Source organism: Paenibacillus sp. VTT E-133291, from assembly GCF_002264395.1.
Classification (GTDB): domain Bacteria; phylum Bacillota; class Bacilli; order Paenibacillales; family Paenibacillaceae; genus Paenibacillus_AQ; species Paenibacillus_AQ nitricinens.
Genome location: NZ_NFVA01000042.1, coordinates 1 through 57,671, shown reverse-complemented (window position 1 = coordinate 57,671; position 57,671 = coordinate 1). Strand labels below are relative to the sequence as shown.

The window sequence follows — 57,671 nt, the reverse complement described above, 5'->3', positions numbered from 1 at the left end:
CCACACTACCACAAGCGTAAGCTTTCCAGCCTGCTCATCCGCTTTCCAATGTAGGAAATGGTGATTAAACAACAATAAGGTAGTTAAAAATCCAACTGGCAACGAAAGAATAACAGGCTTCATGCTGAATTGACCCGTTTGTACGAAATAAGAGCCCAATACCGGCATAATACCAAAAGCAATAAAGATGGCCAGCTCACTGTACCCTTTGCCTCGATATCCATAACGCAGTGGCGGAGCCACATAGAAATAAGCGATTAAAGCACCTACAAGTACAAACCAGAGGATATTCCAACCGCTATATATACTAAGGATTCCACCGCAGATAAGAGCAATCCCCAGCATACTCCAGGTCATCCTTGCATAAAAAGACTCCGAGAGGATTCCACCTGTCAGTAGCCCGGAGTTTGTGCTGATTTCACCAGCGGAATTCTTTGCTTCTGTATCGGTTCCGTTGCGGAAATCCCACAGATCATTCACCATATTGGAGAATAAATGCGCCGAAATTGCCCCTATTAAGGTAAGAATAAATAAAACCGGATGGAATGCCCCTTCCCATACATATGCCCCAACCGTACCCAAAACAATCGGGATGAGCATAACAGAGAAACTCCAAAACCGGGTCGCCTTGGTAAATAATGTCCATTTGTTCACTTCAAGCTTACCGCCTTTTTCATTTGATTTGATAATAATTATCACTGACTATTATACATCAATTTTCGATAGATTGTGAAGATTATCACTGCATATAATGTCTAATCTTGACATAATAACTCCGTTTGTTCGGCTAAAGGATATATTAATAGATGATAAACGTGTAAATACCCTCTTATTGGACATAAGACCACCCTTTCTCAACAAAAAATGAGTGTTGTTTTATAGGCAAGCCCATACCGATATGATATGATAGGCAAGCCTATGAACAGCGCTCCCTGAGTGCTGTTTTTAAGAGCGTAAAACTATATATAATAATGGAGGCTTTTACTGTCATGTCAGCGCAATCCCCTAACACCCAATCTGTCAAAATCGTCACCGCAGACCCTAGCGCCATCGGGCTATTCGGACTGGCTATTGTCACATTGGTTGCTTCTTCGCAGAAGCTTGAGTTTACAACAGGACTTAGCTACGTCATTCCTTGGGCTATCTTCCTGGGAGCATTCGCTCAACTATTTGCCGCAATTCAAGATGCTAAGCACAACAACACCTTTGGTATGACCGCCTTTGGCGCCTACGCTTTCTTTTGGTTCGGCATGGCTAGCAGCTGGCTGATCAAGCTCGGCGTATTCGGCCCAACGCTTGCAGAGGCTGTAGATCCTAAGCAGCTCGGATTTGTATTTCTGGGTTATTTGATCTTTACAATCTTTATGACCATTGGTGCGGTTGAGGCTAATAGAGTTTTGCTTATCATTTTTGTATTGATAGATTTCCTTTTTATTGGACTAACCTTCGATTCCTTTGGTATCGCTCCAGAATTCTTCCATAAGCTTGCTGCTTGCGCCGAACTTGGAATTGGTATCGTATCCTTATACGGATGTGGCGCTTCTGTGCTAAACGCTCATTTCGGACGCACTTTCTTACCGATCGGAGCTCCGCTAGGTATTTTCAAGAAATAATAATTCACCTTTTTTGAATCCTAACTTTTGCAAGCTGAAAGGATGCCTGAGACTATGCATGTCCTATCCTCTTCTGAATTAGCCGTAACCGCTATATTTGCGCTTATTCTCGCAGTTATTGCCTATTTGATCATTCGGAACATCCCAAAGATGACTGGTGATATCCCGGCTTTTCGCAAAAGAACACTGGTTTGGACCCAGGTTTCGCTTGTACTAACCGTACTTCAGCTGAACTTCAAAGCAGGTGACTGGCGATTTTCTATCGTTCTTGGACTCATCGTATTATTTACCGGAAGCATTTGGCTTTCCGCCCGTTACCATGACATCCGCAGCACCTTAGATCCAGAATCCAAAGATTCTGAAGCACATTAATAGAAGCTAGGTAACAAAATAAAGGTGATGAAGCTCCCGTAAGGGGGCTTTTTTTTGTGAATTCGGAAGGTCCCTTCGCATACTTCTCCCCTCCATAACCATACTAATGACATTCTAAGCTAAAACGCCTTCGGCGTCCTCTTAAGGACGGTAAGCGTTTATGCGAGAATTATAAGGATAACGTATTTCGTGAAACTTATACTTTCTTATAATTCAAAATATGTAACGGGAGGCCTATGCAGGTGAGTAAAAAAATAAATCTTCTGATGTTCAGCGGAGAATACGACAAAGCCATGGCAGGACTGATTCTAGCGAATGCTGCGAGAGATATTGATGTAGAGGTTACGATGTTTTTCTCTTTCTGGGGTTTGTTTCTAGTCCGTGATCCGGAGAAGATGACGCTAGAGGATAAGAGTATTTATGAGAAGCTGATGGATGTCATTACGCCAAAAGGTCCTAACCAGCTGCCACTCTCCCATTTGAATTTCAGCGGGCTGGGCCGGATGATGTTAGAAGAAATGATGGAGGAGCAAGGTGCCCCGAAGCTGATCCATTTTCTAAAAGGGGCTCGTAAGAAAAACATCAAGTTCTATGCCTGCAAGCTCTCCGTCGAGATTATGGGCTTTAAAACAGAGGAGCTACTGCCAGAGGTCGAGATTATAGATGCTGCGTCGTATTTAAAAGATGCACTAGAAAGCGATGTTCAATTATTTATTTAAATGAATCAACTAGGCTTTAACCCAATTCCCAAAGCAAGCATATACTGGTGGCATAGAAACTACTGGTACGCCGATAACACACTTATAACCTTAGAATAGACGGTGTACGGGCTGGAGGGAAATCCGTGCTAAACATCATCCACGCCTCTTCTGCAGAGACGCCCGCTTCACTACAAAACCATTTCGAGACTTTTCGTGAGCACACCATTGGTATTCGGCATCAGATCACCACTCCCTATGGTAGACAGCCACTGCTGTATGCCGATTGGACTGCAAGCGGACGCTTATATGAACCGATTGAGCGGAAGCTTCAGGAAGCCTTCGGTCCATATGTTAGTAATCCACATACAGACTCCAACATGACCGGATTAACCATGACACTGGCTTATGATGAAGCACGACAAATTATTAAAAAGCATGTAAATGCTGGCCCCCAGGACATCCTGCTCTACTGCGGAAATGGAACAACGGGAGCCGTAAACAAGCTCCAGCGTATCATGGGCTTAAGGCTCCCTGAATGGCTTCAGGACTATAGCTCCCATTCGATGGAGGAGCGTCCTGTGATCTTCACCAGCCATATGGAGCATCATTCCAATATCCTTCCCTGGCAGGAGGGGATTGGTGACGTCGTGACTGTTCCTCCCGGAGAAAATGGAAATATAGATCTTCAGCAGCTTGAAGCCCAGTTGAAATTGTATCAGCATCGCCGCTGGAAAATCGGTTCATTTACGGCTTGCTCCAATGTAACCGGAATTCAGACTCCCTACCAGAAGCTTGCCGCGATTATGCACCGTCACGGAGGCCTTTGTTTTGTAGATTTTGCCGCCAGTGCTCCTTATGAGCCTATCGATATGCATCCTGTCTCACCACTGGAGAAGCTGGATGCAATCTTTTTTTCTCCGCATAAATTTCTGGGTGGACCGGGCACGAATGGCGTTCTAATTTTTGATAAGGCTCTAAGTAATGGTCGTATTCCTGACGAACCGGGTGGAGGTACAGTGGCTTGGGTCAATCCTTGGGGAGGACGCCGCTACACCAATGAAATAGAGATGCGGGAAGACGGGGGAACGCCGGGGTTTCTGCAAGCTTTTCGGACAGCACTTTGCGTGAAGCTAAAGGACCAGATGAATGGAAACGGTCAATATATGGTGATTAGAGAGCATGAGCTATGCCAGCAATTAATGAACGGGCTCCGTAGCATACCCGAATGCTCGCTGCTAGCTGGAGATCATACAGAACGACATGGCATTGTCTCTTTTACACTACGTGATATTCATTATAATCTTGCAGTTCAACTATTGAATGACCGCTTTGGTATACAAGCCCGGGGGGGTTGCTCTTGTGCGGGTCCATATGGGCATTACCTGCTCGGATTAGGATGGGCGCAATCTTCTCAGATCGCTGAGGCAATTACTGTAGGAGACCAGTCGCTTAGACCAGGTTGGATCCGCATCTCTCTACACCCTATTATGACGAATCAGGAGGTAGAGAGAATTGTATCCGCTGTACGAAATATCGCAATCCATTTCCAGCAATGGAAACAGGACTATTTTTATGACGCTTCCACGAACAGTTGGACCCATATCTACGAGGAGAATCCAGCCGAGGCGAAGGTTAAGGAGCTTTTTTCTGTGTAGGCTCCAGCTTATTGTGTGGAAACCTTCACCATATCCAGATCAGCAGCACTGGCGTTGGAGATGACTTGCTCTACATTTTTACAACCTGGAATTACACTGGTTACCGCGGAATGCTGAAGGCACCACGCCAGGGCCCACTGCGCCATATCGAGACCAGAAGGCACTTCGTTCGCTGCAATCTCAGCTACAGCGCGTAGCTGTTTTTGTCTTACATCTTCTTTATGATTAGCTCGCACATCACCCTGACCAAACACCGCATCCGGCTTATACTTGCCGCTTAAATAACCACTCGCCAACGGAACACGCGCCAACACACCCAATTTATGCTCGATGCAGAGCGGAAGAATCTCTTCCTCAGGTTGACGATCCAGCCGATTATATACTACTTGTATGGCCTCTGCTTGAACATCCGCTGCTGCAGAGGTCTGATGTACACCCGAGCCTGATGCACTTATCGAGACACCTAAATGACGGATTTTTCCTGCCTGCTTCTGTCTGTCGAGCATACTCCACAGCTTGTCATTATCGAATTGTTCATCTGTGCCCGAGTGGAATTGATAAAGGTCAATGTATTCTGTCTGGAGTGCACGCAATGAATCATCTAGCTGCTTAAGTACATCCTCAGCACGCCATAACTGTTCCCTCTGCAAATGTCCCTGAAAATGATGTCCGAATTTCGTAGCCACAATCCAGTCTTCTCGTTTCCGGCGAGCCAGATAGCCCCCGATGAACTTCTCTGATAAGTGGTCTCCATAACATTCAGCCGTATCAATCAAATTAATACCCAGCTCTCCTGCCTTATCCAGCATGGCATCAACTTCAACCTGAGTGAAATCCTTGCCCCACTCTCCACCGAACTGCCAAGTACCCAAGCCGATCACTGATACATTCATTCCTGTACTGCCAAGCTTACGATATTTCATCATCATTTCCTCCTTCGTTCTATTTAAATAGTTGATTCGCAATACTAAGCGCTCTTATTTCCATCCTGTACGGTTCTAGCGAATCGCGCCTCGATGGCTTTAACACCCCATAGTGACAGTCCAATAAATGCCAACACATAGAGGATCTCCCACGGCTGGCGAATGAACCGTTCCAGATCATTTCCAATATATGAAACCGCAAATACCATGATCGCTTTCCCTACAGTGAGCGCTAGGAGATACGACCGAAACCTCATACCAGCCAGACCAGCAGCCATATTAATTACAACGAAGGGCCCTACCGGAAATATACTAAGCAGAAAAACATAGCTGAATCCACTTTGCCGCACCCATGTCATGCTTTTGGCTACTTTGGGGCGCTCAGCCCATTTTCGCAGATAACGATGGGACGCCACTTTGCGAATAATCCAAAATGTAGTCACACAGCCCGCAACCAGGCCGATCCAAGAATACAAAAAACCTAACCATAACCCATATACTGCTCCATTTAACCCTACGATCGCAATCGTTGGTAGTGGTGGTATAAATGATTTCATAAACGTCAATGCAATGCCCGGAAAGGGCCCAAACGAACGATATTGTTCAAGCAGATGCCGCAGATTATCCTCTGTCAGCCAAGACATAATATCAAGAAAGTACATAACCAGCTGATCTCCTCATCCGATTGGAATTCTTAACACCTGGTCTCAATTATACACGAAGTTGCGAGCATTCCTACTACATGAATGACAGCGAGTAAATCGTCAGTTACCATAGATAAAAAGTACATATGAGACAGGGGCGTATGGTTATGATCATCCATTCAGAAGCCTTGGTTTTACAACGTACCACTGTGCAGGATTTAGCGTTCGTTCTAGCCATTGAACAAAGCGAAATAAACCGCGTCTATATCGGTCAATGGAATAAAGAAGAACACACTAGTGCCATCCAAGATCCAGATACCCTGCATCTTACAATTTGGGATAGCTTAGGGAAAAGAGACGGCTATATCATCGTAACAGGAATCATGACACTCATCTTACCGTTTGCATTAAAAGAATCGTCATTCATTCCAAGGGGCTTGGGTATGGCAAGCTGTCGCTTCGCCTCCTGAGTGATTGGATCTTTCGCCATACTGAAACGCATCGCCTATGGTTGGATGTTAGGGACCACAATCATAGGGCTCGCCATGTGTATGATAGCTGCGGCTTTACACTGGAAGGCACTCTACGTGACTGTATAAAAGTAGGGGAACACTTTGAATCTCTGCATATCATGTCCATATTAAGGCATGAGTATATGGAGCATGAACAGAAGCTGTAAATTAGATAAAGGACTAGATATAGGGAAAGTCTCCCTATATCTAGGTCTTACAAGAGATAAAAACCAATATAAAGGGAATAGCTCCCTTTTATTTACCGGAATCGTTCAATATCAGGGATATCATAGTGATTTATAGGGAGGTATTCCCTTTAATATCTATTTCATAACCGTAATCGGCTAAATATACGGAGATTTTCCCTATAATCGTCCTCCCAGAGCAATTACGCAAAATAACGTCACATTTTCAGCACCCGCTTTACAAGGACACAACAAAAAGCCGAGCACCAAGCTCCCTAATCCAGAAGCTTACTACTCGGTTTTCAACTCATACACCTCAAACCTCTCCACTGTAACAACCGGTCTGCTCACCTGCCTCCATCTGCCCTGCAACCACAAGAGTGGTCACGTACTTACGGGCATCCGCTGTCAGCAACAATAACTCTATTGTGCTTTTGGCAGGTTCTCCTCTAACAAACTTTATTCGGGCACCGTCCAAGTCCTCTTGGATACTGGCAATGGTATATCCTTTAAAGAGCAGCCCGTCGATCTCTTGCTGTTCTTTGGCATATTCCGCATAAGCAGACACTAGACTACACCTCCGCTAATTTCTGCCTTGGACGGAAGGGGAGCCTCCGCTGCAAAACGCTTGCGTTTTAAATATTTTCCCGAGCCCGCCTTGCCAACAAATTGCTTGTCGCGAATCACAAACTCACCTCTACTGAGGACAGAAACGGGCTCCCCCTTTACTTCAAAGCCTTCAAACGCATTATAATCGACGTTCATATGATGCGTGTCCGCAGAGAGTGTTCGTTCTACAGCTGGATCAAAAATAACCAAGTCAGCGTCGCTGCCTACTGCTACTGTGCCTTTTTGCGGGTACAATCCAAACAGTTTGGCACTGGAGGTCGAAATAATATCCACGAATTTATTTAACGAGATCCGCCCCTTCTGCACACCTTCCGAATAAAGAATCGTAAACCGATCCTCGATGGTCGGTCCACCGTTCGGGATTTTGGAGAAGTCGCCAAGTCCCAGATCCTTTTGCCCTTTGAAATCAAAGGAGCACTGATCCGAGCCAATCGTCTGCAAGCTGCCGCTCCACAGCGCATCCCATAACACATCCTGATTCCACTGCTCACGCAGCGGCGGAGACCATACGTATTTGGCACCTTCGAAATTTGGCTTCTCTAGCGCCGTCTGATCCAGAACTAAATACTGCGGACAAGTCTCGCCGTAAACACGCAGTCCTTTTTTACGTGCTTCAGCAATCTTCCAAGCAGCTTCTGCACAGGTCACATGTACAACATACAGCTGTGAATCCGTCAGCTCGGTCAAATAAGCCGCACGCCCCGTAGCTTCACCCTCCAGCTCTGGCGGACGAGTCAGCGCATGAAAGATCGGATCGGTGTTGCCTGCAGCCAAAGCCTGCTCCACCAAATATTCAATGACATCCCCATTCTCCGCATGCACCATTACGAGCGCGCCTTCTTTTTTCGCAGCTTGCAGTGTCTTAAAAAGTGTACCGTCATCCGCCTGAAAAGTGTTCTTATAGGCCATAAATACCTTAAGTGAGGTAATGCCTTCATTCTCAATAATTTCCGGAAGCTCGCCCAGTACTTTATCGTTTAATTCTGAGACCATCAGGTGGAAGCTGTAATCAATCACCGCTTTATCCTGCGACTTATGATGCCATGTATCTACGGCTTGCTGTAGCGGTTGTCCTTTGGTGGTTAAGCAAAAATCAATGACTGTGGTCGTTCCGCCATATGCAGCCGCAATGGTTCCCGTCTCGAAATCATCGGCTGTAACTGTGCCGCCAAAAGGCATATCCAGATGCGTATGAGGATCGATGCCTCCAGGAAAAACATAACACCCAGAGGCATCTATAATCTCCGCACCCGGGACCTCTAGATGAAGGCCAATCGCTGTAATAACCCCGTTTTCAATCGCCACATCGCCTGTATACGTATCTGCTGCGGTAACGATGATGCCATTTTTAATAATCTTCTTCATCCTTATCCCACCTCCACTTCTGAATAAGAGCCATTTAAGCTACCGATCACCTTCTGACGCTCATTCCAAGTCAGAGGGGCAACCCCAGTGTCTACTGGAACCATATCGATCGCGCCGTCTGCTGGACAGACAATAGAACAAAGATTACAACCTACACAGTCCTCCTCACGAACCTGTAGTATAGCTTTCCCATCTGCATTAGTTAACATATCAATACATTGATGTGAAGCATCTTCGCAAGCAATATGGCATTTATTGCAGTTGATACAGTTCTCCTCATGAATGCGGGCAACGACCTTATAGTTGAGATCCAGATCGCCCCAATTGGAGTATCGGGATACCGATTTGCCGATTAGTTCAGTTACGGAAGCCAGCCCTTTGTCATCCAAATAGTTATTCAGCCCATCGATCATTTCCTCCACAATCCGGAAGCCATGATGCATGACCGCGGTACATACTTGAATGCCCGTAGCGCCCATAAGCATGAACTCCACAACATCCTGCCAGGTAGAAATTCCTCCAATGCCGGAGATTGGAATACCTACTCCCCGGTCACGAGCACACTCAGCCACCATGCTAAGCGCAATAGGCTTCACAGCCGGGCCGCAATAACCGCCATGAGCGCCCTGACCCCCAACATTCGGAATCGTATTCCAGCTATGAATATCTACGCCTGCAAGACTGTTGATAGTGTTGATCATACTAATCGCATCCGCTCCACCCTTAACGGCATGACGGGCAACGACGGTGATATCGGTAATGTTGGGTGTCAGTTTTACTATCACCGGGGTGGTCGCCACTTCTTTTACCCAAGTGGTCTGCGCCTGCACCAGATCTGGTTGCTGCCCCGAAGCAGCGCCCATTCCCCGCTCAGCCATACCATGCGGACAGCCAAAGTTAAGCTCTAGGCCATCTACGCCCACATCTTCTACCCGCTTAACAATCTCATGCCATTTATACTGTGAAGGTTCTACCATCAGGGAGGCGATAATCGCATGATTCGGGAATCTTTTCTTCGTTTCGTAGATTTCCTTCAGATTGACCTCAAGCGGACGGTCGGTGATCAATTCGATATTGTTAAAGCCCGCAACCCGCTGCCCATTGAAGTTCACTGCCGCAAACCGCGATGAAGTATTAATAATCGGATCACCGAGCGTCTTCCACACCGCCCCGCCCCATCCTGCTTCAAAGGCCCGCTGCACTTGATAGCCTGTATTCGTAGGCGGCGCGGAAGCCAGCCAGAATGGATTCGGTGATTTGATTCCTGCGAGATCAATACTTAAATCTGCCATTGATGTTCCCTCCCTGTCTTATAAAATCCAATTTAATTCCTAAGCTCAGCCCACAGATCTAACGGCAGGCTCCTGCAGGCCTGAGAACTGTTTTACAATTGCATAGGCTGCGTCTTTTCCCTGCTGGGCTGCTGATACTACCATGGCCTCCCCTTTGCCTGAACCAAATATGATATCGCCAGCAGCATAAATTTGCGGATCAGAGGTTCTACAGGTGGCCTCATCCACCCTCACAACCCCGCGATCATGCGCAAGACCTAAAGAATCGATCAGATCTAGGCGACGCTTTTGACCAATAGCTATTACAACCGCATCTACCGGAATCAAGAACTCCGAACCCTCTATCGGCATAGGCACTGGGCGTCCATCCTTGCCCGGCTCCTCTGTCAGCTTCATCTGCACACATTCCAGTGCGGTTACATTCCCAAGCTCATCACCCACGATACGCTTCGGCAAAGTAAGCCAGTTAAACTCCACACCCTCTTGCTTCGCAAATTCATATTCAAAATCGTAAGCCGTCATCTCTTCGCGGGTCCGCCTATAGATCATTTTTACATTTGTGGCTCCCAGACGCACTGAGCATGTAGCCGCATCAATAGCTGTATTGCCCGCACCAATAACTGCGACCCGCTGGCCCATCAGCTCTAGCAGAGGAATGGCGGTCTTTGTGGATTCCACGAGGGCAATGGCATCATAGACGCCAGCCAATTTTTCACCTTCAATTCCTAACGGAGGTACATAACCCATGCCTGCTGCCAAGACGATGGCATCATAGCCCGATTTCAACTCTTCTACAGAGACATCTGCTCCGACTTTTACACCTGTACGTATTTCCACACCCAGCTTCTCTACCTGCTCTACTTCCCAAAGAGAGATTGACTGTGGAAGCCGAAACGACACAATCCCATGTGTATCCAGTCCACCAGCCAGTTCCTTGGCTTCGTAAATTACAACAGCAAAGCCCTCACGGGCAAGCTCCCTAGCCGCAGACAACCCCGCAGGACCGCCGCCGATTACAGCTACCTTTTTCCCATTAGGAATGCCTGCTTTAAATAATTGAACTCCGCTGTTCATCGCCCAATCTGTTGCATAACGCTGTAACAATCCGATTTGGATCGGCGCCGAGGCATCATTTAACACACAAGCTCCTTCGCATAGTTCATCTGTAGGACAAACGCGGGCACAGCTGGCACCCACAGGATTGGAATCCATAATCGTCTGTGCCGAGCCCTTCAAATTGTCAGTCGCAATCCGTTTGATAAAGGAGGGGATATTAATGCTGGTCGGACAAGCTTGTATGCAAGGGGCATCGTAGCAATATAGACAGCGATTAGCCTCATCCATAGCACCCTTATAGGTCAGAGGCGGCTCAGCCTCGGCAAAGTTACGCATGAACATCTCTGGTGTAAATGCTGTTAACGGAGAAGAATGCTCCATCACTAGTTCCTCCTTATGGATAATTCTCATCTTTATGTTATATAACATAACATATTTTCCATTTTCTTATGAATATTTTGCTTACATCTTCGGATTATTGTAGTAATATAAGCATTAATAGAAATCATCTCTCAACATCCTGCCTGATCAGGTTATATATACTGACATTCTTTAATCAAACTATAGTCATTTCGAATTTTCGTTGCATTAGACACTTTGTCTAATTTCAAAACTGTATTTTTTACATGTGAGAATAGGCTGAGAATAACAGGACGTTAATGGCTGGGTTGAGTACAGACGATCGAGGGGGAATAACTATGGATTGGGAGCTTGTATTAACCATTCGCGATGCTTTAACAAGACCACTATTCGCAGAGGCCGAAGTCATCGGCGGCAAAAGCGGCTTGAGCCGTGCCATTCGTTGGGTACATGTACTGGAAAGTGCCATTTTCGATACACTGATTCACGGGGAAGAAATGATTCTGACTACGGGGATTGGCGCAAGCGTCGATCTGCCCGCCTCCTTGGAATTCATGCAGAACCTAATCGATAAAAATGCAGCTTGTTTGTGTATTGAGTTAGGTACGTATTTCAGCACCATCCCACAAGAGATGATCGACTTAGCTAACGCAAATGACTTCCCGCTGATCATCTTCACCCGCACGGTTCGCTTCGTGGATATCACCCTAGACCTTCATTCCATCATCATCAATCGGCATCACCGGATGCTGCAAGAACTCGAAAGCATCTCGCGTGAATTTCACCGCCTAACTTTAACCTCACAAGGAACCTTGAAGGTACTACAATTATTGTGTAAAAGCACCCGCACACAAATTATCTATATGCAGCTGCAGGGTAAGCCATTGTTCTTCCCCGCACTTTCGCCGGAGGAGCAAACACCCCTGCTGAATTTCTTCACCGCTTTCGGCGACGAAATGGAAGGTGTTCAGCCTGACGCTGCGCCATATATCCGAGAATATGGACAAAAGACTATTGCAATAAAACCTGTAGGCGCATTGGATCAGACCTGGGCTTATATCTTGATGGTCTGCAATCATAAGCCACAAGAATTCGACTGTCTGCTGCTGGATTCTGCCTCGCTGTCCATTGCTCAGGAGCTGCTACGAACCCGTTATATGGAGGAACGCAAGCTTTTTTCAGAGAATCTTTGGGTCGATGAGCTGATCAATGGTCGCATGGAGGATGACAACCGCTTAAAAGGTCTGATTGGTTCCAATTTCAACGTGGTCAACGAACTCCCTTACCGTGTATGCCTTATAGAGATCAAGAACCCCAGAGATGTAAAATGGAACAGCTCGGAGAACGAATGGGAATCTATCACCTTCCATCTTTCGCTCACCCTGCGTTCCATCTTCGAGAAACATTCCCTACGTCCGCTGATCACACTCAAGAACAATCGCCTCACCGTCATCGCACTCGACATTCAATCAAAAATGCCTGGAAAAATGCGGCTTCAGCAAGCACTCGAGGCCCTTCAGCATATCCGCTCCGACGAGAAGCTCAAAGATTTGCAGCTGGTTATCGGAGTAAGCAAATCGCATAAGCGCCTAAAACGGGCCTATTCCGGTTACCAAGAAGCCCTGCAAGCCTTATCGTTATACTCCTGTTATCAGAAGTCACTGCTGTTTTACGATGAGCTTGGCGTTTTTCAATTACTACTTAGCTTAAATGACGGGAAAACGTTGCAGAACTTCATTCGCAGCTATCTTGGTCCATTAATCGACCACGATCAAACTAAGGGCTCCGAGCTGCTTCTCACACTGCGAGTCTACCTTGACCATGATGGTTCCAAACAGATTGCCGCGCGAAATTTGTTCATCGTTAGACAGTCACTGTATTATCGTCTGGACAAAATAACAGAACTGCTGGGCGAAGACTTCATGCAGCCGGAGAACCGGATCTCCATTCAGGTTGCCCTGCGTGCCTACCAATTCCTATACCCGGACAAAATCACTTTGCCCAGCCCCCGCTCAGTACAGATTTAAACGTATCAATAATAAACTCTATATCTTCATCTGTGGAGGATAAGGGCGGAGCGAAGGTAAGCACATTGTTGAACCCAGCTACCGTATCGCCATTCTTGCCGATAATAAGTCCTTTGGATTTGCATTCAGCAATAATGCCTTTCACAATACTCAGATCAACCGGTTTCTTACTGGCCTTGTCTTCAACCAGCTCAATCCCTGTCACCAAGCCAAAGCTGCGGACATCACCTACAAGCTTGTGATCCAGTAACTCAGTGAATGCAGTGTTCAGTCTTTTGCCCAAAAGCTCTGCACGTTCCACTAGCTTCTCCTGCTCGATAATTTCCAGATTGCGTAACGCTAGTGCACACGAAGCCGGATTACCACCAAACGTGTTCACATGACGGAAATGACCGTAATCATCACTATTGTCCTTAAATACCTCATAGATATCCTTACGAACAGCTGTGGCGGACAGGGGAAGATAAGCACTGGTCAATCCTTTAGCCATTGTCACGATGTCCGGCTTCACATGATAGTTGTGATGACCAAACTTACGTCCAGAGCGTCCAAATCCACAAATCACCTCATCTATAATAAGCAGCACGCCGTGTTTGCGGCAGATTTCCTGCACCCGATTCAGATAGACTTGATGCGGCACGATGACGCCACCGCCCGTAATCACAGGTTCCATAATCACCGCAGCTACCGTCTCTACGCCTTCCCAAAGGATCATATCCTCTATTGACTGTGCACATTGGAGGTTGAATTCTTCCACAGAAATCCCTGCCGGGCGGCGATAGCTGTCCGGGGGAGCTACATGCAGAAACCCACCCGTCAGCGGTTCATACTTATATTTGCGCTGAGCCTGACCCGTCGCAGATAACGCACCAAGCGTGCTGCCGTGATATCCACGGTAACGGGCAATAAATTTATGGCGATAATGCTGGCCGATTTGCTGCTGGTACTGGCGGGCTATTTTAAACGCAGCTTCGTTGGCCTCTGACCCACTGTTGGAAAAGAAAATCACGTATTCGTCTCCAAGCCACTCATTCAGCTTCTCCGCCAGCGCAATCGCCGGGAGGTGACTTTGCGTCAGCGGAAAATAAGGCAACGTCAGCAATTGGTTGTAGGCTGCTTCCGCCAGCTCCTTGCGGCCGTATCCCACGTTTACACACCATAACCCAGACATTCCATCCAAAAAGCGATTACCCTGTATATCCGTAATCCACGATCCACTTGCCGAGGCGGCAATCATAGGCGGATTTTTTTCACTGTAAGGCGTAATGTTGTGCCATAAATATTGCTGATCCTTCTTCAACGCAAGCTCGCTATCATTCCCAAGACGCTGCATAAGTTTTTCTCCTCTCTAGTAGCTCAGTTTCTCTAATAGCGGGCAGTGATCATCTTTTTACGTGTATAGAATTCCACCCCATCTCGCCCATTGGCATGCAGATCTCCATAGAATGATTTCTTATAACCCGAGAAGGGAAAAAAGGCCATGGGTGCAGGCACGCCCAGATTCACACCCAGCATCCCTGCATCAATTTCTTCCCGGAATTCACGGATCGCCTTTGCGCTATCTGTATAAATGCACGCCCCATTCGCGAATGGGGACTGATTCGTTACCGCTATCGCTTCACTCAGACTTTTCACACGAATCACAGACAATACTGGCGCAAAAATTTCATCCTTCCAGATGGTCATTCCCGGCTGTACATAATCAAAGATCGTCGGCCCGATAAAATAACCCACACCGCCCGCAGCCGGATCTTTCCGTCCGTCTCTCACAAGCTCGGCTTGTTCAGCCTTTCCAGTCTCAATGTAATCGAGCGTACGCTCCTTATTCGACTGACGGATGACCGGACCCAGAAATACCCCGTCAGCGGCACCATTACCAATCTTAACCTCATCCGCACCAGCTATCAGGCGATCAACTAGCTCGTCAGCGATAGCCTCATGGACTACCACAACCGAGCAAGCCATACACCGCTCACCCGCAGAGCCAAAGGCCGCCGCAATAATATTTTTCACCGCATTGTCCAGCTCCGCGTCAGGCAGAACAATGGAATGATTCTTAGCTCCTGCTAAAGCCTGCACCCGCTTGCCCTGCGCCGTCCCTGTCTTGTATACATATTCCGCGACCGGCTGCGAGCCCACGAACGAAATCGCCTTCACTTCCTCATGTTCCAGCAGCCCGTTGACCACCTCATGTGCTCCATGAACAACATTCAGCACACCTGGCGGAAAACCCGCTTCGGCAAATAGCTCAGCCAACCGATTAACGAGCAGTGGCGTACGCTCAGAAGGCTTCAGCACAAAGGAATTCCCACAAGCAATGGCGAGTGGAAACATCCAGCAAGGGACCATCATCGGAAAATTAAACGGGGCAATCCCCCCAATAACCCCCAACGGATAACGGTACATCCCGGATTCAATTCCGGTAGCGATATCAGGAAGCTGGCTGCCCATCATTAATGTGGGGATGCCTGCGGCAAATTCCACACACTCAATACCGCGCTGCACCTCCCCCTGCGCCTCTTCCAGACTCTTCCCATTCTCCAGCGTAATCAGCTCAGCCAGCTCATGCCAATGCTCTACCAGCAGCTGTTGATATTGAAAGAAATAACGTGCGCGACGGGGCACGGCGACTCTTTTCCACAATTGAAATGCTACAGCAGCCGCATCGACCGCCCTACCCAATTCTTCTTTGCTTGATAGGGGCACGTAGGCAATTACTTCACCGGTCGCCGGATTATATACCTCTTCTTCCTGCCCAGATGACGACGCTACCCAAGCGCCATTCACATAATTCTTAACCTTTCCGACTTGTGTCACTAGGAGAGACATAACTCGCACCTCTTTCTCTATTTCAGATGCACAGATAGACTGCTGATTATAATAGATGACCGCCAGAACGGGCGGCCATCTATTATAACTATAAGTTCGACTTCTTACTTTGCCGCCATTTCTACGATTTCGTTCGTGTAAGCTGCATCTACCTTAGCCGGTTCTTTAATAACACCGAACTTTTGCGAAATATCAGCCGTTTGCTGGAACGCTGCTGCATCGGTGAATCCCATTTTGGCACTATCAAAGCCCTCAGGCAGAATCAGCTTGGCAACCTCGGTCATCATCGTTAGTTGATGCTCTTTAGTCGTACTGCCATCTTCCGCTTGCTTCATTACACTGTCCACCGCAGCCGCAGGATCGGCAATGGCGTCTTTCCAGCCCTTCAAAGAAGCGCGAACAAACTTGGCCGCAGTCTCCTTGTTCTCCGCAAGCCATTCCTTATTGGCAAACAGGTTATCCTCCAGCATCGCTACACCTTCTGTATTCATATCGATCACATTCAGATCCTCTGCCTTGATGCCCGACTCAAGTACAACCTGATATTCGTTATATGTCATCGCCGAAGCCGCATCAATCTGATCCCCTAAGAACTGATCCATCGTAAAACCTTGCTTCGTAAAGCTTAGATCCTTGTTCGGATCGAATTTATATTTATCAAACAGGGCTAATAGCTCAAATTCATTGCCACCCATCCAGTTCCCAACCTTTTTACCTTTTAGATCGGCTGCGGAATTGATGCCTGCCGATTTTTTGGAGACTAGGACCAATCCGCTCTTTTGATAAATTTGCGCGATTTGCACCAGCGGCATACCCTCTTCCAGACTCGGCAGTAGACTGGCTACCCAACCAACACCAATATCCGCAGAACCACCTGCCACTTGCTGTTCTGGAACAATATCCGGCCCACCCGGCAAAATCTCTACATTTAGTCCCTCTTCCTTGTAATAACCTTTATCCTGCGCCACAAAATACCCGGCGAATTGCGCCTGCGGCACCCATTTCAGCTGCAGCTTCACGGTTACCGGATCAGCCGCTGGTTCAGCCGCAGCACTTGCCTCAGGAGCTGCTGAAGTTTCAGGAGCAGTCGTAGCTTCAGCTGCCGGGTTATTATTATTGCCCCCGCAACCCGCCATTAAAGAAACACTCAACATCATCACGATCGCCAACAAACCACCACGAAATTTGTGTTTTTTACCGTTCATCAATGAAACTCCCCCTACCATAATTTAGGTTTGTACCAAGCATAAGCGCCTTCCGCGTCCTTATAAGGACAATAAGCGCTTAAGCGAGAAATATAAGGAATGATGTATAGTGTGAAACTTATAGATCCTTATATTTTAAGACAGCACAGTATGAACAATCATCGCGGTGCGCGCTATGCAGACAGCCGTGGGCGGTTTCTCTATTCCATTCCCACATCACTGGATGTAATAAAGGTAAGGTTAACGCTGCGAAGGATGCCACTTGATGAATACTTTCTCCAGTCGCTCAACCACCAGGTAGAAAAGTACACCTGCAATGGCAGCCAGAACAATGCAGGACCAGCCTAGCGGCATTTTGGCGACCTTTATGGAATTGGAGAGCAGATACCCAAGCCCTTTGGAGGAGAAAAAGAATTCCCCAACGATGGCCCCGATCATGCTGGCAGTGGCGTTAATCTTCAGCGCCGTAAATATATAAGGCAGACTGCTCTGAATCCGCAAATAACGAAATACTGCCGGCTTACCCGCCGCGTAGGAATGCATCAGATCCAAAGCCAATGGATCGATCGCCGCCATGCCTTTATAGGCATTGATCGCCATTGCCGCCATCGTAGTCGCCGTTACTATGGCAATTCGCGAGCCTATTCCATCCCCGAACCACAGATTCATAATGGGCGCGAGGGCGACGATGGGCACAGCATTTAGAGCAGCAACCAGCGTTAAGCTTCCGCTCCCCCAACGCGGCCACGCAGTAGCGGCTAATGCAATCAGAAATCCAATCGCAGAACCAACCAACATTCCTAACACAGCCTCAGTAAGGGTGTATCCGGTATAGGACAACAACAAGCTGAAATTATCTCTCATGGTCGCAGCAATGGCTGTAGGCAGCGGCAGCTGATATTTTTTCAAATCAAAGATCTTATGAAAAAATTGAAATTCCCATAGGACAAGGAACAACACACCCGCTAACATAGGCAGTAACACCCTTGTGTTAAAGATTCTCTTCAGCATTCGTGAACCGCCCCAACGCGCTGGTTCAGCCGTTTCATTACTTACAGGGCCAATAAACGGGATCTCCCGAACAGAGTTGGTCTCCATTAGCCACCGCCTCCTTTCGGACGATATTCAGGCTGCCACGGTGCTACCAGACGTTCGATTAGACTAATCAACCAATAGCTTGCAATTCCCAACAAAGCGCCAACAATCACCGTAGACCAGAACATATAGGTATGAGAGCTGCCATAGTAGAGATTGCGCAGCATGATTACACCAATCCCGTGCTGTGCACCCATCAGCTCTACCAGAATAGCACCAGTGACAGCAAGCGGAGCAGCTATTTTAAGTCCCCCGAACAAACCAGGCAGAGCTGCTGGAAATCTCAGTTTCCAATAGACTGCCCACGGCTTCGCTGCGTAAGAATGCATTAATTCAAGCGCTGAAGGATCTACACTTCGCAAACCGCGTAGCATGTTCAATGCCACCGGGAAAAAGGTGATATAGCCCGAAATAATAATCCGTGAGGTCTGTTCATCGCGCACAATCCCATAGATGATTGGCGCCAGCCCTAGAATCGGAATCATTTGTGAGGCAATCGCATAAGGAAAGGTTAACTGCTCTATTGTCTTCGATAAGCTCATCAGCACTGCTAATGAGGCACCAGCCACAGCCCCAATCAGGAAACCAACACCCGCATTGCCGAAGGTCGCGGCTCCTTCCTTCAAGAGTGTGCCTCCATACTGCCACAAGGTGGCTAACACCTCATGCACATAAGGCAGTTTGGACTGTGCTAGCGGCGTCTCCACCACATGGAGCAGCATCCAGGAGGTTCCTTCCCAGAGCAGCAGCAGACCCACAATCCAGACAAACAACGGCAGCAGGCGACCTCGTATGAAGATACTGCCCCCTCTCATCCTCACACCCCTTCGAAGCTGTCGCGAATATTTGCGATCAGTTCGAAAAACGCTGGGCTGTTTCTCATTTCCGCCGTTCGTGGACGTGGCAGAGGAATATCAACCACAGCGGACAAGCGACCTGGATGCGGGGAAAGAACAAACACCCGGTCAGAAAGGAATATAGATTCAGGAATACTATGCGTTACAAAGACAATGGTGTTCTGCACCTTACTCCAGACGGACAGCAGCTCTTCATTTAGACGCTCACGCGTAAATTCATCCAGCGCAGAGAACGGCTCATCCATCAGCAGAATTTCCGGCTCCATCGACAACGCCCTGGCAATCGCCACACGTTGCTGCATCCCTCCACTTAGCTGCCATGGATATTTATCTGCAAAGCTCTGCAGCCCCACTAGATCAAGCAGCTCCATCGCCTTTTCCTCTCGGATCGACTTCTTGACGCCCATCAGTTCCAGTGGCAAGGTAATGTTATGCTTCACCTTCCGCCAGTCATACAGCACTGGACTTTGAAAAACAATGCCATATTTCTGGGCCAGCCTTGCTTCTCTGGCACTTTTTCCAGCGACTACAATATTCCCGCCCGTTGGCACGATGAGATCTGCCATCAGTCTCAAAAGCGTTGTTTTGCCACATCCTGAAGGTCCGAGCAGTGAGACGAACTCCCCCTTGGCAATATCAAGACTCACCTGATGCAGCGCAAGCACTTCTGCAGCTTCTGTACGATAGCGCATTTCAACATTTTCCAGCTGAATTTCCGGAATATTGGTCGCGAGTAATGACATCCTCAGCCCCCCCTTATCAAAATAAGCTCTGCATTTAATGTTAGTTAATCTAACTCATAATTGAGTAAATTGAGTTAATTCTTCTGTCGTGTAGTATTAACTAACATGTTACACCCTGCTCGCTACACTCTCATTAGACAATTAGTAAAATAGCTCCTGTGAATTTGCGTCATTTTGTCTATGAGACATTTTTCGAGTTGCGAATCAGAACTTATTTTTTTATATCCGTAAATATGTGGTAATATTTATCCAATATCTCTCCTTAGTAGGTGACAATAGACCCATGGGATCTGTAATTTCGAATTATATTGTTATTGTTGCTATATCAGGTGTGCTGAGCGTACTACTAGCCCTTTTCGCCTATTATAAAAAAACCGATTTCTTAGGCATCAGAGCTTTTGTTATAAGTTCCTTTGCATCTGCTATTTACACCTTCGGTTTTGCTTTAGAGCTATCAGGAAAAACACTGGAGGAAATCAGTCTCTGGATTAAGCTAGAGTATCTGGGGATGCCCTTTATTGCACCGGCAAGCCTAATTATGGTGATACATTTCGTTGGGCTGGAGGGTTTGTTTAAAAAAGGCATGCGGGTGGCATTATTTATCATTCCGTTCATTTCAACACTGTTGGTATGGACTAACGATTATCATCATCTCTTCTATAAATCCATTTATTTACGAGACAATACCCCGTCCCCACTTGTTGATGTAGTGATGGGACCTTGGTATATTGTTCACGGCAGCTTTACTTTTGGCTGTCTGCTGGCAGCCATTTGCCTTATGATCTGGCAGTGGAACCGAATGAAGCGAGTATACCGCAGGCAAATCATTACGATCATCATCGGACTAAGCCTTCCCACCCTTGGCTCATTTTTATATCTAATGGGCTTAACGCCTTACGGTATGGACCCGGTCCCCATCATTATGAGCTTGACTTCATGCCTATATATTTGGGCTATTTTATCCCGGGGAATGTTAACTGCCGCACCTATTGCTCGTGAGAATCTGTTCGAAAGCATGCGAGAAGGCGTGCTTGTCACCGACCGTTCGGACATGCTAGTCGATTACAATCGTGCAGCTGCGGATATGATAGAGGGGCTGAACTCCTCATCGATTGGCAGACCCTTAGCGCAGCTGTTTCTTAACGCAGGCAAAGACGCCTTGTCCTATGTAATGGATGCCGAGCCGCTGTTGCGCGAAGAACGGGAAGTGGCTTGGAACAAAGCTGGTGAAATCTGTTATTATCAAATCCGCTCCTCTCCGGTACAAAAACAAGGGGGAAACATCGCGGGCCAGATGATTATGCTGATCGACGTGACTGAACAAATACTGCTTCGGGACAAACTGCGTCAATTGGCTACGATGGACAGCTTAACGGGGATATATAACCGCACCTATTTTTTGGAGCTCAGTCGAGCGCTGCTTACACAGTCCGCCAGCCTGCGCAGTTCATTCTCCATGATTTTACTGGATGTAGACTTCTTCAAGAGCATTAATGACCGCTACGGGCATCAATATGGAGATCAAGCTCTCCAGCATATTGTTCAGGTGTGCAGCAGACATCTACGAGAAGGAGATCTCTTCGGTCGTTATGGCGGCGAGGAATTCGTGATCTGTCTACCAGATACGTCGTTGAAGCAAGCTGCAAGGCTCTGTGAAACTATCCGTGCCGATATTGAACAAAGCATCTTGTACACGCTTATCGGGCCCATTAACGTGACCGCCAGCTTCGGAGTAGTAGAAGCCCTAAGTCTTGAAGCCACTCTAGAAGAGCTGCTCTCAGAGGCTGATCATGCCCTGTACAGTTCGAAAAGAAACGGACGAAACGCTGTTCACCTCTCCCAGAGGTCAGAAATCACCCTTTTCAAACCTATATAAATGCATTCTTGTCCCTAATAGCGCATTCCTCAACCGTCCTAATTTTTCATAGTCTGTTTTTAGGTTTAATAGGAGTTATCTGAAAATTTAATCAGAGTGTAGGAAAAATTCGCTTTATGGATATGGGAGGCGCAAGAAATAATGAGGAACCATACAATGATGCAATTTTTTGAATGGCATGTTGCTGCGGACGGCAAACACTGGGATCGCTTAAAAGAAACAGCTCCCGCGCTAAAGGCCGTAGGCATTGATTCTGTTTGGGTACCTCCTGCGACAAAGGCCGTCTCCGCTGACGATACAGGCTATGGCGTGTATGATCTATACGATCTGGGCGAATATGACCAAAAAGGTACGGTACGCACCAAATATGGCACCAAGCAAGCACTGATCGACGCCATTTCGGAATGTCAAAAAAATGGTATAGCGGTGTACGTTGATTTGGTCATGAATCATAAGGCAGGCGCGGATGAAAAGGAAATCTTTCAGGTTATCGAGGTCGACCCTAATGACCGGATGAAAGAAATCTCCAAGCCTTTCGAGATTGAGGGCTGGACTAAGTTCACTTTCCCCGGCCGCGGGAATGAACACTCTTCCTTTAAGTGGAATCACAATCATTTCAACGGCACTGACTTTGATGCTAAATCGGGGCGAACAGGAGTATTTCGTATCGTAGGCGAGAACAAAACATGGAACCAGAATGTGGACGACGAGTTCGGCAACTACGATTATCTAATGTTTGCAAATATTGATTACAGTCATCCAGAGGTCAAAAAGGAAATGATCCAATGGGGAAAATGGCTGGTGGACACGCTCCACTGCAGCGGCTTTCGCTTAGATGCCATCAAGCATATTAACCATGAGTTTGTAAAAGAATTCGCGGTAGAAATGTTTAATAAATGTGAGAAGGATTTCTATATCGTGGGTGAGTTTTGGAATTCGGATTTAGAATCCTGCCGACAATTTCTAAATACCGTGGATTATAAGATCGACCTCTTCGATGTCTCCCTTCACTACAAGCTGCATTCAGCTTCCTTGGGGGGTAGAAACTTTGATTTAACTAAAATCCTCGACGACACACTGGTGCAGACCCATCCTACCAATGCTGTAACGTTCGTTGATAATCATGATTCTCAACCCCATGAAGCTCTGGAATCTTGGGTAGATGATTGGTTTAAGCAAAGTGCTTATGCACTTATCCTACTGCGACGCGATGGATATCCGGTTGTGTTTTATGGCGATTATTATGGAATTGAAGGTCCTACACCTGTACCAGGTAAAAAAGATGCCATTGATCCGCTATTATACACCCGCTATCACAAGGCTTATGGTGAACAGAAGGATTATTTCGATCATCCCAACACGATTGGCTGGACGCGGCTCGGTGTGAAAGACATCGAGCGCTCCGGTTGTGCGGTTGTGATTAGTAACGGTGAGAACGGCCAAAAAAGAATGTTCGTAGGGGAAAAACGCGCTGGTGAAGCATGGGTGGATTTCACCCATAATCACAAGGCGACTATAACGATTGAAAAAGATGGCTGGGCGACCTTCCCGGTCAACGGCGGCAGCGTATCTGTTTGGGCGCTACCCGATGCAGGGACTGACAAAAGGTAATTATGTTGTATATAAATAGGGTGCTCATCGCCATTTTTTCAGCGATGAGCACCCTATTTTAGTTGTTGTTTGGAGTATTTTCTGGATGACGGGATACTAGCCTTACCAGATCCAGTGTAAGGATGGGCAACGTTACGGAAGCTGGATAGGCCAAGTAACGCGGCTCCCACTCCGGGCTGAACTTTTCTTTATAGCGACGCAGTCCGGCAAAGCCGTACCAGTGTCCACCTCTTTTAAACACGAGATGAGCCAGTTTTTCCTCTCGTAGTGCTCCGGCATTCTGACCCACACTGGATAGTGGAGCATTGCCAAGATTAAAGCGGTGATACCCCTCCGACTTCGCCCATTCCAGCAAACGAATGAATAAATAATCCATCGTACCATTCGGTGCGCCCTTTCGATGGCGCATTAAATCAATAGACAGGGTCTCTCCCCGGTCATACCCCGGTGCAATCGAAGCAAAAGCCAGTACCAACCCTTCGCTGTTCCGCAGGATCGCAATGGGCGCTAGCTGTAGATAATCTTCCTTGAACCATCCCAGCGAATATCCTTTTTCGACTCGCCTGCTCAACCATTCATCCGAAACCGACCGCAGCTCTCGCAGTAAATTTTCAGCATGTGGTGCAGTTGCAATTTCAAAAGCATAACCTTCCCGTTCAAAACGATTGCTTACACTGCGCAAATCACTATTCTTTTTGCCACTTAGCGTAAAGGTATTGAGCGTTACCAATGCCTCTTCACCCAGCTTGAAGAAGCGATAGCCCTGCTCATGATAGATGGATAAGAAGGCAGGCGTAGCTTGATAGAAAACGACAACCAGCCCAAATTTATCCGCAGCTTGTCTGAATTCATTGATAGCTTCGTTCATTAAGCTTTTCTCACCTAGCGGATCACCTAGGACAACGAGCTTGTCTCTGACTCTGGAAAACGCGAGAAGCACCTTGTCATTCTGCGCCCAGAAGAAGCTTTTATCCCCTAAAAACAGCATATGAGTCAAGGCATTGCCTTGAACGCCCTCTAAAAAGCGCTTCAGCTTGGCTATATCAAAAGCACCGAAAAGCTCCTCCGCCTTATGATGCGGCCGAAGGGTTACCAGCATAGTGAGAATGATCCAGGAGAAGGCTAGCCCTCCGATTGCCGTAAAGGCGACATGACTATGCCGCTGAAGCCATTCAGGCTGCACTCCGGGAGGCAGATGCTTCAGAAATCCACGATGTACATAACTGCCCATCAAATAATAAGTAAGCGCGATGACAGACGTTAGGGCAAACCACCAGATCGTGCTCTGTTTACTGACTTGGGCACTGATTCGATAAAACCGAGATCTGGATACCCACAGGATGAGAGCTACCAGAAGCAGAAAAAGTGCCTCTTCATAATCAAACCCCTTAGCCACAGCAAACACCGATCCAGTGAACAGAAGTATGCTAGTCCATACATATGCACTATGTACTCGCAACGTAATCCCCCGTGACAATATAATTAGCATGAAACCAATAAGTACAGACAGATGATGCGACAATTGCATCACTGGAAAGGACAATATCTCCTCCGTAATCTTCAACCTATACAACAACCCCGGCGTTGCAGTAGATAACAAGAGAATCAGACCGCTTGCTAATACTAACTTACCGAGAGCCCACACCCCTAGATCGCTCAGAAAGGAATACTGACCCGGCCACCCCCAAATCTTTTGCCATAGATTAAGAGAGGGTTCGAACCCTGGAGCTGAACGATCTAGACCCTTTTTTCCTTGCAAACCAATTTCCAGTGCAGCCAGCACCAATCCAATCAACCAAGGAATGACATAATAAAACAATCTAAAGATAACAAGTACCGCCATCGCCTTATCGCTCTGGTATCCAAGCTGTGTAAGTCCAAGCAAGGCGATAAGATCAAATGCACCGATACCGCCGGGGGCCATACTCAATATGCCTGCAATGGCGGCAATCGTAAACACACCAAAGATAGCTATGAAATGGACCTCGTCCAAAAGATGGCTGCTGATGGTCCAGAAAGTCACGCCTGCAAAGCTCCATTCCAAAAAGGAAGCACCCACAGAAGCCACGACTGTAAACCATGGTGTTCTGCCTTCTCCACGGTTAATCCACTTTGCATAAAGTGCTGAGCGCTGTACAAACACAAATATCGGCAAATAAAGCGCCATCCCCCATACTGCGAATACGAGCCAGCGATGTTCTTCCAGCAAAGCCGTTGCCGGGAGTATGCCAAAGATATTAGCCCATGAAAGCAAGGATAACCCAGTAATCATAAGTGGGGATAGAAATACGATGGCCGGGGTTAGCACAGAGGTTGGCACTCCACTTTTTTTATACAGCAGCGTCCTTAAACCCACTCCAGCCAGACCCGCAAAGCCAATCAAATTATTAAATGTATTAGCAATCCATGCATACCGAAACGTACTCCATAGCCCTACTTTTAAACGGAAATGTGCCCGAATCAAATAGTCATAGGCACTCATTACAGCTACTGCGAGAAGGGCAAAGCCGACCATTTGAAAAATAGCGGACGTGGGCACGCGCCTAAGTTCACGCATAATAAGCCCTAAATGAACCTGCTTCAGCTCATGTTGCCCCTCCCAGTATACGAACGCAATAATAGCGACTGGAAAAAGAGCTCTGACCGCCCTGATCCGATAGATAGATAGGATTAGCCTTACAATTTTGAATCTTTCTAATGTCTGTTGCTTAGAATGCATGAGCCCACCTGCCTTTACCGCTGACACATGTTGTGCTAGACAATTTTTACAACTAATTCATTATAGCAATACTTGGAATAGAAGACCCGTGATAATCAACACCTAATCCATTAGACTGCCAACAGTGCCTTTACCCCTGCAATAATTAAAGAATTTATGGGAAAAGTGGAGTAATCATAATAAATATATTACGAAGATGGACAGGTTATTATGACGGAACTTTACTTAAGGGTGCTTTGTCAGTATTGGCAAACAATGCGTTAAAAGAACATGTAAATTAAAGTTTAAACCTAAAAATACATAACAAAAAGGACATCCCTCACGGCAAAGGATGCCCTTTTTATTATGTAATGCGGTTTACAATAGGTTATACACGGATATCAAATCTGCCTTTGCTATCCGTTGTTGCGGTAGCTATCTCTTGCGGACTTGCTGCAGCAGGCTTATTGTTCGCAGGTTTGGCAGGTGCCTCTACAACACTGTTAGCGGAGGAAGCACTGCTCTGAGACTTCTGCGAGATTTGTGCCTCGATGGTCTTAATCTGTTGTTCAATTTGCTTCGTTTTCGTTTCCTTGGTCTTGTCATCGTCTGCGCTGGTATTAATCTTGTCCAGTTCAGCTTCTAGCTTCGCTTTTTGTTTCTCAAGCGTACTGGTATCTGTAGTGCTAGATGTCGAGGTAGTATACGTTGTGGAACCTGAGACTGCTGATATACTCATGGTTATCCCTCCCTTCCTTACCTCCAATATAATCCTTTTGCAAGTAAGGAACGTTAAGACCCGCTGAAAGTTTGCTGAAAATACTACTTGCTGGTTGTAAGGATGGGCTGCTAGGCGCTTGCTTTTCCTCGTCTAACAAGCAGCATATAAGAAAGAATCGAGAGAAGTCCGGTCCCTGCTATTACAATCGCCATCGGAAGTGCTGATTCAACTCCCCCAAGACCAACAAGTGGCGCCACACAGCTACCTAGCAGCAGAGGAATTAATCCGATTAACGCCGAGGCACTGCCTGCCGCTTCTCCTTGATCCTGCATCGCCAATGAGAAGCTGGTCGCTCCGACAATCCCCACACTGGAGACAACTGCAAATAAACAGATCAGAATAGGGATCAGCCCTCCTCCTACCAGAATCGTCAGCAGTAGTAAGAGGCCTCCCGTCGTACAGAGCAATAGTCCGCTAAATAGCAATTTAGTCTCACTTACCTTGCCAGCAAGTCTGCCGGCAATTTGGCCTGTAATAATAATTCCAATCCCATTCACAGCAAAGATCAGACTGTATACCTGCGGTGTAACCGCAAAAATATTTTGCAATACAAAAGAAGAACCTGAGATATAAGCAAACATGGATGCCGTAACAAAACCTTGCGACAAGGCATAGCCCATAAACTTACGATTGCCAAGCAATACCCGGAAGGTAAGCAGTGTCCCCTTCAGTCCACTCTTAGAGCGTCGCTCCTTCGGCAGTGTCTCTGGCAAGCGCAATAAAATGGTTAGACAAAAAATAATTCCGGCAGCAAATAAAACTAAGAATATCCCCTGCCATGTAGTTACTCTTAACAGTTGGCCCCCAATAACCGGAGCCAAAATCGGTCCGAGACCATTCACAATCATCAATAGTGAGAAGAACTTAGTGAGTTCAGAGCCACTATATAAATCACGAACAGCCGCTCTAGAGACAACCACGCCTACTGAACCAGCAAGCCCCTGAATAAACCGTAAAGCAACCAGCAGTCCAATCGACGGACTAAAAGCACACAGCACTGATGATATGGCATAGATGAACATTCCTATAAGCAGCGGACGGCGACGGCCATACACATCACTCAGCGGTCCAGCGACCAACTGTCCTGAAGCTAGTCCAAGCAAAAAGAAGGTCAGACTAAGCTGTACTAAAGCAGCAGTCGTACCGAAATCCGCGACAAGCGTAGGCAGTGCAGGCAAATACATATCAATCGACAACGGGCCGATCGTTGTAATGGAACCGAGAATCACAGCCAGCTGTAATCTCTGCTTCCGTGAGGGTCCACCTGCGGCAAGCTTATTACCATTTTGCATTCCAATCATAATCCTTATTTCAACCTTTCTAAAGCAACCCATAGGCCTTTTTTTGTATTCTTCATACTAACGTAAAGGAAGTGAATTGATCAATCCTTTTATGGAGGGCTGCTAGCGCCTGTGTAACAAAAATAACCGCCTTCCGGCGGTTATTCTGATTGTTTTATGCATTTGTAGATGTGCTGCGCATTTGCAACCAATCTCTAGCGGCTTCAGCCTCAGCAACACTCAGGCGATGACCTTGGTTGCCCCAGTGTGTTGTCACCTCTGCGCCTGCCTTCTGTAAAATAATCTCCAAATCCTCAGTCTCCGAAGAAGCGATAAGCGGATCATTTGTACCTGCTCCAATGAAGATAGACACCCCTTCAAGAGAAGGAAGCTCTACATTCCGCAGCGGCACCATCGGATGCAGTAGAATTGCGGCGCGGAAAACCTCCTTATAGTGGAACAGCAAGCTGCCGGCAATGTTTGCACCGTTAGAGTAACCCACGGCTACCAGATTGTTGGCATCAAATCCGTACTGCGCTGCGGCATCGTCCAGAAACTGCTTAATCTCGTGAGTACGGAAGATTAGATCGGCTTCATCGAACACCCCTTCAGCCAGCCGCCGGAAGAACCTCGGCATACCATTCTCTAGAACATTCCCTCTGATACCCAGAACTGATGAATCTGGAGATAATAACCCCGCAAGCGGTAGTAAATCTTGCTCATTGCCCCCCGTACCGTGGAATAATACAAGCGTGGGCTTCGTTATATCCTTACCTTTATGAAATACATGAATCATCCCTGCTTCACCTCAATTTCTCTTATTTGAATAGGACTTAAATTTTCTTCGATAGCCGTACGATGCGGTTCATACCAAGAAGGCAGCATCAATTTCTCGCCCAGAGCATCCGGTGCCTCATCTCGAGCAAAGCCTGGAGGGTCTGTAGCAATCTCGAAGAGGATCCCCCCTCTTTCACGGAAATAGATCGCATTGAAGTATTGGCGGTCTTGAACCGGTGTTGGATGATGTCCATGGCTCTGTACATGTTGCCCCCATTCCAGCTGCTCAGCATCATCTTTTGCACGCCATGCAATATGGTGAACCGTACCTGTACCTCCTGCACCTAGCGGGATTGGCGTTGTCTTCAGATCAATAATATTACCCAAATCGCCAGTGGTTCTGTAACGACTATATCCGTCTCCATCCGCGATATGCTCCATTCCCATCGTATGGACAAGCGTCTCTGCCGTTTGCAGCGGATTGTTGCTGTAGAGCACAGCGCCACCGAACCCTTTGATCGCATGCTCGGCAGGAACCCCTCCGAAAGACCACTTACTAAGCGCTCCTTCCTCACGTTCCACAAGGTCAATACGTAAACCGTCATAATCAGTGAAGGATAGATAGGTTTCCGAGATTCTATTGCTGAGGGTGACCGAAATTTGATATGCAGCAAGACGTTGTTTCCAGAATGCCAATGAGCCCACAGGTATTGCATAAGTGGTTACACCGACCTGTCCAGCGCCGATTCTACCTTTACGCCCCATGGAAGATGGAAAGAATGTAATTATCGTCCCCGGTGCACCCTGTTCGTTCCCAAAATATAAATGATAAACTTCCGGAGCGTCAAAATTAATCGTTTTCTTCACCAGCCGTAGTCCTAGAATACCGGCGTAAAAATCAACATTACGCTGAGCATCGCCAACAAAAGCTGTAATATGGTGGATTCCTGCAGTTTGAAGTGTCATTATTATAAACCCCCTTCTTAGTTAAAAATCAAGGCATCCAGAGAAATCGAACCCGGCCCCGTAAGTGCTATACCTACCGCAACCACAAGTACTGTGAGTGGAAACTCAATACCGTTTGCAGTAGACCAGAAGCCGTTTGGCGCATGAACCTTAATGATGGCTCCAAGCATCGTAGCAGCGATTAACACTGCTGCAACAGGAGTTAGTAGCCCTGCCGCGAACATAAATCCACCCGCCAGCTCTAGAATACCTGCTAATACCGCCATCGTAACGCCTGGTTTAATGCCTATGGACTCCATCCAGCCGCCTGTACCCTTCGGGCCATATCCGCCAAACCATCCAAATAGCTTTTGTGCGCCATGTCCGATAAACGCAATCCCGATCACTAATCTCATCAATAATATTCCTACACTTATCATGGTTAATCCACTCCAATTTTCTTTGATTTAATTATCTTAACATTAAGATATATGGTAAATTTTTTTGTCTACCAGCGGCAAGAAGCAGCGAACTGCTTCTAACCTTATAGAGGCGCTCTTCCTAATGATATTTCAGCGCTCTATACACCTTTACCTAACTTCTTCAGTAAATCGATAGCCTGGCCCTTCTCTTCCTTATCCAGTCCATGCATTAGATCATGAATCGAAGCCACATGACGCGGGAAAATCTTATCGAACAGCTCACGCCCTGCATCCGTAATCTCCGCATAGGTCACGCGTCTGTCCTCGCTACACGGCACACGTTTCAGCAGACCTTTCTTCTCCAGCTTGTCGATATTATAGGTGATGCTTCCACTCGTAACGAGAATCTTCTCCCCGATCTGTTGCAGTGGAATACGGGTCCGGTGATACAGCACCTCAAGCACCATGAATTCGGCAGACGCCAGCCCGTAACTCTTCATATCCTTCACAGCTTGATCCATCAAGCTTCTGTAAGCCTTAGATAATACAACAAATAACTTTAAAGAAGACGCCTGATCCATCTCCGTAGTATTCTCTGTATTACGAACATTCTCTTCGGTATTACTCATCAATTCCACCTCCAGTTTGACAGCGATGTTGTACAATCTAAAGTAAATGTCTTTATGTTAAATATCTTTAAGTTAAGATAACTATACTTCCTCACACTACCTTTGTCAACCTCGCCACTTAAAAAAGATAACATAAGGTGCTTAACGAGCTATTAATGTTCTTTCTACGAATTTTTAAGAGCGTGATGAAAATCACTCTAAGTTTGACCTGACCCTTAAAACGGCGTATTCTTGTCTTTACGAATGACTATTTAGTAAGCGATTTCACTTCTCTCAAAGGAGGCAACCTGATGGTGGAGGAACATGCTGTTGCGCGGCGCGTGCTGATCGTAACAGCCGTAGCCGCAGAGCGAGACGCGGTCCTGCGCGGCCTGCAAGGCAGCGACAGGTTCCATGTGATTGCTGCCGGCGCAGGTACGGCAGCAGCAGCGGCGGGAACCGCCGCAGCACTCGCAGCCGGATCTTACGGCTGCGTAATTAGCGCCGGGATCGGCGGCGGGTTCCCGGGGGTGGCCCCTTTAGGCTCGCTGGTCGTTGCCAGCGAGATGATAGCCGCCGACCTCGGGGCCGAGACGCCGGAGGGCTTCCGCAGCGCTGCCGAGCTTGGCTTCGGCAGCGTGTCCGTGCCGGCTGACCGCGGCACGGTACAGGCGGTTTCGGCCGCGCTGGCAGCGGCCGGACTGACCGTAAGCACGGGCACCGTGCTTACGGTCTCGACGGCGACCGGCACCGCGGAGACGGCCGCCGCTTTGATCGCGCGGCATCCCTATGCCGTCGCGGAGGCGATGGAAGGCCACGGGGTTGCCGTGGCCGCTGAGGCGCTGGGGCTCCCGGTACTGGAGCTCCGCGCCATTTCGAACCCGGTCGGTCCCCGCGACCGGTCCGCCTGGAAGATCGGCGATGCAATGGAAGCATTAACGGCGGCAGCCGCTATACTATTGGAGGTGCTGTAATGACAACTGAGCTTAATATCGCTTTTTCCCCTTGCCCTAACGATACCTTTGTATTCCATGCCTGGGCACACGGGCTTGTCCCGAATGCACCACAACTGAATGTAACCTATGCCGACATTGATATTACCAACACACTTGCTGCTAATGGAGAAGGCCCAGAAGTCCTTAAAATCTCCTATGCCGCCTTACCATGGGTTCTTGAGCGTTACAAACTGCTGCCATGCGGCGGCGCACTGGGTCGCGGCTGCGGGCCGTTGCTCCTTACCGCAAGTGGCCCAACAGCGATCAAACGTCCCGAAAAGCTAGCTGGACGCCGGATTGCAGTGCCTAGCGAACGCTCTACGGCTTATCTACTTTTCAGATTATGGGCAGCACAGCATATAACGGGAGGCATCGGTGAAATCGTCGTCATGCCTTTCGATGAGATCATGCCTGCTGTACGTGATGGCCATATCGATGCCGGACTTGTAATTCACGAAGCCCGCTTTACTTACGCATCTTATGGTCTTAATATGCTGACTGACCTAGGCAGCTGGTGGGAAAGCGATACTGGCCTGCCGATTCCACTCGGCGCGATCATTGCTCGCCGCGATCTGGATACCGATGCAATCACTGGCTCGATTCGCAGCTCTCTTCAATATGCATGGGATCATCCTACTGACTCTAGAGACTATGTGCTTAGCCACGCACAAGAGTTAGCTCCAGAAGTGGCAAAATCTCATATTGATCTCTATGTGAATGAGTTCTCGATGAACTTAGGCGATGACGGCTACGCTGCAATCTCTGCCTTACTAAATCGTGCTTCAGCAGAAGGACTTGTACCTGCCATCGACCCAGAATTACTTCGGTAGCATGCACTAGGTATTCTTAACACACTCTAAAACTAGACATAGCCTAAAATCCCCGGTTACACACATAAGGTGTCCTCCGGGGATTTTGTTTATTCTAAGCAGCAGTTGTTGCGATTGCCTTCAATCCATTATTTGGCATAGCGGAGCGATGGCTTTACAATAGGCCTATAAATAGATTCTATGAAGGAGGATCACATGATACCTGAAAACAATAGCAAGCAAAACATCGATCGATTTCTCGGCTTTCAAGCGGACTATGACCGCTACCGTCCTGAAGCTCCACCCCTGATCATCAAGCTGCTGACCGACTACTTAGGCAGCACACCTTCAGTCGTCGCAGATATAGGCTGCGGCACGGGCTTGTCTACTTTTCTGTGGAAGGATGTCTCGGACCACGTAATAGGCATTGAACCGAATCCAGATATGCTGGGAAAAGCAATCGATAAATTAAGCCGGATAGAAGATCCTCAATCCATCACTTTTGTACAAGGTTATTCTAACCAGCTTCCACTTGCAGTGGACAGCGTAGACATAGTGACCTGCTCACAGTCATTCCACTGGATGGATCCTGAAAGCACACTTCGAGAAATCTCCCGGGTCTTGAGAACAGGTGGTGTCTTCGCTGCCTACGATTGCGACTGGCCTCTCCCCCTTCAACAGAAGGTAGAAGAACGTTACAACCAACTGATCTCCAAATCCGAGGAACTGCTCGCCTCACTCTTACCTGATGCTGAGAGAGCACATAAATGGGACAAAGAAGGGCATTTGTCACGGATTCAGGCTAGTGGAGCTTTCTCTTTTGCAAGAGAGATCGTATTTCATAATCTTGAATCCTGCGATGCGCAGCGCTATGTAGGACTCGCTCTAAGTCAAGGCGGAATACGAACCGTGTTGAAACAGGACGCTACCTTGCTCGATCAGGACATTGCAGACTTCACAGCTGCGGTTGAACAACATTTTCAAGGACGCACCCTAGAGGTTCTGGTCAGCTATCGGATGAGAATCGGCATCAAATAATCTCAGCACTTAAGCGCAAAGAACGCCCCGTTTTTCCTTATAGGAGGAAAGTCGGAGCGTTCTTTTATTTTATTTGACTTCTTCCATGAACAAATTTAGGTTCTCAACGATTTCCTTAGATCTCGAATGGTGTAAATAATGTCCGCCCTCGAATGTCATCACTTTTCCATGCACAGATTCCTTAACTTGCCCTTCATGCAGAGGAATCCAATCTTTCACGGTTGTATTATTCGCTTGTATAAAGAATATAATGGGAAGATTCTTGTCGAATTTCAACCCTCTGGCTGCGACAAAGTTAGGATATATATGTTCCATTTCATTTAAGGTAGTGGAATTATTCATATTTTTGAGCGATATTAATTTCATTTGTTTTTTGGTCTCATCATCAAATGGCAGTCCATCATAAGGGTCACCGCTTAATTGCAATCCCAATCTAATGATACCTGAGTCTTTGAGCAGCTTTAATTTTTTTATCGGGAATTTAACATCCATACCGCCTTGCTCAGGAACACTACTATCAACCCCTACAAATGCACTCACTTCGTTTGGATATTTCTTCGCATATTCCAATCCGTAAATACCTCCAATGGAGTGACCCATTAGAATATATTGGTCAATGTTTAGATTCTGTACGGCTTCATGAACCTCACTTATGATATTCGCTGTAGTTCGTTCCTTATCGGTCTCATCACTTAATCCATAACCAAACGGCTCAACCGCGACCACTTTGTAAAATGGTGATAACTCATCAATCAACGGCTTAAAATCAAGTGCTGGCGCTCCAGTTCCAAAGCCCGGGATAAGTACAATAGTCTGCTTCCCTTGTCCTTGGATCAAAACATTCATACTTTTTCCGTCAACAGGAACTAACTGACCATATTGATGTATTTTTTTCTGATCAGATTTGTTGCTAATCACATTAACTGTATAAACAACAGCTAGAAAAAGCACGATCAAAATCACTATTGCTCCTAATATTTTTAGCAACAAGTTACGTACTTTATGCTTTTTCTTTTCATTCCCCGTTTTTATTACCTCTGTTTGTGTCACCCTCATCTTCTCCTGTCCTATTCTATTTATTATGTCGCCTTAACGTTTCGCTAATGAGATCTTAACCAACAATGATGTACTCCTCATGACCACAATATGAACTAAATATGAATAGGCAAAAAAATACTACGGCAGCGCAAGCAAGAAATCTTACCTGTGCTACCGTAGTATGAACAATGAGGCGGGCGTTCACCCCCTCGCAAAATATCCTTGAACGCTAATTATTCTGTGGGCGCTATAATTGGTAAGGTGACGATGAAGGTCGTTCCTTGGCCAGGTTCGCTTTCCACTCGGATATCCCCTTTATGAAGCGATACGATCTGTTTAACAATGGCTAGTCCCATCCCGCTACCACCATACTTGCGACTGTGGGAACGATCAGCCTTAAAGAAGCGTTCAAATATACGCGCTTGGTCCTCGGGAGAAATACCAATGCCAGTGTCGGATATTCGGACGGATACATTGTTCAAATCTTGTTTGATGCTGACGTTAATCACACTGTCATCCTTGGAGAATTTGATACTATTTCCAAGGAGATTCGTCCACACCTGACTTAACAAATCATGGTCAGCCCATACGACTACTGGTTTCAAATCAAGCTCAAAACTGATGTTGCGCGCCGACCATTGGGGCTGTATCGCCACAATTACTCGTCTGATCTGTTCGTCAAGACTGAACGTGATAAGTCGCAGTTGTTGGGATTGTGATTCAAGCACACTCAGCTTTAACAGACTATCGCTCATCTTGGACATCCGCTCCGCTTCAGCAATAATAATATCGAGATAACGATTCCGTTCATCCTCTGTGAGGGCAACTTTCTTGAGCGCAATAGCATAACCAGATATGGAGGTGAGCGGAGACTGAACCTCATGTGACACATTCGTTACGAACTCCCTGCGCATTTGCTCAAGGTGCTGAAGATCGTGCATCATTTCCTCGAAGCTATTAGCCAAGGTACCTAGCTCACCCATCTGCTTAATATTCAATTCGACATTAAAATCCCCAGTTGCTATACGCCTAGTTGCCTTTGTAAGCCTTTTGATCGGTCTCACTAAGAACATAGAAGCGACCAAAATTAATACGCTTCCCGTTATTAACGAATACGCCAAAAAATTAAATAGCAGATTCCTCGTAGAAGACAAAGTAGGAGGCACAAGCGGCTCCACAAACATCGCCTTCGTTCCCATTTCAGTTTTCAAAGGTAGTCCTAAGAGGTTGGAAGAACCTATACTCGGTTTTACTTGAACAGCTTCACCAGCCAATACTTTCTTTAGTTGCTCCCTAGTCACGGTAGCAGGGCTCTCTCCATTAAGCTCTCCGTAGGACCGGTAATGGCCGTTCTTATCGTAAATTCGAATATGATAGGAATCCAGCTGCTTCATTCCACCAACAAGAGCATCCGCTTCATGTAACGGTAAGGTTTCGTATATCCGGGCGATGTCCTGACCAAAGCGAAGTAAAGGAATTCGCAGGTTTTCGTTTAATTTATCTTGGAATACCCAAGTTGTCACAAATAGAGAAATCAATGTCCCTCCAATCACGGAGACCAGAAAGGTCAGAACAACACGTGTATATAAGGATTTGATCATTCGTAGACCTCAAACCGATAGCCAAGCCCCCGTACCGTTTCGATTCGAAAATCAGTTGCAGACGCAAATCGTTCACGTAGACGCTTAATATGTACGTCTATCGTTCGATCATCTCCAGCATAATCAATTCCCCAAATCTGATCGATTAACTGCTCACGCGTATAGACTTGCCCGGGTGTTCCAGCTAGCTTATACAGCAATTCGAACTCCTTAAGCGGCAACGTGAATGACTCTGTTCCTCTCATCACCTTATAGGTTTGCCGATCAAGGACGACGTTGCCGAACTGGATCGTCTGGGTGGAACCAATCTTGTATCGCTTCAATAAGGATCTAACACGAACCGTCAACTCCAGCGGATCGAATGGCTTCGTCAAATAATCGTCTGTTCCCAGTTCGAAGCCCTTCACCTTCTCCCAGGTTTCACCTCTGGCAGTTAGCATAAGTAAGGGAAGATCTGGATTGGCTTTTCGTAGCTCTTTGCATAACGTCCACCCATCCATAACCGGCATCATGATATCGAGTACAACAAGATCAACCTGCTTTGAGGCATAAACGGCTAACGCTTCTTTGCCGTCTGCAGCTTCGGCTGTATCAAATCCGTCGTTACGTAGAAATAAACAGACGAGTTCGCGAATGTTCGCGTCGTCGTCAGCAACTAGTATAGTAGGCATTGCGTCCCTCTTTTCAGATATTAAAAGAGCGTCTAACACGGTAATCCGTATGTAGACGCTCTTCTACTTACTTTCCTCCCCTATATAGGCTGAACAACGAACATAACAAAAAGCGATTAGGAATGGAGGGGAATATTGGAACTGTAGGAGCGTTAGCGACAGCCTTTGTTTGCGGATTTCCACCGCGAAGAGCGATACCAATCAAGAAATCTGCAAACAACAGCTGCCGGAAGTCCAATGATTCTCCGCAGAGACTACTCAGCTTTAAGTTTTTAACATTAGTTCAGTCTAGATAGCTTACTTCTTATTCATCTTAAACTTCAGGAAGAGCTCATTGTAATGAGCAAGCATCCGTTTCCCAAGGTTATCATACACCTCAAGCCGATCCGTAATCTCGGCAGGCGGGTAGAACCGGGTATCCTCGGAGGTTTCCTTCGGAAGCAGCTCCAGCGCAGGAATGTTAGGTGTGGAATAACCTACGTATTCTGCATTCTTAGCTGCTACATCTGGGCGAAGCATGAAGTTAATGAACTTATGTGCTCCATCCACATTATCCGCCGTTTTTGGAATGACCATGTTATCGAACCACTTGTTCGAGCCTTCCTCAGGCACTACATAATCAAGCTTATCATTCTCGTCCATGATCTCTGAAGCATCGCCGGACCATACAATTCCGACAGCAGCCTCTTCATTGGCAAGCAGCATCTTGATCTCATCTCCGACAATCGCCTTAACGTTAGGAGATAGCTTATTCAGCTTGGTCAGCGCTTCTTGCAGGTGAGCTTCATCCCGGTCATTAACGGAATAGTGTAGGCTGTTCAAAGCCATACCCATTACTTCGCGTGCTCCATCCACCAAGAAAATGTTGTTCTTCAGCCTGCTGTCCCAGAGGGAATCCCAGCTGGTGAAGTCCATCCCCTTGGTCATTTCAGGGTTGAAGATAATCCCGACAGTTCCCCAGAAGTAAGGCACGGAATACTTGTTACCAGGATCGAAGGAAAGATCCATAAACCGCGGATCAATATTCTTTAGATTCGGAACCTTGCTATGATCCAGCGGTATTAGCAAATTTTCTTCTTTCATCTTGGCGATGGCGTAATCCGAAGGAATGACGACATCAAAAGTAGTTCCACCCTGCTCCACTTTTGTTAGCATAGCTTCATTAGAGTCAAAGGTTTGATAAATGACCGTTAATCCGGTTTCCTTTTCAAATTCCTTGAGCAGATCAGGATCGATATAGTCACCCCAGTTATAGATAGTCAGTGTATTCCCTCCGGAATAGCCCTCTCTTGAGTTCATCCAGGAGCCTAAGTACATTAGCGCAAATGCCGTGATTACAATCGCCAAAAAAGCATTAATCAACTGTTTCATCTAGGCACCCCCGCTTCCGCTACAGGCTCCGCCACGGCCTCCGAGGTATTGGATCGGTTCTTCTTAAGAGTCAGGAAGTAATAACCGACAACGAGCAATATCGTGAACAGGAAGATCAGTGTCGACAACGCATTAATGGATAGTGACACCCCTTGCCGGGCTCTGGAATAAATCTCAACTGATAGCGTCGAATAACCATTACCCGTTACGAAGAACGTAACTGCAAAGTCATCCAGTGAATACGTAAGTGCCATGAAGAATCCACTAAAGATCCCCGGTTTGATAATCGGCAGAATAACCTTAGTCAGAACATCCTTGCGGCTTGCGCCGAGGTCACGTGCGGCATCCGTTAGTGAAGGACTCATATCCTGTAAATGCGGCAGAATCATCAACACGGCAATCGGTACGCTGAACGCGACATGCGAAAGCAGGACGGACACGAAACCAAGCTTGATGCCTGCAATGGTGAACAGGATCAGGAACGATGCACCGATAATGACATCCGGACTAACGATCAACACGTTGTTCAGAGATAACAAGGTGTTTTTAGCACGGCGGTTCTGTACACTCTTAATGGCCAGTGCACCAATAATAGCGATAAGAGTGGCGATAGCCGAGGACAGAAGCGCGATGACAAGCGTGTTGATCATGATGATAATCAGACGTGTATCCTGAAGAACCTCACGGTAGTAATCCAGCGTAAAGCCCTCGAACTTGTGCATCGTCCCCCCACTGTTGAACGAATAGTACATCAAATAGAAGATTGGCGCATACAGAACAGCGAACACTAGCACTAGGTACAGATTGGAGAACCTGTTTTTATTTCTCATTCCGCACCCCTTTCCGCGATCCGCCGGTAATAATCATGAACAGCGCCATTATAGCTATCAGAAACACTGCAACCGTGGAGCCCATGCCCCAGTCCTGTGTGACCAGAAAATGCTGCTCAATCGCAGTGCCGAGTGTAATCACCCTATTGCCGGCAATCAGACGAGTAATCATAAACAGGGACAGCGCTGGTATGAATACCGCCATACATCCGGAACGCACACCCGAAATGGTCAATGGAAAAATAACGCGCCGGAACGTCGTCCAGCCCGAAGCACCCAGATCACGTGCCGCATCCAGCAAGGATAAATTAAGATCCTCCAAAGCGCTGTATATCGGCAAGATCATGAATGGGATAAAGATATACACAGAGACAAATACAAAGCTGAAGCCCGTAAATAAAATTTGCTGTTCACCGATTCCAAGCAGATCAAAGAAATTGTTGATCGGTCCGAACGTACCAAATATGCCGATAAAGGCGTAAGTTTTCAGCAGCAAATTAATCCAGGTCGGTAAAATAATCAGCAATAGCCATAGCTGCTTATGCTTCGTTCTCGTCAACAGATATGCTGCCGGGTAGGCGACCAGCAAAGAGAATGCTGTAATCAAAAACGCATACCAGAATGAGGTCAGCGTCATTTTTAAGTACACAGGTGTAAAGAAGTTCACGTAGTTATCTAGCGTAAGATGCCCATCCAGATCAAATAGAGAATAATAGATGACAAGCAGCACGGGTGCGATTACAAACAAGGCGATCCAGAGGTAATAAGGGATGAGATAATACGATCTGCCCTTATTCTTCATGACTCTCCACCTCGGCGTAAGCTTCCAGACGTTTGTCGAACTCTTCCTCCGTTTCACCAAAACGCATAACATGAATCGCTTCCGGATCAAAATAAAGGCCAATTTCACTGCCTACAGTCGCTTTACGTGTAGAATGCACAAGCCATTCATGTCCGGATTCATCATAACAACTGATTTCATAATGGACACCCCGGAACAACTGGGAATCCACTCGCACACGTAGCTTACCCTGTTCCAATGTTGAAATTTCCAAATCCTCGGGGCGTATAACAATCTCCACAGATTCGTTTGGTTTAAGACCGGCATCAAAACATTCAAAGCGGCGCCCGTTAAACTCCACCAGATAGTCTTCAATCATTACACCCGGAACAATGTTGGACTCGCCAATAAAATCAGCCACGAAACGGTTAATTGGCTCATCATAGATATCGTTAGGCGTGCCGCTTTGTTCGATTTTTCCTTTGTTCATAACAAAAATCCAGTCGGACATCGCGAGTGCCTCTTCCTGGTCATGTGTAACAAAAATAAAGGTAATGCCAAGCCGTTGCTGCATTTCTCGCAGTATGTACTGCATCTCTGTTCGCAGCTTCAGATCGAGCGCAGATAGCGGCTCGTCCAGCAAAAGAACCTGCGGCTCGTTCACAATCGCACGAGCAATGGCCACGCGCTGCCGTTGACCACCGGACATTTCGTTAATGGCACGCTGCTCGTAGCCCACAAGGTTAACGAAACTTAGCGCTTCCTGCACCTTCTTCGTGATGACGTCTTTCTTAAGCTTCTTAATGCGCAGTCCGAAAGCCACATTCTCGAATACGTTCAGGTGTGGAAACAGTGCGTAATCCTGAAAGACCGTATTGACCTGCCGCTCATTGGCTGGAATGTGGTTGATCACTTTACCGTTTAAATAGATAGACCCGCTTGTTGGCTCTGCGAACCCAGCGATCAATCGTAGAATAGTCGTTTTACCACAGCCTGATGGACCAAGTAGTGTATAGAATTTGCCGCGCTCTATCTCAAAGCTGACTCCTTTTAACACCGGATCTTCGTCGTCATATTGCTTGGTAACCTCTTCAAATGAAATAATGGTGCCTTCCTGAATAGCTATAGCTAACAACCTCCCTGCCTAAAGTATCACAATACTATTTTACCCGCATCTCGCGGAGAACAATCGAATGGGCATGCTCAGCGCTAATAAGCGACAATTCCTCCTCTCATTCGACACTCCAATAGATATAGCATATTAGATTGTACCATTATATGCGATAGCTTACATGGATAAGGAATGCGTAAACTTAACAACTTTGTAAAATATCCAATCCTCCAAGCCTTTTTCAAGGTGTTATAATGAAAACGAACTGAAAGACCAGACAGTTTTTTCATTTTTTTCCGAAAGAAGATGAATGATAATGAACGAGGGGTTACAAGACCGCCTTGAAAAATATGGTTTCTCACTTTACATGATACGAATTACGCTGGCTGCTTCACTCTCATGGGTGGCCGTACACAGCATATATGGTAGCCAATATTTATACTTTGCACCCCTTGCGGCTATCCTCATCACCCAAGCCAGTGTTAAAGCATCGCTAGAAAAAGGAATCTACCGCCTGATCGGCATTATTCTTGGCGGGATCGTCAGCCTAATTGTTGGCCAGTTTTTTGATGTAGGCGGGCTTTCTATCCTGCTCATTCTACTCATCGGGATTGGCATCGCTACGGCCTGTAAGATGAACATTCAAGCTGTTTCACAGGTGGGTGTTACTTCCGTTCTAGCACTTACTTTTTATCAGAACGACTACGTGCTTTGGAGAATAGGGGAAACATTTATCGGCGTGCTAATCGCCCTGGCCATCAATATGATTATCGTGCCGCCGAACAGGTTCGTCAAGGTAAAAGCATTGGCATTCGAAGGAAGTCTTCTACTTGCGGATGCATTAAAAGATCTCGTAGGCGTAAGACGCGATTCTCCGAAAGACAATTTGCTGGAGGAAGCAGGTAAACTCCTGTCGAATAGCAGCCGGGAACAGAAAGAAATGTTCTATACCCTCACACATTATCAGTGCCGGGGTGAACTGAAGGGGCTCATACAGACTACCTCACACCTAAAAAGCATTCATTCCTACGTCAAAGACATTGCCGACGATATTCGTCTTCTGCCAGCGCATCATGCTTCTTCGGACTGGATGAAGGATGTGCTGGAGTCAACCGCAGATTGTATTGCTCTTTATGGAACCAGAACCTTATCAGACGCCGAATGCCAACGTTCTCTTGCCGATTGTATAGAGCGTGCCCGTGACCTGCAATTGGCCAGTTTCTCTGAACTACAAGGGAATTGTTCGCTATCAAGCATTCGTGATCTTGGTGCGGTCTTCAGTCACTTAAACCGGGTGTTGGAGGAAGTAGAGCGTGCTAAATCTGCTACTTATGCTGTAGCCACTCGGCCCTCAACAGCTGAAGCCGCACGCGCTTTACGTTTTATTAAAAAGGGACTCTCCCAGAAGCTATAAGCTCCAGGAGTGTCCCTTTTGTTATTGCTCTATTAGACATAATGCCCTCTTACGTTCCTGATTACTACAACCATTGCACAAGTTAACTAAACTGACTGCTTCGCGGCACGCCCTATCCTCACATTCACCAGAACAATGCTGCTAACAATAAGGAGTAGACCAATCACAAGATTTAAAGTAATCTGCTCATTTAAAAAGACTACGCTAGTACCTATCGAGATCAGTGGAATTAAAAAAGTAAATGATCCGACCTTCCCTGCCTCTCCCTCGTTAATCAGCTTGAAATAAATCAGCCAGCCTAGCGCAATCACAAAAATAGCGATAAATAAGGTATCCACGATAAACGTTCCACTCCAGGTGATATCCGACCACTTCTCCGTAGCAGATCCCGAGAGTAGCAAAATGATACCACCGATCGTTATTTGCATAGCGGTCATCCATAGCATATCCACGCGCACAGCATTTCGTTTCATATACACCGTTCCTAATGCCCAGCTCAAAGCACTGGCTAAAGCAAGCACAATTCCCCCTATAGAGATGCTTCCGTTAAGTCCTCCAATACTGAGGGAGCCTACTCCGATGAAACCTAGCAACAGACCGGCCATTTTGAGCCCGTACATGCTCTCTCCTAACCACAGCCATGAAAAAATGCCCAGCAAGACCGGCTGCAGAAATACAATGGACGAGAATAATCCTGCAGGTACATACTGCAAGCCAATCGTCTGAAATCCATAGTAAAACACGATACTTAATATAGCCGAGGTCAGATAGATCGGCCATAGCTGCTTGAAGCGGAGCTCCTTCATCTTAGGAAGTGCAATTAGAATAAGAATGAATCCGCCGATGACGGTTCGGATACCTGCAAATAATAAGGGCGGAGCGTAGTCTAAGGCGATTTTCGATATAGGCCAATTTATGCCCCATACCATCACCAAAAATATAAGAAGGATGATGCTTTTCTTCTGCTGATTCATGTATTCACTCCTTGGTGTAGATTCATCACAAATGATACAATAATTAAGAATATAAATGAAATGAATAATACTCATAAGGGGCATATCATATTTGTTATGAACAATACTCAAATTCGTTTGTTCGTCAAAATCGCGGAAAGCGGTAGTTTTACCAAAGCTGGTGTAGAACTGAATATGACTCAGCCTGCTGTCAGTCGAGCAATTTCCTCTTTAGAAGCTGAACTGGATGTAAAGCTATTACTTCGGGATCGGCGGAGCGGCCTAATGCTTACTGACATTGGCAAGCGCATCCTTGTTATCTTTCGTGAAATTCTAATGGGCTTCGATAAGGTCCATCAGGAGATTTACGCAGAGAGGGGACTTGAGAAAGGAAGCATTCGGATTGGGGCTTTTCCTGTAGCATCTGCCTATTTTTTGCCGAAGATTATTAGCTCTATCACTGCACGATATCCGAATATCACGATCAGCCTGCAGGAAGGCTCTATCGCCGAAGTTAGAGAATGGCTGGAATCCAAAGAAATTGATGTTGGCTTATTGCTCGCTCCCAGCGAGGCCTTTGAAACCATCCCACTATATAGAGAAAAGCTGTACGCTGTTATCAGAGATGATCATCCTTTGCACGAGCGTTCGGTTATAGGTGTGAGTGAATTAGCGAGTGAGCCTATGCTGATCTGTAAAGCAGGCTATGAACCACCGGTAGTAGATTTATTCCGCAGAAGCAGCAGCTATCTGAATGTAAAATATGTGGTTAATAACTATGCAACAGCTCTTAATATGGTTCAAGAGGGGCTGGCTGTGGGTGTGATGTCTGAGTTGTCTTTGTTAGCTTTACCTCCAAATGTAGTAACCCGCGAACTGCAGCCTGACGCCTACAGAGATATACATATCGCAGTTAGTTCGCTTGCCGATACTTCCATTGCTGTGAAGATGTTCGTGGAGACAGCTCTGGATCTTTTTACTAAGCCTAAAAAAATAGATGATGAGGAGTGCTGAGAATGAACTTTAAAAGACTTGGTAATAGCGGATTACAAGTATCCGCATTGGGACTGGGTACAAACGCTTTTGGTAAAAGGGCGGATCAAGAAACCTCCATTCAAATTGTACATGCTGCGCTGGATCATGGCATTAACTTTATCGATACCGCTAATATTTACGCCGGCTCCGAATCTGAGCGGATCATCGGTTTGGCCTTGGAAAGTAGAAGACATGAGGCTGTTCTCGCCACTAAAGCAGGCTTAGTTAAGAATGACGGACCTAACGGAAGCGGCTCCTCGAGGCGCCATTTGATGCAGGAGCTAGAAGATAGTCTTCGCCGCCTAAAAACGGACTATGTCGATCTATACCAGATCCACACCTTCGATCCCAATACGCCACTTGAAGAGACGTTACGGACCTTGGACGATATGGTATCTTCGGGCAAAGTACGCTATATCGGGGCTTCCAACTATACAGCATGGCAATTAATGAAGGCGATTGGAATTAGTGAGGCACGAAGCTTCGCCAAATATATTTCAATTCAGTGCAGCTATTCCTTAGCGGATCGGACCCCGGAGAATGAGCTTCTCTCCCTTTGTCTTGATCAAGGTGTAGGGATTATTCCTTATTTTCCTCTGGCGGGCGGAATTCTCACAGGCAAATATAATTCAAGCGGTTCTGCACCTTCAGGGTCCAGAGCAGATACCGATCCTAATTTCAAAAGATTCCTGAATCATGAACGGATCGAACTGGGGAACAAAGTGAGGCAGATCGCTGAAGAACTGGGAACCTCTTCTACTGCACTTTCCTTAGCTTGGCTCATGAATCGTCCTGCCGTCTCGACAGTTATTGTTGGGGCTACCCGCGTAGAGCAGCTGGAGCAGAATTTGCATAGTACCTCCATTCAGCTTAATGAGGAAACTACGAGCAAGCTGGATGAGGCAAGTGATTCCTTCCGCTTTGGCGAACCTTTCGCCTTTTATCGGCTCCCATAATTTGAACTATTACAATGAAGGAGGGGAGTATTATGACATCACATACAACGGCAAGCATTCAAGTGATGCTTGAAGAACATAAGGATTTTTTTAATCGTGGTGTAACTAAAGAGATTGCTTTTAGACTTAGTCAGTTACAAAAACTTAAAGACAGTATTAAACGATATGAGAGTCGAATTATCACTGCCTTACAACAGGACTTAGGAAAAAGTGAGTTTGAGGCTTATGCCACAGAAATTGGCTTCACCTTGGACAGCCTAGGTTACATTATGAAGCATCTCAGACGTTGGGCGAAGCCCGTAAAGGTTAGATCACCACTGCATTTATTTCCTGCGAAGAGTTATATCTTAAGTGAACCTTACGGTACCGCGCTCATTATAGGTCCTTTTAATTATCCATTTCAGCTGCTGATCGAACCGCTTATAGGCGCCATTGCCGCTGGAAACTGCGCTGTCCTCAAGCCATCAGAGAGTACACCATCTATCACGGCTGTTATAGAGCAGCTCATTCAGGAGACCTTCGAACCCCAGTATATTCGCGTAGTTCAGGGGGAGAAAGAGACCACCAATCTGCTGATCCATGCCAAGTTTGATTATATTTTCTTCACGGGCAGTGTTCCGGTCGGCAAAATCGTGATGGAAGCCGCTGCGAAGAATCTAGTGCCTGTAACCTTGGAGCTTGGCGGGAAAAGTCCGGTCATTGTCGACACATCAGCCAATCTTGATGTTGCAGCGAAGCGAATCGTATGGGGAAAATTATTAAATGCCGGTCAAACCTGTATCGCCCCCGATTATTTGCTCGTTCATAAGGACATTGCTAATGAATTGATCACCAAAATCAAACATCAAATTACTGAATTCTATGGTCAGAATGCGTTGCCGAATACAGATTATGGCCGGATCGTAAATAAGCGCCAGCTGCAAAGACTCACCAGTCTCATTGAACGGGATCAGAAAAAGGTGATTATGGGCGGAACCGTCATTTCAGAAGAACGTTATATTGAACCTACACTAATCTATCCTGCGGCTTGGACTGACGCTTCTATGGAAGATGAGATCTTCGGTCCGATCCTGCCCATATTGGAATATCATCAATTGGATGAAGCTATCCGGAGTATTAACGAGCATCCAAAACCGCTTGCACTTTATCTGTTCACAGCCGATAAAAATGTTGAACAAGAGGTGCTTTCCCGAGTCTCATTCGGAGGAGGCTGCATCAATGATACGATCTCGCATGTGGCGAACGCTAGCTTGCCGTTTGGTGGGGTAGGGAACTCTGGAATCGGCGGTTATCACGGGAAGCACAGCTTTGAAGTCTTTTCCCACCGTAAAAGCATCGTCAAGAGAGGCACACGAATCGATCTCGGAATTGTGTACCCACCCTATGGGAATAAGATCAAGCTAGTCCGGAAAGTATTGAAATAAACAAAGCAGTAGACCTCCCATGACTGGGAGGTTTACTGCTTTTCAGGGAACGACTTTTCACTATTTGTACAGCTGTACCAATTCCTCTACATGTAACTCCGCGGTAGAAGGAAACCATAGCTCAGCAATCTCTTTCAAGGATGGACTTCCGGCTCCAACGGACCTCATACCAGCGGCTTTGATGGCGGCTATCCCCTCCGCTGTATCTTCGATAGCTGCGCAGCAGTCAGGTGATATGCCCAGCATCTCGGTGACTTGTAAATAAATTTCCGGATCCGGCTTGCCCATACGGAGGTTTTTAGGGTCAGCAATCGCCTGAAACAAGTGTCCGATCTCCAAGCGTTCAAGAATCATCATCGCATTCTCATTGATTGAAGCCAGCCCGACAGCGATTCGCTTATCTTTCAAATCAGTTAGCAGATGATGGATACCAGGGTGCAAATCATCTGCTGTCATTTGTTGAATCAGCTGCTTATACATTTCGTTCTTTTTGTTGCATAGCATTCCTTTTACCGGTTGGGGTAAATTCAGGCCGCTTCCCTCCAGTAGGATCTCTAAACATTCCATTCGACTATGGCCCTTCAGACGTACATGCTTCTCTCTATCAAAAGAAATCGCCAGCTCATCGGCTAAGGCTTTCCAGGCCAGATAATGATACTCACTAGAATCGGTAATAATCCCGTCCAGCTCGAAAATAACAGCTTCAAGCTGCTTCACATTTGAAAGGGACACCGGCTTCTTTACAGTTAACTGCACCAGGCTCCCTTTATGTAGAATTTCAACCACTTCACCTGTCAGTAGTGTATAGATCACTACCTTACTATCAACATAAATATCCAATAAATGCCCACCGCTTGTTATTTTAAACCGATAGCTGTCCCATTGTGCTGGCAAGGCAGGATTAAAGGATAGCATACCGCCACATAAGCGCATCCCACCAAATCCATTCACAATCGACAGCCAAGATCCTGCCATAGCAGCAGTATGCAGTCCGTCCTTCACATTGCGGTTGATATCATCTAAGTCCATCCGTACTGTGCGGTCAAAGTAGGCGTATGCCCCCGTTAAATCACCAATCTCAGCAGAAATAATACTGTGAATGCACGGTGACAAAGAAGAATCATGTGTCGTTAGCGGCTCATAGTAATTGTAATTCCGGATCTTATCCGCCAAGCTGAACTGATCACCTAACAGAAACATGGCCATTACCAGATCTGCCTGTTTGAGCACCTGATGGCGGTAAATCACCAGCGGATGGTAATGAAGCAGAAGTGGGTATTTATCCGCTGGCGTATGTTCAAAGTCCCACTTCTTCTTAGTCAGAAACGTATCATCCTGAGCATAGATGCCAAGCTCCTCATCAAAAGAGATATACATTTTTTCTGCGGCGACTAGCCAATCACCAGGCTCTTCCTCAGTCAGACCAATCTTGCGCTTCAGTCGTTCAAAAGGCTCCGGATACTGCTTTCCTAACAGTCTGGCTATCTCATATGCGTAATAGAGTTGATCCCTTACCATAAGATTAGTGTATGCATTATTGTTAACGATAGCTGTATACTCATCGGGACCCGTCACCGCGTCAATACAGAACGCACCCTCCCTGGCCGGATTAAAATGACCCAGATCCACCCAAAAGCGGGAGGTCTCAAATATCATTTCCGCCCCCTCCAGGACAAGAAACTCATAATCGCCAGTTGCCCGCACATACTGTTTAATGGCATAGGCTATATCCGCGTTAATATGCATTTGTGCCGTTCCTGCCGGAAAATAGGAAGAGTTCTCAGCCCCATCTATGGTGCGCCAAGGATATAGTGCTCCCTTCTGAGACATCACTGCTGCCCGTTCCCGTGCCTTATCTAACGTAGCATAACGAAACTCGAGTAGCTTCCGGCTAATCTCCGGCTGTGTAAATGTAAAAAAGGGTATCATATACATCTCTGTATCCCAGAAATAGTGACCTTCGTATCCTTCACCTGTCAGGCCCTTGGCCCCAATATTCGTAACCCCGTCACGTCCTACGGATTGCAGCAACTGAAAAGCATTAAAACGGATACCCTGTTGAAGCGCAAGATCGCCCTGAATCTCCACATCGGTATGTGCCCAGAAATGATCCAGAAAAGCCCGTTGTTCACGAACAAGCGCTTCAAATCCACAATTCTCCGCCAATCGTTGTACTTCTAAGCACCTGCTCAACAGCTCGTCTTCTATATAATCCTTAGAAGTGTGATACGAAATGTACTTGGTCAGGGAGATCCTTTCCCCCATCACCACTGGTACAACCCATTGCATGGATAATCGCTGATCTTCTAGCTGCATGAGCCTTTCATATCCAGAGCTACAATTCAGACTGTGACTTATCCCTGTTAAAAGAGCAAACCCGGTATGCCGCGTCCTCTGCTTCATCCACAAAAAGGACTGCTCGAGCTCATGACCGGTTTCGACTAGCAGCAAATTGGGTTCCTTACTCCCTGATCCCAGCCGGGGGTCATTCGTGACCTCCGGTCTTTGGATCTCACCATCGATCGATGAATTAAACGTTAGGGTTCCCTCAAAATTCAATGCCTTAACCTCGTAATCTATGGCCGCTAAATGTTTATGCTGCATGGCCACCATCCGACGAATGTTCAGCTGTACCCTGTGTCCGGCAGGAGATTCCCATTCTACCTGCCGATGCAAGATCCCATTTCGCATATCCAGCTTCCGTTCATAACGGTGCACTTGCCCACTGTTCAACTGAAAGGTATGACCCTCAATGCTGAGCTCAATAATCTTGGCGTCCGTTACGTTCAGCATGGCTTGGTTGCGGGAAGGATACCCATAAGCTCCCTCTGGATAAACAATAGGCTCAGAATCAAAAAATCCATTCAAATAGTTCCCTGTTACAGATGAGCCCGAGTGGCCATGGTAACCTTCCTCGAAATTACCGCGCATGCCAATGTATCCATTACCAAGAGAAAATACACTTTCGCTTCTCTGATTGTTCTCTTCATCATAAGTCTCCTCATCAAGACTCCACTCCCGGTAAGGATACACCGCAGCCGGATGTACGTATGGTTTCATCTTCATCTCTCTATGCTCCTCCTGACACAGTTTTGTTCAAATCAACCTTTTATTGATCCACCCATAAGCCCTCTGACGAAATACTTTTGCAGCAGGAAAAAAATTGCGAGCGGCATCAGCATGGAGATAAATGCAGCCGAGGTGAGTAAATGCCAGTCGTTGCCTCGTGAACCTACTAAGTCGGCGATCTTCATCGACATGACCTGCACTGACGGTTGATTGCCGATAAAAATCAGCGAGACTAAATAGTCATTCCACACCCATAGGAATTGAAAGATTCCGATAGAAGCCAGTGCGGGCACAGATAACGGCAGAATCAGCCTACTGAAAATAGTGAAATGGCTCGCCCCATCCATAAAAGCCGACTCAAACAAATCCTTAGGAAGCTGACTGATAAAGTTATACATAAAGTAGGTAACTAGCGGTAATCCAAAGGCCGTATGCGCCAGCCAAATGCCCAAGTAGCTTCCGTTCAGTCCAAGAGCCGTATAATCTTTGAGCACTGGAATAAGTGCAACTTGTATCGGAATAACGAGCATAGCAATAATGATGACAAAAAGTGTGCGGCGCCCAGGAAAACGTAGCCAAGCAAAAGCATAGGCGGCAAAAGAAGCGATCAACACCGGAATTACCGTCGCCGGAACAGCAATCGTCAGTGTATTCCAGAAGGCCTGCGACAATCCGGTACCCTTTTGCACCGTTTCACTGCCATCAGCTTGCTTGAGCTTGTATTCCTTGCCCGAAAGCACGTTATTATAGTTATCCAATGTAAGATCAGGTGTCATTTTCCAGCCTTGTTCTTGTTGATTTATGGTACGCGCTCTACGGTTCTCCCACATCAAACGACTGCCATCGGCCTTCACACCCGCCTTCAGCTGCTCATCGGTATAAGTTTTACCGTTCACCTCGATCGGCTCCCGCAAATCCACATCCTTCGATAGCTGAAGGGTCTCTCCAGCCTTCCACTCCTGATGGGGAAAAGCTTTCCACCATCCAGTCTGCAGAATATCGGCAGCGGGACGGAAGGAGGAAATGAAGAGCCCAAGGGTCGGAAGCAACCAAATGAAACAAATCACACCCAGCACGATATTAACAATCGTCTTGCTGCCTTTTCTCTTCTTTTTCCCGGCCATTAGAATCCCCCTTGCTTTCGGAACTGACGTAGATTAATTATGATCACAGGCAACACCGCGATCAGCAGAACAATAGCCAGCGTGGAGCCATAACCGAAATTCCGGTACATAAAGAACTGGCGGTAAAACTGTGTAGCCACTACCTCTGTATCGTATTGACCCCCAGTCATCACCATGACGACGTCAAATATTTTCAACGTAAAGACGATAATGGTTGTTGTCACAGTCAGAATGGTTGCTGAAATGTAGGGAATCATGATTCCAAAGAAAATCTTCACCTCATTTGCACCATCCACTCGCGCAGCTTCCAATATGTCATCAGGAACTCCCTTAATAGCTGCTGAGAATATCACCATCGCAAATCCAGTCTGCATCCAGATCAGAATGATGATGAGGAAAAAGTTATTCCACGGCTGAAGCATACTCGTCCACGCCTGTGGTTCTCCCCCGAAATAAGTAACGATGGCGTTCAAAAGTCCAATTTGTTCATCGCCGGGTTGATAGTAATATACAAACTTCCAAATAACGCCTGCAGCTACAAAAGAAATAGCCATCGGCATAAAGATGATCGATTTGGCTAGCTTCTCATAGCTGCTTCTGTCGGCAAGAATTGCGATCAAGAGCCCAAAAGCTACACATGCCAATGTACCAACGAATACCCAAAGTAAGTTGTTACGCAGTGCCGTTGCCATTAGATGGTCGCTAAAGATCGCTGCATAGTTGCTGAGACCCACAAATTTCTCTGAAGAAGCATTAAAAAAGCTTAAATACAGCGTCCGCAGCGCCGGCAGCACCAGTAGCCACCCCAATATAATCACTGCCGGACCAATAAAAATATAAGGCAATACCTTTCTGCGTACATAATCAGGATATTGCTCGACTGCCCAGGTAAGTGTGTAATAGATCAGATAAACACCCAGAACCCCCCATAGAACAGCCAGAACCGCCGTTAGTAGCGGATTTAGCGTCGAATCCCGAAAGAATAAAAAGATCGAGCCATTAACAACAACATTGGCTATTAATACTAAAAGAGACAGCAATACCGCTCTAAGACTTACCGTCTGCTTGGCTTTTAATTGTGGCTTCAATTGTGGTTGTAGTTGTGATTGTCCACCCATATTAGCTCCAGCTCCTCCTATACTCGCGCTTTGGAAAACAAAAAGAGGGGCAGAGAACCTTCAAATCCCGCTGCCCCTCTTTTAACTGTGTGCTTTCAATATTAGGTTAGTTGTTCCAGCCAGACTGGATTTGTTCCAACGCCTGATCCAGCGTCGCAGTACCACTTACGTAGTCGGTCATGCCCTTCCAGAAGGTACCTGCGCCCACTTTGCCCGGCATCAGGTCAGAGCCATCAAAGCGCAGCGTGGAAGCATCCTGAACCAGCTTCGCCATCCGGCGATCGGATTCTGAGGTATACCAATCCAGGGAAGCATCGTTCATTGGAGCAATTACGCCGCCCGATTGTACCCAGCTCTTAATGGATTCTCCTGTAGTAAAGAATTCCATAACTGCACGCACTTCAGGACGATCGTTGAACATCGCGTAAATATCGCCAGCAACTAGCACTGGTTTACCATATTGAGGATCAATAGGCGGCAGGTAGAACCAATCATAATCTACATCAACCTTTGCCGTTTCAGGGAAGAAGCTCGTAATAAAGTTGCCGAGCATATTAAACCATGCTTTAGGAGGATTATTGAACATTGGCGCTGGGGCATCCCCGAACGATGTCGTCACGATGGATTTTGCACCACCATAGACATAATCCTTGTTGAGCCAAATTTTGGACATGGTTTCAACTGCATTTTTCACTTCTGGAGAGGTAAATGGCAGCTCACCCTTTACCCATTTATCGTAATTCTCAGGTGTGGTCGTACGAAGCATTATATTTTCTACCCAGTCTGTTGCTGGCCAGCCTGTTGCAGCACCACTCTCGATACCAATAGCCCAAGCAGGATCACCGTCTTTCGCAATTTGTTCCGTCAGAGCCATCATCTCATCCCATGTCTCAGGAACCTTGTAGCCCGCTTCGTCAAATTGCTTTTTTGGATACCAGACCAAGCTCTTTACATTACTGCGGTTCCAAATCCCCGCCATGATCTTGCCGTCTTTCCCGTCCATATTAGACATATCAAGCCAGCTCTTGTTGTAATTAGCCGTCAATTTGGCTTGATCCAGCACGTTAGTTAAATCGATAACCTTACCAGTCTTAGCAATTGAGGCTAGGAGTCCCGGCTGCGGGAAATCAGCGATATCCGGAGCATTTCCACCGTCTACTCGAATGTTTATCGTAGCTTCGAACTCTTTTGAGCCCTCGTATTGAATATCAATTCCTGTCTTCTCTTCAAACTCTTTAATACTATTCTCAAATTTCACTTGGTCAGCATCTACAAAAGGACCGAACATCGTTACTTTAGTTCCTTTATAGTCGCCTTTCATGGCTAACTCTAACGGCGATCCCGAAGGCTCGGTGCTAGGAGCAGTTGTAGCTTCAGTGTTATCTGCTGTTGGGCTGGAAGTAGCCGCAGGCGGATCTGTAGCCGCTGCGTTGTTGTTATTGCCTCCGCCGCAGGCGCTCAGCATCATAGTGAAGGATAAACACAGTACTAATGCCAATGACTTTTTACGTCCTGAGGTTTTCTTCATCTTTTGTACATCCCCTTTAATGGTTTTAGAGATTGCTTCTGACTCAATCATCCGGTACCCTGGCATGTATAAGCAGCTTGTAGCAGATCACCCCCTTGCAAAGCTTTTCAGAATCTAAGGATTTATACTAAAAAAGAATCGAATCACCAATTCCAATTAATTGTAGCGCTTACATTTGTTATAGTATCACATAAAGTAAGCGTTTCCAATCTGTATTTGAAATGTTTTGGTAAAAATTATTTTGATTGTCCAAGCAAATATTCAAATGTTGCCTAAGACGAGCGCCGAATTCTGAAAAGCTTTTCAGAGGGTGGTACAAAAGTGAACTACTCCTATTTTTCTCGTGTAGATTCCCGCACAATCAGCTTATGCTCCATCTTCTCATTCAATACCTGCACTTCACCTGTTGTAAGCAATTCATGCAGCTTCTCGGCCGCACGATACCCTAACTCATAAATCGGCTGTGCAATCGTAGTTAGCTTCGGGATGAACATACCCGACATCCTTAGATTATCAAACCCAATCACGGATACCTGACCTGGAACAAGAATATTGCGATCCTTCAGATAAGAAATCGTCCCCATCGCGAATTCATCTGCAACACAGAAAATAGCAGTTAGCTCGGGGTAATCCGTAAATAGTTCATGTGCAGCTTGATAAGCATGTTCAAACCGATGACTGGCATATTTGCTCTTCACAATATTCTGCTGTAGCCCTGACTCTGTTAGCGCTCTTGCAAATCCCTCATAGCGCGGTGGTCCTGATACGGAATTATCATGGTTAAAACCAATCATACCAATGTCTTTATGACCTAAATCAATCAGGAACTTTACCGCATCATAGGCAGCCGCTTCATCATCCACTTCCACACTCGGAATGTCGAACTCATCGGAATGCGAGGACACTAGCACAAATGGAATTCTACAACCGACCAATTTATCATGATACTCAGGGTAAAGGATATCACTGGCAAATACAATTCCATCCACCTGTTTCTCGTGGAAGTTATCAATATAGGACAGTAGTCGTTCTTTGTCGCGGTCCGTATTGCAGATCATCAGACTATACCCAAGCTTGATGCAAGCATCCTGCATTCCCCGAATCACTCCTGCGAAATACAGGTTCTCAATATCCGGAATAAGCAGGCCCAGTGTAAAGGACTTCTTGTAAATCAAACCACGTGCAAATGAATTAGGTTGATACCGCAATCGTTCTACAGCCTCCATCACTCGATTCCGTTTGCTCTCCACTACCGAATTCGGTGCATTCATAACACGTGACACTGTGCTAATCGACACCTCGGCCATTCTGGCAACATCTCTTATGGTTGGCTTCATAATGATAACTTCCTTTTTTAGGGAACTTTTCGATGTGATTATAGCAAGCCCGATTGGAAATAACAATAGTTTTTTTGAAGCGCTTACATTATTTTAAAAAATTCATCTTTTCCTCCTCTTTCTTACTCGGAAGACAAACAACTTACTTAAAGTGTGTATATAGTTTTATTACATGGTATACTAATCGAGTAGCGATATTCGTAGCTACAAATACTGCTCTATGAGCATAGAGCATTTATTATAGGAGGGATAACATTGAAACAACCTCGTGACATTCGATTCTCCGTACTGGACCTGGCTTCTATTGTGGAAGGAGGGACCGCGGCAGACTCTTTTCATAACTCTCTAGATTTAGCCCGGCACGCTGAGAAGTGGGGCTATCATCGGTATTGGTTCGCTGAACATCATAATATGATCGGCGTTGCCAGCTCTGCTACCTCACTCTTGATCGGACATATTGCTGGTGGCACCCAAAGTATACGTGTTGGCTCTGGCGGCATCATGCTTTCCAACCACGCGCCACTTGTGATTGCCGAACAGTTCGGGACTCTCGAATCTTTATATCCGGGACGGATCGATCTTGGACTGGGCAGAGCACCCGGATCTGATCAACCAGCTTCCCGTGCGCTACGTCGTGGCCTAGGAAGCGACGGTAGTGAATTCCCTGAGCAGCTAAGTGAGTTAAGAGCTTACTTCGACCCTGCAGGAGCAGGATCGCGCCCAGCCGGAGTACGCGCGGTTCCTGGGGAAGGCTTAAATGTTCCCATCTGGCTCTTAGGCTCCAGCGGCTTTAGTGCTGAGCTAGCAGCCAAGCTAGGGTTGCCTTTTGCCTTTGCCAGCCATTTTGCACCTGAGTATTTACTTCAGGCGCTGCACATATACCACAGTAATTTCCGTCCATCAGAAGTACTAGACAAACCTTATGTTATGATCGGACTCGGGGTTACAGCAGCCGATAGTGTAGATGAGGCAAGAAAGCTGGCTACCTCGCAGCAGCAGCAGTTCCTCAATATCATCCGCGGGCGGACAGGCAAGCTACAACCACCCGTTGAGAGTATGGATGGGCTATGGACGGTACAAGAAAAAGCAATCATGCTCGATAAGCAGCGTTATTCCTTCTCTGGCGATAAAGCAGCGATTAAAGAACGACTTCAAGACATTCTGAAAGAGACACAAGCTGATGAATTGATTATCTCCGCAGGGATTTATGATAATGAGGCTCGTCTTCGTTCCTATGAAATTGTAGCTGAGGCTATGAAAGAACTGTAAGATTGCAGTCCTAACAAGGCAGGACGTTATCTGAGTATCGGGAGTTCTCCCGTTTCAGATATCCGTCTTGCCTTTTTTGTTTTGTTTTCGAAACCGTTCTTAATAAAACACTACTAAGAAATGAAAAAACATAAAAATAAAGAGATATAGAGAGAAATCAACAGATAAACGGACTATACTCTTATTATTTAAGCAAATATGATCTAATTAGTTGTAATACATCATTTTTCTTTGGATATCATTTTGATTATACTTTATATATTCGCTATAACGAACGATTTGTATTTTGGATACGCCCTCTCCTTCGTTCTTTCGGAAAGATTCCACCCATAATTGAAAGAGTGGTACTTCACAATACCACTTATTTCGACAATGTATAATGGAATAAGTGTTTAAAACGGAGGATTTTGCCGGAAGCCCGCAGATTTTGTTTTCAACAGCTACAAGCGGCTCAGGAGAAAGGAGCAAAGAAAGTGAAGAAGAAATACCATTCGGTCTTCATAGCTGCTTACGTTCTGATTATTCTGGTAGGAGTAATATGGCACGCTGGAGGGGTAAGCGCTCAGGATACCATTAAACTTACTGTGAATTCTCATACCACGAGCACAGCCACCATGAACAATATGAAGCCCGGTGACGAAATGAGCTCAGAGTACACGATTATTAATGATGGCACAGAAGGCTTCGATTACTTTGTGGACTTTAAATTCATCTCTGGAAACGTAGAGCTGTACAATATTCTCCAAATGACACTCGAAAAAGAGGGAGTAATCATCTATTCGGGAGTGATGAGCGAGGCAGCCGGCAGAGTAACCATCGGTTCACTTGCTGGAGGAGAGAAGAGTGTAATTCAAATGGATGTAACCTTCCCATGGGAAGCCGACAACGAATATCAAGGAAAGGCTACGACCGTAGCTTTTGAATTCTCTGCTTCCGGAGAACCAGGTCCATCCGCCGAGCCTACTTCAACGCCAACGCCAACAGCGACGGTTGCACCTACACCTGATCCATCACCTACAGCAACGCCGGCAGCTACAACTGAACCGACTACAACACCTACGGAAACACCATCAGCTACACCTGAAGCTTCACCAACACCTACGGTTGCACCAACTACGACACCTACGGATTCACCAA

The 57,671-nt window shown here is 46.5% G+C and carries 51 protein-coding genes (1 of these 51 running past the window's edge); 18 read left to right on the top strand and 33 right to left on the bottom strand.

From position 1 onward, the window contains the following. Positions 1–654, bottom strand: partial view of a prenyltransferase gene (locus tag CA598_RS17485; RefSeq protein WP_256990530.1) — the 5' portion only. The gene continues 264 nt to the left of window position 1, outside the view; only the first 654 of its 918 coding nucleotides appear in the window; the start codon lies at positions 652–654; the stop codon falls past the left edge of the window. Between the two features lie 335 nt (positions 655–989). On the opposite strand from CA598_RS17485, the gene CA598_RS17480 reads away from it, so the two are divergent. The 4 genes from CA598_RS17480 (at position 990) to CA598_RS17465 (ending at position 4,341) form a co-directional block, all read left to right on the top strand. Then, positions 990–1,613, top strand: coding sequence for an acetate uptake transporter (locus tag CA598_RS17480; protein WP_042192624.1), 624 nt, complete (start codon positions 990–992; stop codon positions 1,611–1,613). 54 nt (positions 1,614–1,667) lie between these two features. Then, positions 1,668–1,985 carry a hypothetical protein gene (locus tag CA598_RS17475; protein ID WP_094877300.1) on the top strand — a complete coding sequence of 106 codons (318 nt, stop codon included), beginning with the start codon at positions 1,668–1,670 and terminating at the stop codon, positions 1,983–1,985. Between the two features lie 242 nt (positions 1,986–2,227). Next, entirely contained in the window at positions 2,228–2,704 is a 477-nt protein-coding gene (locus tag CA598_RS17470) for a DsrE/DsrF/DrsH-like family protein (protein WP_094868316.1), read from the top strand. A gap of 125 nt (positions 2,705–2,829) precedes the next feature. After that, positions 2,830–4,341, top strand: coding sequence for an aminotransferase class V-fold PLP-dependent enzyme (locus CA598_RS17465; RefSeq protein ID WP_094877299.1), 1,512 nt, complete (start codon positions 2,830–2,832; stop codon positions 4,339–4,341). A gap of 8 nt (positions 4,342–4,349) precedes the next feature. Here CA598_RS17465 and CA598_RS17460 read toward each other — a convergent pair whose 3' ends face one another. Both CA598_RS17460 and CA598_RS17455 read right to left on the bottom strand, forming a co-directional pair. After that, positions 4,350–5,264: an aldo/keto reductase gene (locus tag CA598_RS17460; protein ID WP_094877298.1), complete on the bottom strand. Its 915-nt coding sequence runs from the start codon at positions 5,262–5,264 to the stop codon at positions 4,350–4,352. A 44-nt stretch (positions 5,265–5,308) separates the two neighbouring features. Further along, a complete protein-coding gene (locus tag CA598_RS17455; RefSeq protein ID WP_094868319.1) occupies positions 5,309–5,926 on the bottom strand; it encodes a TVP38/TMEM64 family protein in 618 nt (205 codons plus the stop codon). A 149-nt stretch (positions 5,927–6,075) separates the two neighbouring features. Here CA598_RS17455 and CA598_RS32990 point away from each other — a divergent pair, with 149 nt between their 5' ends. Together CA598_RS32990 and CA598_RS32985 are read left to right on the top strand one after the other, a co-directional pair. Continuing rightward, complete coding sequence (locus CA598_RS32990) at positions 6,076–6,378, top strand: hypothetical protein (RefSeq protein ID WP_256990529.1); 303 nt, start codon at positions 6,076–6,078, stop codon at positions 6,376–6,378. Then, positions 6,315–6,587, top strand: a complete 273-nt coding sequence (locus CA598_RS32985; RefSeq protein ID WP_306440472.1) for a GNAT family N-acetyltransferase — start codon at positions 6,315–6,317, stop codon at positions 6,585–6,587. Before CA598_RS32990 ends, CA598_RS32985 begins: the two co-directional genes overlap by 64 nt. Before the next feature lie 334 nt (positions 6,588–6,921). On the opposite strand, the gene CA598_RS17445 is transcribed toward CA598_RS32985, so the two are convergent. From CA598_RS17445 to CA598_RS17430, 4 genes are read right to left on the bottom strand one after another with little or no spacing between them, the layout of a single operon-like run. After that, positions 6,922–7,173, bottom strand: a complete 252-nt coding sequence (locus CA598_RS17445; RefSeq protein ID WP_094877297.1) for a hypothetical protein — start codon at positions 7,171–7,173, stop codon at positions 6,922–6,924. Beyond that, positions 7,173–8,600: a dihydropyrimidinase gene (gene hydA, locus CA598_RS17440; protein ID WP_094877296.1), complete on the bottom strand. Its 1,428-nt coding sequence runs from the start codon at positions 8,598–8,600 to the stop codon at positions 7,173–7,175. Before hydA ends, CA598_RS17445 begins: the two co-directional genes overlap by 1 nt. Positions 8,601–8,602: 2 nt before the next feature. Beyond that, complete coding sequence (gene preA / locus CA598_RS17435; RefSeq protein ID WP_094877295.1) at positions 8,603–9,892, bottom strand: NAD-dependent dihydropyrimidine dehydrogenase subunit PreA; 1,290 nt, start codon at positions 9,890–9,892, stop codon at positions 8,603–8,605. Between the two features lie 45 nt (positions 9,893–9,937). After that, positions 9,938–11,329: an NAD(P)-dependent oxidoreductase gene (locus CA598_RS17430; protein WP_094877294.1), complete on the bottom strand. Its 1,392-nt coding sequence runs from the start codon at positions 11,327–11,329 to the stop codon at positions 9,938–9,940. A gap of 278 nt (positions 11,330–11,607) precedes the next feature. On the opposite strand from CA598_RS17430, the gene CA598_RS17425 reads away from it, so the two are divergent. Beyond that, on the top strand, positions 11,608–13,335 hold the full coding sequence (locus CA598_RS17425) for a PucR family transcriptional regulator (RefSeq protein ID WP_256990528.1): 1,728 nt from the start codon (positions 11,608–11,610) through the stop codon (positions 13,333–13,335). Here CA598_RS17425 and CA598_RS17420 read toward each other — a convergent pair. The 6 genes from CA598_RS17420 to CA598_RS17395 all read right to left on the bottom strand — a co-directional run bounded on the left by CA598_RS17420 (position 13,301) and on the right by CA598_RS17395 (position 20,064). Continuing rightward, complete coding sequence (locus CA598_RS17420; protein ID WP_094877292.1) at positions 13,301–14,668, bottom strand: aspartate aminotransferase family protein; 1,368 nt, start codon at positions 14,666–14,668, stop codon at positions 13,301–13,303. The two genes, CA598_RS17425 and CA598_RS17420, sit on opposite strands and share 35 nt — an antisense overlap. A gap of 32 nt (positions 14,669–14,700) precedes the next feature. Beyond that, a complete protein-coding gene (locus CA598_RS17415) occupies positions 14,701–16,164 on the bottom strand; it encodes a CoA-acylating methylmalonate-semialdehyde dehydrogenase (protein ID WP_094877291.1) in 1,464 nt (487 codons plus the stop codon). A gap of 104 nt (positions 16,165–16,268) precedes the next feature. Then, a complete protein-coding gene (locus CA598_RS17410) occupies positions 16,269–17,369 on the bottom strand; it encodes an ABC transporter substrate-binding protein (RefSeq protein WP_094868328.1) in 1,101 nt (366 codons plus the stop codon). 240 nt (positions 17,370–17,609) lie between these two features. Then, the gene (locus tag CA598_RS17405) at positions 17,610–18,467 is read right to left on the bottom strand and encodes an ABC transporter permease (RefSeq protein WP_094877290.1); all 858 of its coding nucleotides are present in this window, start codon (positions 18,465–18,467) and stop codon (positions 17,610–17,612) included. Next, positions 18,467–19,279 carry an ABC transporter permease gene (locus CA598_RS17400; RefSeq protein WP_094868330.1) on the bottom strand — a complete coding sequence of 271 codons (813 nt, stop codon included), beginning with the start codon at positions 19,277–19,279 and terminating at the stop codon, positions 18,467–18,469. The genes CA598_RS17405 and CA598_RS17400 overlap by 1 nt, the downstream gene beginning before the upstream one ends. A 2-nt stretch (positions 19,280–19,281) precedes the next feature. After that, complete coding sequence (locus CA598_RS17395; RefSeq protein WP_094877289.1) at positions 19,282–20,064, bottom strand: ABC transporter ATP-binding protein; 783 nt, start codon at positions 20,062–20,064, stop codon at positions 19,282–19,284. A 283-nt stretch (positions 20,065–20,347) separates the two neighbouring features. Here CA598_RS17395 and CA598_RS17390 point away from each other — a divergent pair, with 283 nt between their 5' ends. Together CA598_RS17390 and CA598_RS17385 are read left to right on the top strand one after the other, a co-directional pair. Next, on the top strand, positions 20,348–21,940 hold the full coding sequence (locus CA598_RS17390) for a histidine kinase N-terminal 7TM domain-containing diguanylate cyclase (protein WP_094877288.1): 1,593 nt from the start codon (positions 20,348–20,350) through the stop codon (positions 21,938–21,940). Positions 21,941–22,078: 138 nt separating this feature from the next. After that, a complete protein-coding gene (locus CA598_RS17385) occupies positions 22,079–23,551 on the top strand; it encodes an alpha-amylase (protein WP_094877287.1) in 1,473 nt (490 codons plus the stop codon). Positions 23,552–23,609: 58 nt separating this feature from the next. On the opposite strand, the gene mprF is transcribed toward CA598_RS17385, so the two are convergent. The 7 genes from mprF to CA598_RS17350 all read right to left on the bottom strand — a co-directional run bounded on the left by mprF (position 23,610) and on the right by CA598_RS17350 (position 31,083). Continuing rightward, positions 23,610–26,270 carry a bifunctional lysylphosphatidylglycerol flippase/synthetase MprF gene (gene mprF, locus CA598_RS17380; RefSeq protein ID WP_094877286.1) on the bottom strand — a complete coding sequence of 887 codons (2,661 nt, stop codon included), beginning with the start codon at positions 26,268–26,270 and terminating at the stop codon, positions 23,610–23,612. 367 nt (positions 26,271–26,637) lie between these two features. After that, complete coding sequence (locus CA598_RS17375; RefSeq protein ID WP_094877285.1) at positions 26,638–26,988, bottom strand: FlxA-like family protein; 351 nt, start codon at positions 26,986–26,988, stop codon at positions 26,638–26,640. A gap of 110 nt (positions 26,989–27,098) precedes the next feature. Next, positions 27,099–28,322, bottom strand: a complete 1,224-nt coding sequence (locus tag CA598_RS17370; RefSeq protein ID WP_094868488.1) for a multidrug effflux MFS transporter — start codon at positions 28,320–28,322, stop codon at positions 27,099–27,101. A 163-nt stretch (positions 28,323–28,485) separates the two neighbouring features. Next, entirely contained in the window at positions 28,486–29,106 is a 621-nt protein-coding gene (locus CA598_RS17365) for an alpha/beta hydrolase (RefSeq protein ID WP_094868336.1), read from the bottom strand. After that, positions 29,103–30,053 (bottom strand): ring-cleaving dioxygenase, encoded by a 951-nt coding sequence (locus tag CA598_RS17360; RefSeq protein ID WP_094877284.1) that lies wholly within the window; start codon positions 30,051–30,053, stop codon positions 29,103–29,105. Before CA598_RS17360 ends, CA598_RS17365 begins: the two co-directional genes overlap by 4 nt. A 17-nt stretch (positions 30,054–30,070) precedes the next feature. Continuing rightward, the gene (locus CA598_RS17355) at positions 30,071–30,472 is read right to left on the bottom strand and encodes a DoxX family protein (protein WP_094868338.1); all 402 of its coding nucleotides are present in this window, start codon (positions 30,470–30,472) and stop codon (positions 30,071–30,073) included. A gap of 140 nt (positions 30,473–30,612) precedes the next feature. After that, the gene (locus tag CA598_RS17350) at positions 30,613–31,083 is read right to left on the bottom strand and encodes a MarR family winged helix-turn-helix transcriptional regulator (protein WP_280787328.1); all 471 of its coding nucleotides are present in this window, start codon (positions 31,081–31,083) and stop codon (positions 30,613–30,615) included. A 290-nt stretch (positions 31,084–31,373) separates the two neighbouring features. Between CA598_RS17350 and CA598_RS17345 the strand changes: the two genes are divergently transcribed. The 3 genes from CA598_RS17345 (at position 31,374) to CA598_RS17335 (ending at position 33,904) form a co-directional block, all read left to right on the top strand. After that, positions 31,374–32,036 (top strand): futalosine hydrolase, encoded by a 663-nt coding sequence (locus CA598_RS17345; RefSeq protein ID WP_094877283.1) that lies wholly within the window; start codon positions 31,374–31,376, stop codon positions 32,034–32,036. Continuing rightward, positions 32,036–32,887 carry a 1,4-dihydroxy-6-naphtoate synthase gene (locus CA598_RS17340; protein ID WP_094877282.1) on the top strand — a complete coding sequence of 284 codons (852 nt, stop codon included), beginning with the start codon at positions 32,036–32,038 and terminating at the stop codon, positions 32,885–32,887. Before CA598_RS17345 ends, CA598_RS17340 begins: the two co-directional genes overlap by 1 nt. A gap of 195 nt (positions 32,888–33,082) precedes the next feature. Then, entirely contained in the window at positions 33,083–33,904 is an 822-nt protein-coding gene (locus tag CA598_RS17335) for a class I SAM-dependent methyltransferase (protein WP_094877281.1), read from the top strand. A gap of 69 nt (positions 33,905–33,973) precedes the next feature. Here CA598_RS17335 and CA598_RS17330 read toward each other — a convergent pair whose 3' ends face one another. From CA598_RS17330 to CA598_RS17300, 7 genes are all read right to left on the bottom strand, one after another. Next, entirely contained in the window at positions 33,974–34,954 is a 981-nt protein-coding gene (locus CA598_RS17330) for an alpha/beta hydrolase (protein ID WP_042192697.1), read from the bottom strand. A 221-nt stretch (positions 34,955–35,175) separates the two neighbouring features. Continuing rightward, positions 35,176–36,543, bottom strand: a complete 1,368-nt coding sequence (locus CA598_RS17325; RefSeq protein ID WP_094877280.1) for a sensor histidine kinase — start codon at positions 36,541–36,543, stop codon at positions 35,176–35,178. Beyond that, a complete protein-coding gene (locus tag CA598_RS17320) occupies positions 36,540–37,214 on the bottom strand; it encodes a response regulator transcription factor (protein WP_094868343.1) in 675 nt (224 codons plus the stop codon). The genes CA598_RS17325 and CA598_RS17320 overlap by 4 nt, the downstream gene beginning before the upstream one ends. Before the next feature lie 297 nt (positions 37,215–37,511). Beyond that, complete coding sequence (locus tag CA598_RS17315; RefSeq protein ID WP_094877279.1) at positions 37,512–38,585, bottom strand: ABC transporter substrate-binding protein; 1,074 nt, start codon at positions 38,583–38,585, stop codon at positions 37,512–37,514. Next, positions 38,582–39,415 (bottom strand): ABC transporter permease, encoded by an 834-nt coding sequence (locus tag CA598_RS17310; RefSeq protein WP_094877278.1) that lies wholly within the window; start codon positions 39,413–39,415, stop codon positions 38,582–38,584. Before CA598_RS17310 ends, CA598_RS17315 begins: the two co-directional genes overlap by 4 nt. After that, positions 39,405–40,217, bottom strand: coding sequence for an ABC transporter permease (locus CA598_RS17305; RefSeq protein ID WP_042192705.1), 813 nt, complete (start codon positions 40,215–40,217; stop codon positions 39,405–39,407). Before CA598_RS17305 ends, CA598_RS17310 begins: the two co-directional genes overlap by 11 nt. Then, positions 40,207–41,316, bottom strand: a complete 1,110-nt coding sequence (locus tag CA598_RS17300) for an ABC transporter ATP-binding protein (RefSeq protein ID WP_094868490.1) — start codon at positions 41,314–41,316, stop codon at positions 40,207–40,209. Before CA598_RS17300 ends, CA598_RS17305 begins: the two co-directional genes overlap by 11 nt. A 307-nt stretch (positions 41,317–41,623) precedes the next feature. Here CA598_RS17300 and CA598_RS17295 point away from each other — a divergent pair, with 307 nt between their 5' ends. Continuing rightward, positions 41,624–42,721, top strand: a complete 1,098-nt coding sequence (locus tag CA598_RS17295) for an FUSC family protein (RefSeq protein WP_179283693.1) — start codon at positions 41,624–41,626, stop codon at positions 42,719–42,721. Between the two features lie 86 nt (positions 42,722–42,807). Here the strand turns inward: CA598_RS17295 and CA598_RS17290 are convergent, their stop codons facing one another. Further along, positions 42,808–43,695 (bottom strand): DMT family transporter, encoded by an 888-nt coding sequence (locus CA598_RS17290; RefSeq protein WP_094868347.1) that lies wholly within the window; start codon positions 43,693–43,695, stop codon positions 42,808–42,810. Positions 43,696–43,791: 96 nt separating this feature from the next. Between CA598_RS17290 and CA598_RS17285 the strand changes: the two genes are divergently transcribed. The 3 genes from CA598_RS17285 to CA598_RS17275 are packed head-to-tail and all read left to right on the top strand — an operon-like array spanning position 43,792 to position 47,089. Next, a complete protein-coding gene (locus CA598_RS17285) occupies positions 43,792–44,688 on the top strand; it encodes a LysR family transcriptional regulator (RefSeq protein WP_143812420.1) in 897 nt (298 codons plus the stop codon). Between the two features lie 2 nt (positions 44,689–44,690). After that, positions 44,691–45,665, top strand: coding sequence for an aldo/keto reductase (locus CA598_RS17280; protein WP_094877275.1), 975 nt, complete (start codon positions 44,691–44,693; stop codon positions 45,663–45,665). A 32-nt stretch (positions 45,666–45,697) separates the two neighbouring features. Next, positions 45,698–47,089 (top strand): aldehyde dehydrogenase, encoded by a 1,392-nt coding sequence (locus CA598_RS17275; RefSeq protein WP_094877274.1) that lies wholly within the window; start codon positions 45,698–45,700, stop codon positions 47,087–47,089. A gap of 60 nt (positions 47,090–47,149) precedes the next feature. Here CA598_RS17275 and pgmB read toward each other — a convergent pair whose 3' ends face one another. The 5 genes from pgmB to CA598_RS17250 form a co-directional block, all read right to left on the bottom strand. Next, positions 47,150–50,155 (bottom strand): beta-phosphoglucomutase, encoded by a 3,006-nt coding sequence (pgmB, locus tag CA598_RS17270; protein WP_094877273.1) that lies wholly within the window; start codon positions 50,153–50,155, stop codon positions 47,150–47,152. Between the two features lie 35 nt (positions 50,156–50,190). After that, entirely contained in the window at positions 50,191–51,282 is a 1,092-nt protein-coding gene (locus tag CA598_RS17265) for a carbohydrate ABC transporter permease (protein WP_094868352.1), read from the bottom strand. Beyond that, entirely contained in the window at positions 51,282–52,400 is a 1,119-nt protein-coding gene (locus CA598_RS17260) for a carbohydrate ABC transporter permease (protein ID WP_094868353.1), read from the bottom strand. The genes CA598_RS17265 and CA598_RS17260 overlap by 1 nt, the downstream gene beginning before the upstream one ends. A 106-nt stretch (positions 52,401–52,506) precedes the next feature. Next, a complete protein-coding gene (locus tag CA598_RS17255; protein ID WP_094877302.1) occupies positions 52,507–53,928 on the bottom strand; it encodes an ABC transporter substrate-binding protein in 1,422 nt (473 codons plus the stop codon). A 332-nt stretch (positions 53,929–54,260) separates the two neighbouring features. Then, on the bottom strand, positions 54,261–55,265 hold the full coding sequence (locus tag CA598_RS17250) for a LacI family DNA-binding transcriptional regulator (RefSeq protein WP_094877272.1): 1,005 nt from the start codon (positions 55,263–55,265) through the stop codon (positions 54,261–54,263). Between the two features lie 255 nt (positions 55,266–55,520). Here CA598_RS17250 and CA598_RS17245 point away from each other — a divergent pair, with 255 nt between their 5' ends. Further along, positions 55,521–56,534, top strand: coding sequence for an LLM class flavin-dependent oxidoreductase (locus CA598_RS17245; protein WP_094868355.1), 1,014 nt, complete (start codon positions 55,521–55,523; stop codon positions 56,532–56,534). Positions 56,535–57,007: 473 nt separating this feature from the next. Next, the coding region (locus tag CA598_RS31995; RefSeq protein WP_179283692.1) for a hypothetical protein at positions 57,008–57,671 on the top strand (664 nt) is incomplete at its 3' end.

What these genes read in the sequence shown, in the direction of transcription:
- CA598_RS17480 (WP_042192624.1), top strand. Translation starts at nt 990, where the DNA reads ATGTCAGCGCAATCCCCTAACACCCAATCTGTCAAAATCGTCACCGCA.
- CA598_RS17475 (WP_094877300.1), top strand. Translation starts at nt 1,668, where the DNA reads ATGCATGTCCTATCCTCTTCTGAATTAGCCGTAACCGCTATATTTGCG.
- CA598_RS17460 (WP_094877298.1), bottom strand. Translation starts at nt 5,264, where the DNA reads ATGAAATATCGTAAGCTTGGCAGTACAGGAATGAATGTATCAGTGATC.
- CA598_RS17455 (WP_094868319.1), bottom strand. Translation starts at nt 5,926, where the DNA reads ATGTACTTTCTTGATATTATGTCTTGGCTGACAGAGGATAATCTGCGG.
- CA598_RS32990 (WP_256990529.1), top strand. Translation starts at nt 6,076, where the DNA reads ATGATCATCCATTCAGAAGCCTTGGTTTTACAACGTACCACTGTGCAG.
- hydA (WP_094877296.1), bottom strand. Translation starts at nt 8,600, where the DNA reads ATGAAGAAGATTATTAAAAATGGCATCATCGTTACCGCAGCAGATACG.
- preA (WP_094877295.1), bottom strand. Translation starts at nt 9,892, where the DNA reads ATGGCAGATTTAAGTATTGATCTCGCAGGAATCAAATCACCGAATCCA.
- CA598_RS17430 (WP_094877294.1), bottom strand. Translation starts at nt 11,329, where the DNA reads ATGGAGCATTCTTCTCCGTTAACAGCATTTACACCAGAGATGTTCATG.
- CA598_RS17425 (WP_256990528.1), top strand. Translation starts at nt 11,608, where the DNA reads ATGGCTGGGTTGAGTACAGACGATCGAGGGGGAATAACTATGGATTGG.
- CA598_RS17420 (WP_094877292.1), bottom strand. Translation starts at nt 14,668, where the DNA reads ATGCAGCGTCTTGGGAATGATAGCGAGCTTGCGTTGAAGAAGGATCAG.
- CA598_RS17415 (WP_094877291.1), bottom strand. Translation starts at nt 16,164, where the DNA reads ATGTCTCTCCTAGTGACACAAGTCGGAAAGGTTAAGAATTATGTGAAT.
- CA598_RS17410 (WP_094868328.1), bottom strand. Translation starts at nt 17,369, where the DNA reads ATGAACGGTAAAAAACACAAATTTCGTGGTGGTTTGTTGGCGATCGTG.
- CA598_RS17405 (WP_094877290.1), bottom strand. Translation starts at nt 18,467, where the DNA reads ATGGAGACCAACTCTGTTCGGGAGATCCCGTTTATTGGCCCTGTAAGT.
- CA598_RS17400 (WP_094868330.1), bottom strand. Translation starts at nt 19,279, where the DNA reads ATGAGAGGGGGCAGTATCTTCATACGAGGTCGCCTGCTGCCGTTGTTT.
- CA598_RS17395 (WP_094877289.1), bottom strand. Translation starts at nt 20,064, where the DNA reads ATGTCATTACTCGCGACCAATATTCCGGAAATTCAGCTGGAAAATGTT.
- CA598_RS17390 (WP_094877288.1), top strand. Translation starts at nt 20,348, where the DNA reads ATGGGATCTGTAATTTCGAATTATATTGTTATTGTTGCTATATCAGGT.
- mprF (WP_094877286.1), bottom strand. Translation starts at nt 26,270, where the DNA reads ATGCATTCTAAGCAACAGACATTAGAAAGATTCAAAATTGTAAGGCTA.
- CA598_RS17375 (WP_094877285.1), bottom strand. Translation starts at nt 26,988, where the DNA reads ATGAGTATATCAGCAGTCTCAGGTTCCACAACGTATACTACCTCGACA.
- CA598_RS17370 (WP_094868488.1), bottom strand. Translation starts at nt 28,322, where the DNA reads ATGCAAAATGGTAATAAGCTTGCCGCAGGTGGACCCTCACGGAAGCAG.
- CA598_RS17365 (WP_094868336.1), bottom strand. Translation starts at nt 29,106, where the DNA reads ATGATTCATGTATTTCATAAAGGTAAGGATATAACGAAGCCCACGCTT.
- CA598_RS17360 (WP_094877284.1), bottom strand. Translation starts at nt 30,053, where the DNA reads ATGACACTTCAAACTGCAGGAATCCACCATATTACAGCTTTTGTTGGC.
- CA598_RS17355 (WP_094868338.1), bottom strand. Translation starts at nt 30,472, where the DNA reads ATGATAAGTGTAGGAATATTATTGATGAGATTAGTGATCGGGATTGCG.
- CA598_RS17350 (WP_280787328.1), bottom strand. Translation starts at nt 31,083, where the DNA reads ATGAGTAATACCGAAGAGAATGTTCGTAATACAGAGAATACTACGGAG.
- CA598_RS17345 (WP_094877283.1), top strand. Translation starts at nt 31,374, where the DNA reads ATGGTGGAGGAACATGCTGTTGCGCGGCGCGTGCTGATCGTAACAGCC.
- CA598_RS17340 (WP_094877282.1), top strand. Translation starts at nt 32,036, where the DNA reads ATGACAACTGAGCTTAATATCGCTTTTTCCCCTTGCCCTAACGATACC.
- CA598_RS17335 (WP_094877281.1), top strand. Translation starts at nt 33,083, where the DNA reads ATGATACCTGAAAACAATAGCAAGCAAAACATCGATCGATTTCTCGGC.
- CA598_RS17325 (WP_094877280.1), bottom strand. Translation starts at nt 36,543, where the DNA reads ATGATCAAATCCTTATATACACGTGTTGTTCTGACCTTTCTGGTCTCC.
- CA598_RS17320 (WP_094868343.1), bottom strand. Translation starts at nt 37,214, where the DNA reads ATGCCTACTATACTAGTTGCTGACGACGACGCGAACATTCGCGAACTC.
- CA598_RS17315 (WP_094877279.1), bottom strand. Translation starts at nt 38,585, where the DNA reads ATGAAACAGTTGATTAATGCTTTTTTGGCGATTGTAATCACGGCATTT.
- CA598_RS17310 (WP_094877278.1), bottom strand. Translation starts at nt 39,415, where the DNA reads ATGAGAAATAAAAACAGGTTCTCCAATCTGTACCTAGTGCTAGTGTTC.
- CA598_RS17305 (WP_042192705.1), bottom strand. Translation starts at nt 40,217, where the DNA reads ATGAAGAATAAGGGCAGATCGTATTATCTCATCCCTTATTACCTCTGG.
- CA598_RS17295 (WP_179283693.1), top strand. Translation starts at nt 41,624, where the DNA reads ATGAACGAGGGGTTACAAGACCGCCTTGAAAAATATGGTTTCTCACTT.
- CA598_RS17290 (WP_094868347.1), bottom strand. Translation starts at nt 43,695, where the DNA reads ATGAATCAGCAGAAGAAAAGCATCATCCTTCTTATATTTTTGGTGATG.
- CA598_RS17285 (WP_143812420.1), top strand. Translation starts at nt 43,792, where the DNA reads ATGAACAATACTCAAATTCGTTTGTTCGTCAAAATCGCGGAAAGCGGT.
- CA598_RS17280 (WP_094877275.1), top strand. Translation starts at nt 44,691, where the DNA reads ATGAACTTTAAAAGACTTGGTAATAGCGGATTACAAGTATCCGCATTG.
- CA598_RS17275 (WP_094877274.1), top strand. Translation starts at nt 45,698, where the DNA reads ATGACATCACATACAACGGCAAGCATTCAAGTGATGCTTGAAGAACAT.
- pgmB (WP_094877273.1), bottom strand. Translation starts at nt 50,155, where the DNA reads ATGAAGATGAAACCATACGTACATCCGGCTGCGGTGTATCCTTACCGG.
- CA598_RS17265 (WP_094868352.1), bottom strand. Translation starts at nt 51,282, where the DNA reads ATGGCCGGGAAAAAGAAGAGAAAAGGCAGCAAGACGATTGTTAATATC.
- CA598_RS17260 (WP_094868353.1), bottom strand. Translation starts at nt 52,400, where the DNA reads ATGGGTGGACAATCACAACTACAACCACAATTGAAGCCACAATTAAAA.
- CA598_RS17255 (WP_094877302.1), bottom strand. Translation starts at nt 53,928, where the DNA reads ATGAAGAAAACCTCAGGACGTAAAAAGTCATTGGCATTAGTACTGTGT.
- CA598_RS17250 (WP_094877272.1), bottom strand. Translation starts at nt 55,265, where the DNA reads ATGAAGCCAACCATAAGAGATGTTGCCAGAATGGCCGAGGTGTCGATT.